The sequence below is a fragment of the Streptomyces sp. NPDC047841 genome (assembly GCF_040704085.1).
In the GTDB taxonomy this organism is placed as follows: Bacteria; Actinomycetota; Actinomycetes; order Streptomycetales; family Streptomycetaceae; genus Streptomyces; species Streptomyces argyrophylli.
The window spans coordinates 1-56,647 of record NZ_JBEYRP010000027.1; the positions used below are offsets into that span (position 1 = coordinate 1).

Sequence of the window (56,647 nt, forward strand, 5' to 3'; positions counted from 1 at the left end):
TGGAAGAACTCGGACGGCAGCTCGAAGCCCCGAGTGTGTATGCGCCGGGTCACCTCGATCAGCAGCTCGCGTATGCCGTGGATGTTGAGGCTGAATGGAGCGGGGCCGCACGCCGAGAGGCTCCGCCGGACGGGCCCGGTCACCCCACCCACGGTCCGATGCCGGCCTCGATCGAGGGTCCGTCCGCCGCTCCGGCCCAGGCGTAGTAGCCGTCGGGCCGCACCAGGGCCGCCTCCCGGGCCCCGTCGCCGCCGTCCGCACGGCGGGCGAGGACCAGCCGCCCCCGCCGGCCCGCGATGTCGAGCCCGGCGGGGGCGCCGGACTCCCCGTCAGGCGGCAGGACCAGGACGAACCGCCCTTCCCGCAGCGCCTCGTAGAGCCGTCCGCCCGCCAGCTCCAGGTCCGGCGCCCGTCTGCCCACCAGCCGGTGCGCCCCGCGCGCGGCGGGGTAGGAGTGCCCGATTCCGGTGATCTCTCCCACCGCCTGCCGCGTCACCGGCCGCACATGGGTGACCACCAGCTTGCGAACCGTGCGCAGCGCGATCTCCAGCGGATTGTGCGCCATGGCCAGCCGGAGGTTGAGCCCGCTGCTGCGCAGCACCGCCCGGCCGATCGGATGGCGCTCACTGTGGTAGGTGTCCAGCAGCGCGTCGGAGGCCCGGCCACCGAGCACCGCCGCCAGCTTCCAGCCGAGGTTCACGGCGTCCTGGAGGCCGGTGTTCATCCCCTGCCCGCCGGCCGGCGAGTGCTGGTGGGCGGAGTCGCCGGCCAGCAGCACCCGGCCCACCCGGTACCTGGGCACCTGGCGCTCGTCGCTGTGGAAGCGGGAGATCCAGCGCGGGTCGTGCATGCCGAAGTCGGAGCCGAAGGCACGCTCGATGAGGGAGCGCAGCTCCTCGAACGCGACCGGGGAGTCGTCGGGTTCCCCCCGGTGGGCCCGGTCCCAGCCGCCGACCCGCCAGTAGCCGTCGCCGAACGGGGCGATGAAGCCGAAGGCGTCGCCCGTGCCGTGCACCTGCACCACCAGGCTGGGCCGCTCGGTGAACTTCACGTCGGCGAGCGCCACCGACCGGATCACCACCTTCCCGGGGAAGGGGAGGCCGAGGGCCTGGCGCACCGCGCTGCGCGTGCCGTCCGCGCCGACCAGATAGCGGGCCCGCACGGTCGACTCGCCCTCCGCGTCGCGCACCGACACGGTGACACCCCCGTCGTCCTGGGAGAGACCGAGCACCTCGGTCCCGTAGCGGATGACCGCACCGTTCTCCAGGGCCCGGCGCAGCAGCAGCTTCTCCACCTCGTACTGCGGGGTGACCAGCAGGAAGGGGAAACGGGAGGGCAGCGCGCCGATGTCGAACGGTATCGCCCCGAACAGCCGTAGCTCGCGGATGACCTGCCCGGTGGCGACCAGTTCGTCGGCGAGACCGCGGGCGTCGAGGAGTTCGAGGGTGCGGGCGTGGACACCGAAGGCACGGGTCAGGTTGCTGATGCCTTCCGGGCGCTTCTCGACCACCACCACGTCCACGCCGGCCGCCGCGAGGTCTCCGGCGAGGAGCAGCCCGGTGGGACCGGCCCCGGCCACCACGACCGAGTGCGGGCCGGGGGGCGTCGCCCCGGCGCCGTCGACGGCAGAGGACTGAGAGGTGTGCGACATCCGCAACTCGCTTCCTGGAAGAGGGAATCGGGCTCCGGCCCTGGGCCGCCGGCGCCGGGGAGCGGACGTACCGGCCTCCGGCCGTGTCCATCCTGCACCGCGGGTGTGAAGCCGGTACTGCGGCAGCATGTCGGACCGGTCGCCGGTGCCGCTCCCGTCGGGCCGTACGGCGCGTTCGGCGCAGCCCGCGCATTCCCCCGGCGGCCGGCGGACGCCCTCCACGACCGGCCGGCGATAAACCCGTGAGCACGTCAGAAGGTCCCGCAGAACCACAGGTCGATGACTATGTAATGCACCTTCATGAACCCGCAACGATGTATTTACGACAGAAGTCTTTGAATGGACTACAAGCGACCGATAAATTTTCGAGCGCAGGTTCGACATCCACGCTGACCGGATGAGCCGGGGGAGGCCATGGGTCCATACTCATCAGCGGTGAAGCCGGAGCACCATCCGCCCATCGAGCGCGTCACACGCGGACCGCAGACCGTACTGGAGGACATGCCGGGGCCGGCGCGCACGGTGCCCGCCCCTGCGGCCGGCTGGCAGATACTCCTGGTGGAGAGCGACTCCGCCGACGCCGAGTCCCTGGCGGCAGGACTGCGCAGGCACGGCCACGAGGTCACCCACGCGGCCCTCGGCGTCGCCGCCCTCGAAGCCCACGAGGACGCGGATCTGATCCTCCTCGACCTGGAGCTCCCGGATCTCGACGGGCTGGAGGTGTGCAAGAGCATCCGCTCCGTCAGCTGTGTGCCGCTGCTCATCGTCACCGGCCGCGGCTCCGAACTCGACCGTGTGCTCGGGCTTCAGGCCGGCGCGGACGACTACCTCGTCAAGCCGTACGGATTCCGCGAACTGATGGCACGCATCGAGGCCGTCATGCGCCGCACCCGGTCCTCGCGCACCGTCGACCGGGAAATCACGCACGGCCCCCTGCACATCGACGTGAATGCGCGGCAGGTCAGCCTGGGCGGCCGTGGTGTGGGGCTGACCCGGAAGGAATTCGACCTCCTCTGCATTCTCGCCTCGCACCCCGACACCGTGATTCCCAGAAAACGGCTGCTGCAGCAGGTGTGGGGCGATTCCTGGTCGAGGCGAACCGTCGACACGCACGTCAGCAGCCTCCGCACCAAGCTCGGTGACAGCGACTGGATCATCACGGTCCGGGGCGTGGGCTTCAGACTGGGCACCGGCTGCTCGGTCTGACGTGGCGGGGCCCGGGGTTCCGGCGTACGACCCGGTTCGCCGCCGTCTTCTGCAACAGCCCGTAGGCCAGGACCGGCAGGAGCAGGTGTGGCTTGTCGGGCAGCGTGGTGGTGATCAGAACGGCGCTCGCGCTGCTGTTGTTCATGCCGCAGGCCAGCGTGAGGGACGACGCCGCCGGGGCGTCCAGCCTCAGCAGGCGTGCGGCGCCGTGGCCGAGGGCGAAGGACAGCAGGCAGACCAGCGTCGCCACGGTCAGCGCGGCGGCGAGCAGCAGCGGTCGCGGGCGTGCCAGGAAGGAACCGAGGGCGCCGCTTGCGTTGACGTAGGTCAGGAGGAGGGAGCCGGCCAGGGCGGTCGGCACGACGACGCCGAGCACCCGGCCGAGCAGCGGCGCGGGCAGTGCCAGGCGGCACAGAATGCCGGCCGCGCAGGGCAGGACGACGCCGAGCAGGGCGAAACCGCCGTGGGCGTCCGTGATCCTGCTGAGCGTGGACCCGTAGCCGCCGCCGAGCAACGGCAGCAGCGTGCCGATGACCAGGGGGGTGGTGAGCGGGCTGAGGAGGGTGGAGGCGAGGACGAGTCCCACCATGGTCGGCTGGTCGCCGTCGCCCTTGCCGGTCCACACGGTGGCTCCGGCGGCGACGGGCATCGTCACGATCAGGATCATCGCGGTGACGAGGCCGCTCCCGCCGTCGGTGTCGGGAGTCCGGCGCAGCAGGAACGCGACGGCGGGGATGGCCAGCAGGGGGATCGACAGGTGCAGGGCCAGCCCGGCCAGCAGGGCGACCGGGCGCCGCAGCAGGGTGCCCAGCGCGCCCAGGGGGACCTGGAGTCCGGCCGAGAGGAGCACCGAGGAGAGCAGGAGCTGCGGGAGGGGTAACGGCAGGGCGTGCCCCCAGCCGAGCGGCAGCGCGTGAGCCCGGCGCAGCCACAGTCCGGGCCCCGGCAGGAGCAGTGCGGCGGCGTAGGCCAGCACGACCGCGCGGCCCAGCCGGCGCCGCAGCCAGCCCGTGGCCCGATCGGTCAGTGGTGGGGCGGCAGTTCGGGTGTACAAGGCGGCCCTCTTCCGTCACTTCTTGCTGTGGGGGTCCGGCGGCACGGTCGCTCCCCACGCCGTGGGAGCCGTCTGGAACGCCGGCGGTGTACGGGGCCGGGTGTACGGGACCGGGAGCCCGCCGGCTTCGTCGTCACCGAAGAGTCATGAGGTCAGCGGCAGGGCGCCCAGGCGCCGGTTGGCGAGCCACCGTGCCACGGTCGCGGACTGCCGAGGAGCAGGGCGAGGGCGGCGGCTATCGCCGCGTGGTCGCCGGGGAAGGACCGGTCGGGCCGGTTGGCGGCCGGATACGGGGAGCTGGTCATGGGGGCCTTCCGTGCGGAACAGGCGCACAGGGCACCCGTAACCAAACGACTACAGCGAGGTAGACCGTCTACCGAACTGTAGACGAACGGCGGCCGGTACGCGTCCCGAGCGGCTCCCTGAGCTCCGCCCATCGCGGTCCCGGACCGTGCAGGGCCACGGGCTGACCGGGCTCCGGGGTGCGCAGCCCGGCGAGGACCAGGTCGAGGTAGCGCAGGTGCAGCGCGGTGGCACGCTCGCCGGTGACGGGGATCCGCGGGGTGAGGTGTTCGAGCAGCAACGGGATGTCGGCGGAGCTGAAGTCGGCGCGCAGCACGCCCGCCCGGTGCGCGCCGTCCACCAGGTCGTCCAGCGCCGCGCGCAACTGCTGCGCGGCGGCCAGCACCTCGTCGGTGGCGGGCAGCCGGCCACCGACCAGGGGCAGGAGCGGCCCGCCCGTCCCCTGGTCGGCCAACGCGTCACGGAGGAAGCGCACCAGGGCGGCCCAGGGGTCGGGCTCCTCGGCGAGTGCGGTCCGCGCCTGCGCGACGAGTTGTTCCATCCCCGCGATCCGCATGCGCTGGGCCAGCAGCTCTTTGCTGGGGTAGCGGCGGTAGAGGCTGCCCATGCCGATGCCGGCCCGGCGGGCGATCTCGGAGACGGGGGCGTCCCAGCCGCGCTCGGCGAAGACCTCGCGCGCGGCCTGGAACAGGCGGGTGTCGTTACGGTCCGCCTCCCGCCTGCGGCCCCGCGGTTTTCCTGTGTACGTGTCACCCATGACGCGGCATTCTCCCTCAGGGGCGTCCCACGCCGTGCCCGCCGTCGACGGTGACGACGGCCCCGGTGACGAACCCGGCGTCCTCCCCGGCGAGCATGGCGATCGCCCGGGCCACGTCCTGCGGTTCCGCCACCCGTCCGAGCGGCGTGTGTTCGGCCAGGCGCTGCTGGAACTCCTGCGGCTGTCCGGCGCTGGCCTCGGTGCGCACGAAGCCGGGCGCCACGACGTTGACGTTGATGCCCAGCGGACCGGCCTCGTAGGCGACGAAGCGTGTGAAGGTGTTCAGCGCGGCCTTGGCGGTGCCGTGCGCGGTCATGCCCACGGTGGGCGGGCCGTCGGCGACGGCGCTGGAGACGTACACGATCCGGCCCCCGCCCTGGGCACCCATGACGGCCAGCGCCCGCTGCGTGAGGGTGTAGACGGACGCGAGTTCGTTCGTCACCTTCGCGTGGAAGTCCTCCCAGGTAAGGCGGGGGAGCGGGGTGGGGGTGAAGCGGGCGCCGGCGTTGCAGACGAGGACGTCCAGGCGCCCGTCGACCGTGGCGCGCTCCAGCAGTTCGGCCGCCTGGCGGGGGTCGTACACATCGGCCCGCACGGCGAAGGCCTCGCCGCCGTCCGCCTCGATCTGCTTGACCACCCGGTCGGCGGCCTCCCTGTTCGCGAAGTAGTTGACGGCCACGCGGTACCCACGGGCCGCCAGCTCGCGCGAGGTGGCCGCGCCGATGCCCCGGCTGCCGCCCGTGACCAGGGCGGTCGGCTTCCTCGTCGTCGTCATGTGTCCTCCGGTCGGCGGATCGGTGTCTTGCGCGTGCACGCTATCGGAGCGGAGCGCTCCGTTCAAAATAACGGCCGAGGAAGCGGCGGAATGATCGCTGTCGGCACCGTGTTGCCCATGGGCATGAGCGAAGCAGTAGTGGCGAGCGCCTACGGCGGTCCTGAGGTCCTGTCAGTGATCGACGTGGCCGTCCCGGAGCCCGGGCCCGGTCAGGTGCGCATCGCGGTGCGAGCCGTGGGTGTGAATCCCTTCGACTACAAGATGTACAGCGGCGCCTTCGGGGCCGATCCGGCGAAGCTGCCGCTGCGGCTGGGCAGCGAGGCGGCCGGTGTCGTCACCGCGGTCGGCGCCGACGCGACCGGCCCCGCGGGTCCCGTCCGGGTGGGCGACGAGGTGATCGTCTACCGCGCGCCCGGCGCGTACGCCGCGGAACTCCTCGTCCCGGCCTCGTCCGTGGTGCCGAAGCCGGCCGCCCTGTCCTGGGAGCAGGCCGGCGGGCTGATGGTCGCCGGCGTGACCGCCGTCCACGTCCTCGAAGCGGTCGGACTCGCCAAGGGCGAGACGGTGCTGGTCCACGGGGCCGCGGGAGGGGTCGGGCTGGTGGTCGTCCAGCTGGCCGTGGCACGCGGCGCCACCGTCGTCGCGACGGCGAGCCCCGCCAAGCACGAGCTGCTGAGGGAACTGGGCGCGGTCCCGGTCGCGTACGGGCCCGGCCTGGCGGACCGCGTGCGCGCGGCGGCGCCGGAGGGGATCCACGCGGCGGCCGACCTGGTGGGCACCGACGAGGCGGTGGACGTCTCCCTGGAACTCGTGGGCGACCGCTCCCGCATCGCCACCATCGCGGCCTTCGAGCGCGGCGCCGAGGCCGGGATCAAACTCCTCGGCGGCGGGCCCGGCGCCGACCCCGGCACCGCGATCAGGCAGGCCGCCCGCCTCCAGCTCACCGAGGCCGCGGCAGCGGGGCGACTGCGCATCCTGATCGCGTCCAGCCACCCGCTGCGGGAGGCTGCCGCCGCCCATCGCGAGAGCATGGCCGGCCGCACCACCGGGAAGATCGTCCTCCTGCCGTAACCCGTCTCCGTCCAGTCCATGGGGGCCGCCTCGGCCGCTCGCCCGCGCGATGACCGCTTCCGGCAGGAACCGGTTCAGCTCGCGGGCGCAGCGCTGAGGCGACCCCGCTCCCCGGCCCCGCCGGGCATCCTCGGCGGCACGGCCGTCCACGCCGACCCGCTGCGACGGGCGGGGGTGGTGGTCACTCGGCTGCGGTGCTCGCTGGGCTCGTCAGGATTGCGTGGGCGACGACGTCGAAGAGGCGGTCGGCCCGTGGTGCGAGCGAGGGCTGGTCACCGAGCCATGCCGGCGCGAATGCTGAGGCGAACCCGCTCCTCGGTTCCGCCGGCTGCCCCGGCCGTCACCGTCCTCGGGCGCCCGTGGCGGCGTGACGCGCTGCCGGGCATCCTCGGCGGCACGGCCGTCCACGCCGACCCGCTGCGGCGGGCGGGGGTGGTGTTCACTCGGCTGCGGTGCTCGCCGGGCTCGTCACGATCGCGTGGGCGACGACGTCGAAGAGGCGGTCGGCCCGTGGTGCGAGCGAGGGCTGGTCACCGAGCCATGCCGGCGCGAATGCTGAGGCGAACCCGCTCCTCGGTTCCGCCGGCTGCCCCGGCCGTCACCGTCCCCGGGCGCCCGTGGCGGCGTGACGCGCTGCCGGGCATCCTCGGCGGCACGGCGGTCCACGCCTGAGCCGCTGCGACGGGCGGGGGTGGTGGTCACTCGGCTGCGGTGCTCGCCGGGCTCGTCAGGATCGCGTGGGCGACGACGTCGAAGAGGTGGTCGGCCCGTGGTGCGAGCGAGGGCTGGTCACCGAGCCACGCCAGCGCCGCCACCAGCGCGAACAGATCGGCACCGTCGATATCGGTCCGTGCCGCGCCCGCGGCCTGCGCGCGCGCGAGGAGCCGCGCCCCGGCCGCGCGCAGGGTGACGCACGAAGCGTGGAGCGCGGACTCGGTGTCCTCGATGGCGGCAGCCATCAGCACGGTCACGCCACGGTACTCGGTCGTCCACGCGACGCAGTCCCGCAGCCACGACAGGAGAGCGTCCCGGGGCGAGCCGGAGGCCTCGAGCGCGTCCGCCTTCGCCGTCAGCTCGTCGAAGCTCGTGCGCAGCAGGGCGTCGAGCAGTGCCTCGCGCGTCGGGAAGTGCCGTAGCAGCGTCGCGAGTCCGACATCGGCCCTGCGCGCGATGTCGCGCAGCGACACGTCGATGCCCTGCTCGGCAAGGGCGGTGCCCGCTGTCGCGAGCAGGTGGTCGCGGTTCTTCCTGGCGTCGGCCCGCATGTGTCCCTCTTGACTATCCGGATCAGTGGTCCATATATTCGGATCAGTGGTCCGTTTATCTGGACCGCTGATCCGAATAGCGTATCCCGCGGCGCGGGCAGGAGAAGACGATGCCGACACACACGATGAGGGCGGTCCGGCTCCACGAGTACGGCGGCCCCGAGGTGCTGCGTTACGACGAGGTGCCGGTCCCCGTACCGGGGCCGGGCGAGGTGCTTATCCGCGTGCACGCGGTCGGCGTCAATCCTCCCGACTGGTACCTGCGCGGCGGGCTCACCACGATGCCCGGGGAGACGGAGTCGACGGTGAGCCTGCCGGTGATTCCCGGGACGGACGTGTCGGGCGTCGTCGAGGCCGTCGCCGCGGACGTGGACGGTCTCGCCGTGGGTGACGAGGTCTTCGGCCTCCTGCGTTTCCCCAGCTTCCACGGCAGCGCGTACGCCGAGTACGTGGCCGCTCCCGCGTCGGACCTCGCACGCAAGCCGGCCGGCATCGACCACGTGCACGCCGCCGGAGCGCCCATGGCCGGGCTGACGGCGTGGCAGTTCCTGATCGAGCTGGGCCACGACCACCCCTCGCCCTTCCAGGACGCACGGCACCGCCCGACGGCACCCGGCCCCGGCACGACGGTGCTCGTCAACGGCGCCGCGGGCGGTGTGGGGCACCTCGCGCTGCAACTGGCGAAGTGGAAGGGCGCCCGGGTCATCGCGGTGGCGTCGGGCGCACACGAGGCGTTCCTCGGAGAACTCGGCGCCGACCGGTTCATCGACTACACCAGGAGCCGTGCCGAGGAACTCGTGCACGACGTCGATCTGGTCCTCGACACCGTCGGCGGCCCCGGCAGCAGGCGTCTCCTGCGCACCCTCAAGCGTGGCGGCGCCCAGTTCCCCGTGCTCCCCGGGGAGTTCGACGAAGAGGAGACCGCGAAACTGGGCGTCACGGTCTCCAGCACCCAGGTCCGCTCCAACGGTGCGCAGCTCGCCGAACTGGGGCGCCTGCTCGACGCGGGCACGGTCCGCGTCGCGATCGACAGCACGTACGCGCTGGCGGATGCCCGGGCGGCGCACGAACGCGCGGCCCGGGGGCACATCCAGGGGAAGATCGTGCTCACGGTCGTTCAGTGACGAGGGGCCCGCGGCACGGGGCAGCCCGGGGGCGGGCGGGGTGGACGCCGCCCGCCCGGGCGGTTCCCGGCACCGCGTGAGACGGCGAGCAGCGGCCCGGCCCGTGGACGGGCCCGCCGGGTCCCGGCCGGAAACGTGGCGAAGGGGTCCGGGCCCGGGGGCCGTGGGGGAGGGGCGGTCCACGCCTGGGAGACTGAGGGGTATGGATATCGCTCGCAGGAACAACGTCACCGTCACCGGCAACCCTCACGGGCGTGCCGTGGTGCTGGCCCACGGGTTCGGCTGCGACCAGAACATGTGGCGACTGACGCTGCCCGCACTGGTCGAGGAGTACCGGGTGGTGCTCTTCGACTACGTCGGTTCGGGCCGCTCGGACCTGTCCGCGTTCTCGGAGGACCGCTACGGCTCACTGCACGGCTACGCCCGGGACGTGGCGGAGGTGTGCGAGGCGCTCGACCTGCGGGACGCGGTGTTCGTGGGGCACTCGGTCAGCGCCATGATCGGGGTGCTGGCCGCGGAGGCGGCTCCGGAGCGCATCGGGGCACTGGTGATGGTCGCTCCGTCTCCGCGGTACATCGACGACGAGGGGTACCGGGGCGGGTTCAGCGCGCAGGACATCGACGAACTGCTGGCGTCGCTGGAGTCCAACTACCTGGGCTGGTCGGCCGTGATGGCGCCGGTGATCATGGGCAACCCGGACCGCCCCGAGCTTGGCGAAGAACTCAGGAACAGCTTCTGCGCCACCGACCCGGACATGGCGCGCGTCTTCGCCCGCACCACGTTCCTGTCGGACTCACGGGACGACCTGAAAAGCGTGCGGGTGCCGACCCTGGTGCTCGAATGCAGCGAGGACGCCATCGCCCCCCGGGAGGTCGGCGCCTTCGTCCACCGGGCGATCCCGGGGTCGACGCTGGTGACCCTGGAGGCGACCGGGCACTGCCCGCACCTGTCCGCGCCCGAAGCCACCAACGAGGCGATCCGGAGCTTCCTGGCCGGCCTGCGGTGATGTGCCGCACCGGGCAGCAGCCCGACCCCCACGACCCCCACGACGCCGACGACGAGAGGGCGGCGGACGCGGCCTTCGCCGCACTGCTGGAGGACAGCGCCGAGGAGTTGTACGAGAAGGCGCCCTGCGGATACCTCTCCACGCTGATGGACGGCACCGTCGCCAAGATCAACGCCACTCTGCTGGGCTGGCTGGGTCTGGAGCGGGAGGCGGTGGTGGGCCGGATGCGCTTCACCGACCTGCTGACCGTCGGCGGCAAGCTGTACCACGAGACGCATTTCGCTCCGCTGCTGCGCATGCAGGGCGAGATCAGCGGGATCGCCCTGGAGATCAAGCGGACCGACGGTGACCGGATACCGGTGCTGGTCTCCTCGGTGGTCAAGCGCGGCGGCAACGGCGAGCCCCAGCTGATCCGCACCACCGTCTTCGACGCCAGGGACCGCCGGGCCTACGAAGAGGAACTGCTGCGCGGCCGGCGAGCGGCCGAAGCGGCCCGCACACAGGCGGAGGCCGACCGCGCCCGGTTGCAGGACGCCCTGGCCGTGCTCCAGCAGTCACTGCTGCCCGACACCCTGCCCTCCATACCCGGTGTGGAGACGGCCGGCCACTACCACACCGCCTCTCCCGACCGGCTCGGAGGCGACTTCTACGACGTCTTCCCCCTCGACGGCACACGCTTCGGTTTCTTCCTCGGCGACGTGTGCGGCAAGGGACCCCAGGCCGCCGCGGTCACCTCGCTCACCCGTTACACCCTGCGCGCCGCCGCCCTGCACGACCCCGATCCCGTCTCCGCTCTGACCACCCTCAACAAGGTGCTCCACGAGCGCTACGCCGGCAGCGGCGACCCGCGCTACTGCACCGCCGTCTTCGGCACCCTCGACCCCGACCCGGCGACCGGGCGGCTCACCGTCCACCTCGCCTCGGGCGGTCACCCGCCGGTCATCGTGCTGCGGGCCGACGGCACCGCCGGCTTCCTGCCCACCCCCGGCGGCCTGCTCGTCGGCGTACTGCCCAGCGCGCGTTTCACGCCCGCCACGACGGTCCTCACGCCCGGCGACACCCTGCTGCTCTACACCGACGGCCTCACCGAAGCCCGTACCGGCCCCGACCGCACCAGCCTGTACGGGGACGAGGCACTCCTGGCCTTCACCGCCGGCCACGGCGGCAAGCCGCCCCACGCCGTGATCGAAGCCCTCACCGGCCTGCTGGACAGCTTCGGCGACGGCCTCGACGACGACACCGCCCTGCTCGCCCTCGGCGTCCCAGCCCCCGGCCACCCGACGAGAAACACACGATGAGCCCGCTGAAGATCACCACCCGAGACGCCCCGACCGGTCCTGTTCTGGAGATCTTCGGCGAGCTCGACTACGCCAACGCCGGCGAGCTGCGTGAACGCATCGCCGCTCTCACCCTCCGGCCCGGCCAGCGCCTGGTCCTGGACCTGGGCGGCATGCGGTTCTGCGACTCCAGCGGCATCACCGCCCTGATCGCCGCGCGCAGCCACGCCCAGGCCGCCCGGGCCGACATCGCGCTGGCGGCCGTACCCGCCAACACCCTGCGGGTCCTGCGGATCGTCGGCCTCGACCAGATCTTCGCCCTGCACCCGGACAGCGACACCGCCGTCCGTTCCTGAGACCGCGGCGGACGGGCCCGCGCACACCGCCGGCCCGCGCCCGCGGCACGTCTTGGCCGAGGAGGTCAGTGCAGCTCGACGTCGAGGCGTGAGCGCAGCTCGTCGAGGGTGATGCCGTAGGTCTCCCGCACATGGACGCCCTGGGGCCCCAGGTCGAAGGTGGCGACCTCGGTGTAGACCCGGCTGACGCAACCGGTGCCGGTGAGCGGGTAGCTGCACCGCCGGACCAGTTTGGGCGCGCCGGACTTCGTGAAGAGCGACATCATCACGTAGACGTCCTTGGCGCCGATGGCGAGGTCCATCGCGCCGCCGACGGCGGGGATGTCGCCGGGTTCGCCGGTGTGCCAGTTGGCCAGGTCACCGTGCTCGGAGACCTGGTAGGCGCCGAGGACGCAGACGTCGAGGTGGCCGCCGCGCATCATGGCGAAGGAGTCGGCGTGGTGGAAGTACGCCGCTCCGGGAAGCTCGGTGACCGGGACCTTGCCGGCGTTGGTGAGGTCGGGGTCGATCCGGGCGCCCTCCGCCTTCGGGCCCATGCCGAGCATGCCGTTCTCGGTGTGCAGGACGACGCCGAGATCCTCGGGCAGGTGGTCGGCGATCTTGGTGGGCCGGCCGATGCCGAGGTTGACGAACGCGCCGGCCGGGATGTCCCGTGCGATCACGGCGGCCACCTCGTCCATGCCGAGCGGACGGTCGGCGCCGGCCGGCGCCCCGCCCGGGGACGCCGAGCGTGCCGCGGTGGTGGTGTCGGTGGTCATCGTGCCCCCTGGACGGTGTAGTGGCGGGTCGCGACCGGGACGACGCGGTCGACGTATATGGACGGCGTGACGACCGCCTCCGGATCGAGCGCCCCGAGCGGGACGACCTCGTTGACCTGGACGACCGTGGTGGTGGCGGCGGTCGCCATCACCGGGCCGAAGTTGCGGGCGGTCTTGCGGTAGACGAGGTTGCCCATCGGGTCGGACCGGTACGCGGAGACGAGGGCGTAGTCGCCCTTGATCGGATACTCCAGCAGGTAGTCGCGTCCGTCGATGGTGCGCACCTCCTTGCCCTCGGCGAGCGGGGTGCCGACCGCGGTCGGACAGTAGAACGCGCCGATCCCGGCACCCGCGGCCCGCATCCGCTCGGCGAGGTTGCCCTGGGGAACCACCTCCAGCTCGATCTTCCCCGCGCGGTAGAGCGCGTCGAAGACGTAGGAGTCGGCCTGCCGCGGGAAGGAGCACACCACCTTGCGGACCCGGCCGGCCGCGAGCAGCGCCGCCAGTCCGACGTCGCCGTTCCCGGCGTTGTTGGAGACGATCGTGAGGTCCTTCGCGCCCTGCCGGATGAGGGCGTCGATGAGGTCGAACGGCATTCCGGCCAGGCCGAAACCGCCGACCAGGACGGTCGAACCGTCCTCGATCCCGGCCACCGCCTCGTCGGTCGAGTCCAGCACGGTCGCGCGGCTCACTTCGACACCTCCAGATTCTCCAGGACGACGGCCAGCCCCTGGCCGACGCCGATGCAGATCGCCGCCACGCCGTACCGCTCGCGGCGTTCCCTCAGGACCGCGGCCAGGGTCCCGAGGATCCGGCCGCCGGAGGCGCCCAGCGGGTGCCCGATCGCGATGGCCCCGCCGCGCTGGTTGACGACCCCGGGGTCGCGCAGGCCGTCCTTGAGCCAGGCGTCGACGCAGGCCAGCGACTGGACCGCGAACGCCTCGTTGAGCTCCACCGCGCCGACCCGGTCCCAGGTGATCCCGGCGCGGGCGAGCGCCCGGTTGGCGGCCTCGACCGGGGCGTAGCCGAATTCCCGGGGATCCAGCGCCGTCGCGCCCCTGCCGGCGATCCGGGCGAGCGGGTCGGTGCCGATGGCCGCCGCCGCGGCGTCGCTGCCGAGGAGCACCGCGGAGGCGCCGTCGGAGAGCGGGGAGGCGTTGCCCGCGGTGATGGTGCCGTCCGGCCGGAACGACGGCTTCAGCGCGGCGAGCTTCCCGGTGTCCGAGTCCGGGCGGATGCCCTCGTCGCGGACCAGATCGCCGACCGGGGTGACCAGCGCGTCGTAGAAACCGTCCTCCCACGCCCGGTGCGCGAGGCGGTGGGAGCGGACGGCGAACTCGTCCTGGCGTTCGCGGGAGATGCCGAAGCGCTCCTGGAGCTGCTCGTTGCACTCGCCCAGGGAGACGGTCCACTCCTTCGGCATCCGCGGGTTGACCAGCCGCCAGCCCAGCGTCGTCGACACCGCGGTGACGTCGCCGGCCGGGAAGGCACGCGACGGCTTGGGCAGCACCCACGGCGCCCGGGTCATCGACTCGACACCGCCCACGAGCACGACCTCGGCGTCGCCCGTCTCGATCGTGCGGGAGCCGGTCATCGCCGCGTCCAGGCTCGACCCGCACAGCCGGTTGACCGTCGTGCCGGGCACGCCGGCCGGCAGACCGGCCAGCAGCGCGGCCATCCGGCCGACGTTGCGGTTGTCCTCACCGGCGCCGTTGGCGTTGCCCCACACGACTTCGTCGACCGCGGCGGGATCCAGCGCCGGTGCCTGCCCGAGCACACCGCCGATCGCCGTGGCGGCCAGGTCGTCGGGCCGGACGCCGGCCAGCGCCCCGTTGAACTTGCCGAACGGTGTCCGCGTGGCGGCGTAGAGGAATGCGCTCTTCATGGCTCGAAGGCTAGACGGCGGCGTCGATACCGTGAAGTATCGATATCGCCCTCGATTGATATCCTGAACATATGGATCTGCGTCAGCTCCGCTACTTCCTCGCGGTCGCGGAGGAGCGCCACTTCGGGCGTGCGGCCGAACGGCTCCACATGGCGCAGCCACCGCTCTCGCAGGCGATCCGCCAGCTGGAGGGCGAGCTCGGCCTCGCCCTGTTCCACCGCACCACACGCCGGGTCGACCTCACCGAGGCCGGCCGCGCCTACCTCGAACGGGTGCGAGCGATCCTCACCGAGGTCGACCAGGCCGCCGACCACGCCCGCCGGGTCGCCGCCGGTTCGGTCGGCCACCTCACCCTGGGCTGCGTCGGCTCGGCGACGTACAGCCTGCTGCCGACGCTCTCGCGTCACCTCGCCACCGAACTGCCGGGCATCGACTTCTCCTTCCGCGGGGAGATGCTCGCCCCCGACCAGGTGGAGGCGCTGCGCGGCGGCGCCATCGACGTGGCCCTGCTGCGCCCGGCCGCGGCCGACCCGTCCCTCGTCGTCCACACCCTGCGCCGGGACCGCCTCGTGGTGGCCCTCCCGGCCGAGCACCCCCTCGCGGCGAAGACCAGGGTGCGCGCCGCCGACCTCGCGGGCCTCGACATGATCATGCACTCGGCGGACCGCCGCTCGGTGATGCACGACGTCGTGCTCGGTGTCCTCCGCGACGCCGGCATCGAGCCGCGGATCCGGCACGAGGTGGGGGAGACCTCGACACTCATCACCCTCGTCGCCGGCGGCCTCGGAGTCGCGGTCGCGCCCGAACCGGTGACCGCGCTCGCGCTCGACGGCGTCGTCTACCGGCCCCTGGTGCGCCCGACGGCGTCGGTCGAACTGGCCGTCGCCCACCGCGCCGACCGCGACGAACCCCACCTGGCGCGCGCGGTCGAGGTCATTCGCCGGCTGTTCTGAACCGAAGGCTCCAGGGCGAGCCGGGCGCGTGCGGTGTCCGGTGCACACACCAGCGCGTGCGCACACCGCCGCACGCCGGCGCTCAGGCACCAGCCGGTGAAGGCGGCGCCTCCTGAAGTTCCGCGGCAGGCCGGCCGCGGCCGAAGGCGGCCTCGACGAAGCACTGGTCGTGGGCCGACCGCGCGCCGTGCCGCAGAGCGCGTTCCAGAGAGCCGCGGGACGGCGGATTGCGGCGGGACCAGCCGTCGTGGAGCAGGGACACCGCGAAACCGGCGAGGAACGCGTCACCGCAGCCCATGGTGTCGGCCATGGTCCGTGCGTCCGCCGCGCGGGCCGGTGCCGTCGCCAGGGTGCGGCCGTCGTACACGGTGGCCCCCGCCAGGCCCCGGGTCGCCAGGGCCATGCGCGCGCCCCGCGCCACCACGGCTTCGAGCAATCGCCGCGTGGCCGCCTCGTCCAGGTCCGAGCAGGACAGCAGGGCCAGGTCGAGGTGGGGGCAGACCCGGTCGAGGTAGGCGGGGGAGCGGAACTCGTCGTCGTCGGAGAGGTCGAAGCTGACCAGCGGACCGGCCGCGGCCAGCTTGGGCAGTTCGCTCTCGGTGCGCGAGTAGACGCTGGAGTGCACGAGCGAGAACGACGCCGCGTACGCCAGCAGCGCGTCGTCCAGGACGAGCGGTTCGCGCACGGTGACGCCACCGCCGTTGTAGCCGAGGAACACCCGGTCGCCGCCCCGCACATGGAGGGTGGAGACGCCGGACTCGCCGTGGCGCACCACGCTGCGCTCGACCGCGACGCCCTCGGCCGCCACGGCCGTACGGAGGAAGGCGCCGAGGTCGTCGTCGCCGAACACCCCCAGATAGGCGGTGCCGAGACCGAGACGGCGGGCGTACACGGCGACGTTGACGCAGTTGCCGCCCGGGTAGTCGATGCCGCGGTCCACGAAACGGTCCACGACGTTGTCGCCGAAACCGAGGATGTTCATCTGAGTCTCCAGGAGGGCGGGCGCCGCGTGGGTGCGCGGCGCCCGCTCGGGGCGTGCCGGTGCGCGGGCACGGGCACGCCAGGGCGGATGGAGGGGGGTGGGACGGACCGTGGTCAGTAGTCCATGACGCGGTAGTAGCGGCGCAGGTCCAGGGAGTGGTCGCGCACCCGCTCCAGGTGCTTGCTGACCCGGTCCATCACGGTGTCGAGCACCAGCGGCGCCAGCAGTCCCCGGAACTCGGGGCTGATGCCGTCCAGGGGGTAGTCACGGGTGTCGAAGACGGTGACGTCCTTGGAGACGCGCCGGGCGAACGCCTCGGCCCGGTCGGTGAGCGCGCGGGTCTCGTCCTCGCCCTGGAAGACGATGACGCTGGTGTCCTCCTCCAGCAGTTCCAGCGAGCCGTGGAAGAACTCGGCGCTGTGCACCCGGGTGGTGCGCAGCCACTGCATCTCCTCGAGGATGCACATGGAGTACAGGTAGGTGAACCCCCACAGGTTCCCGCCGCCGATGAGGAAGTGGTAGTCGGTGTCCTTGTGCGCCTCGGCGAAGTCGGACGCCACCGGCTCCGCCTGACGGGCCACCTCCACCAGGATGCGCGGCAGGCCGGCCAGTTCGTCGGCCAGGCGGTCGTAGCCGGTGAACTCGCCCCGCCGGGACAGCAGCCGGCCCATGAACAGCAGCATCTGGACGTCGAACGGCCAGGCCTTGGGCGCCGAGACCAGCGCGGTGTCCACTCGCTGGGCGACGGGGGAGTCGGGGTGGCCGGTGAAGCCGATCGTGTACGCGCCCCGCTCCTTGCAGTGGTCGATGGCCTTGAGGCTGTCCTCGGTGGTGCCGGAGACGGAGGTGAACACGGCGACGGTCCGCTCGCCCAGGCGGGCGTCACCGGAGACGACCAGCTCCGCCGCGATGGCCGCCCGCACCGGCAGCACCGAGGCGCGCCGCGCCAGGTGCTCGTAGGGCCACATCTGCGCGTAGGTGCCGCCGGCGCCCACCAGGAGGACGTTGTCGTACCCCTCGTCCACGAGGCGGTCGACGACCTCCTCGATCCGGGGGCGCAGCGCCACGAGGCTTTCCGTCTGGGCGACGAACTCGGCTTCGTTGAAAGAGAGCACGGTGATGGTTCCTTCGAGGGTTGTTTCCGACCGGCCGCGACTGGGCCGGTGTTCTGGCGGCGCGGGAGAGGTGTCAGGCCGCGCGGCGCCGGGAGAACAGCACGTTCGCACCGGCGATGACGAGGCCGCCGACGAAGATCAGCGTTCCCATGACGTTGACCTGCGGGGGCACGCCGGTACGGCTGGCGCTGTACACCCACAGCGGGAAGGTGACCGTCCGGCCGGCGTTGAAGCTGGTGATGACGTAGTCGTCGATGGACAGGGCGAAGCACAGCAGGGCACCGGAGGCCACACCGGGCAGCAGGGCCGGCAGGGTGACCAGGCGGAACGCCGTCCACGGCCCGGCGCCGAGGTCCCGGGCGGCCTCCTCGAGCGTCGGGTCGTGACCCGCCATGCGGGCCCGTACGGTGATGGCGACGTAGGGGATGCAGAACGCCACGTGCGCGATGACGACGGTCCAGTAGCCGCGCGGCACGCCGAGCACGATGAACAGCGACAGCAGGGCGGCGCCCAGGGCGATCTCGGGGGCGGCGATGGCGGCGAACAGCAGCAGGTCCACGGAGCCGCGGCCGCGGAAGCGGTGGCGGCCCAGGGCCAGGCCGATCGGGGTGCCCAGCAGGGTGGCGACCACCGTCACGACCAGCGCGACGGTGAGGCTGTTGACCAGCGCCGAGGTCAGGTTGGGGATGGCGAACAGGTGCCGGTACCAGGTGAGCGTGAAGCCCTGCCAGGTGAAGTTCACCTTGCTGTGGGTGTCGTTGAAGCCGAACAGGACCATGACGGCGATCGGCAGCAGCAGCCAGGCCAGCACCAGCCAGGTGTACAGGGTGAGCGTGGGACGGCGGCGCGGACGGCGCGGGGCGCGCGGCCGGGGCGCCGTGACGGTGTCCTCGGCGGGGGCGACGGTGCCGGTGGTCATCGCGCGGCCACCTCCAGCACGTCGTCGGTGCCCAGGGCGCGGGCGTAGGCGAACACGGCCAGCAGCAGGGCTCCCATGAGGACGAAGGACAGGGCGGCGGCGGCCGGGTAGTCGAGGTTGGTGAAGTACTCGGTCTGGATGATGTTCCCGATCATGGTGGTCGAGGGGCCGCCGAGGATGCCGGCGTTGACGTAGTCGGCGGATGCGGGCACGAAGGTGAGCAGGACACCCGCGAAGACTCCGGGCAGGGACAGCGGCAGCACCACGCGCCAGAAGGTCTGCGCCCGGGAGGCGTACAGGTCGGTGGAGGCCTCGAGCAGCTTGGCGTCCACCCGCTCCAGCGCCACGTACACGGGCAGCACCATGAACGGCAGGAAGTTGTAGGTCAGTCCGCCGATCACCGCGTACGGGGTGGCCAGCACGTGGAAGCCGGCGGGCAGCAGCCCCAGGTGCTTGAGCGGGCCGAGCAGGACGCCGTTGTCGGCGAGGACCACGTTCCAGGACTGGGTGCGGATGACGAAGGAGACGAAGAACGGCAGCAGGAGCAGGAAGAGGAAGACCGACTTGTGCCGGCCGGCCCGGAAGGCGATCCAGTAGGCCACCGGGTAGCCCACCAGGGCGCAGCCGGCGGTGGCCGCGGCGCCGTAGAGGAGGGAGCGGACCAGTTGCACGTGGTAGGTCCCCACCACGTGGGCGTAGGTGCCGAAGTGGAAGGTCTGGCGGAAGCCGTCGATGAAGTCGCCGGTCTGCAGGGACAGCGACACCATGACGATCACCGGCGTCACGAAGAAGGCGGCCAGCCACAGCCAGCCCGGCAGCACCAGCAGGTACGGAGCCAGGACCGCGCCGGGGCGCCGCCGGCGGCGCGTCAGGACTGGTAGATCGGTTCGAACAGCGCGTTCCACTGCTTCTCCTCCGTTTCGTCGAGCACCCGCAGGTGGCGCAGCTTGGCTTCGTCGGCCTTGGTCGGGAACACCAGCGGGCTGCTGCTCAGGGAGCCGAGCAGGGACCTGCGCTTGCCGGTGGCGGCGGCCGCGTCACGCGCGATCACCGGCTGGGCGTCCGGGACGGGACAGACGAACTGCACGGTCTCGCTGATCTTCGCGGCGACCTCGGGCCGGTAGGCGTAGTCCATGTACGTCAGGGCGTCGACGGGGTGCACGGCCGTCGAGGGGATGCACAGGTTGTCGGTCCACAGCAGCCCGCCCTCCTCGGGGATGACGAACTCCAGCCGGGAGCCGCTGCGGTTGGCCTGGAAGACGTCGCCGGAGTACACCAGCGAGGCGTACAGGTCACCGCGTTGGAGCGAGGACTGGTAGGTGGTGGTGCTGTAGGAGCGGACCAGGCCGGCGTCGCGCTGCTTGCGCAGCCAGGCGGCGGCCTTGCGCCAGTCGGCGTGCGTGGAGGTCTCCGGGTCGACGCCGACGGCCAGCAGGGCGATGTTGCCCAGCTGCACCGCGTCGTTCCACATGCCGACCTTGCCGTGCAGCTTCGGGTCGAGCAGGTCCTGCCAACTGGTGATCTTCCGGCCGACCTTGGCCGGGTCGTAGCCGATGCCGGTCATGCCGGACTGCCAGGGGACGGTGTAGACGTTGCCGCGGTCGAAGGAGGAGTTCTTGAACGCGGCGCCGCCGTACCGGGCGAAGTTGGGGAGCCGGCGGTGGTCGAGCGGGGCGAGGTAGCCGAGTTCGATGTACTTGGGCAGGTAGCTGTCGCCGCCCAGCACCATCAGGTCGTAGCCGATGCCCTGCCCGGAGGCGAACTCCGGCTGGATCTTGCCGAACCAGGAGGCGCTGTCGTCGATCACCTCGTCGTAGGAGACCTTGATGCCGGTCTCGCGGGTGAACGCCTCCAGGGTGGGGTGCCGGCTCTGGTCGCCGGGATCGGTGTCGATGTACTGGGTGTAGTTGGCGAAGCTGAGCCGGCCCTTCTTCTTCCGTCCGGTCCAGAAGTCGCCGACGGCGGCGGCGATCTCGGCGGCCGTGCCGGGCACGGGCTTGCGGGCACCGGGCACGCTGCACGCGGCGAGCGGGGCCAGGGCGGCGGCACCGAGGGCGGCACGCAGCAGACCGCGCCGGGAACATCGGCGCTCGGTCAGTCCGCGCAGCCAGGGCGCGGGTGGTGTGGGCTGCAGAGGCATCATGGTGGACCTGTCGTCAGCTCGGGGTGAGGGAACCGGAGTCGGGGACCGCACGGCCGGCGGCGCCGGAGGCGGCCGGGGCGGCGGGCGTGCTGCCGAGCGGGTAGGAGTGGGCGGTGGCCCAGCACAGCCAGACGGTGTCGCCGCGGGCGGGTACGACGGAGGCGGTGCCGTCGTTGGGCTGGAAGACGGTCATCTCCGCGCCGGTGCTCGTGGCCACGGTGTAACTGGTGGAGGTGCCCAGGTAGACCACCTCGCTGACGGTGCCGCGGACCCGGCTCGCGTCCCCGGCCGGGCCGGTGGTCAGGGTGATCTTCTCGGGCCTCACCGTGAGCTGGACGTCCGATCCGGCGGTGGGCGCGGCGGCGGACGGCGGGACGGTGATGCGCTGTCCGCCGCCGAGGTCGATCACCCCGCCCTCCGGTCCGGCGGTGGTCAGACGGCCGCTGATCAGGTTCGAGGTGCCGATGAAACCGGCGACGAACGCGGTGGCGGGGCGCTCGTACACCTCCTGCGGGGAGGCGACCTGCTCGATCAGGCCGCCGTTCATCACCGCGATCCGGTCCGACATGGTCAGCGCCTCGGCCTGGTCGTGCGTGACGTAGATGAAGGTGATGCCCACCTCGCGCTGGATGCGCTTGAGCTCCAGCTGCATGGACTGCCGCAGCTTCAGGTCGAGCGCGCCCAGTGGTTCGTCGAGGAGCAGGGCGCGCGGGCGGTTGACCAGGGCCCGGGCCAGGGCCACACGCTGCTGCTGGCCGCCGGAGAGCTGCCGGGGCCGGTGGTCGGCCTTCTCGGCGAGTTCCACGGTGCGCAGGATGCGGTCGACCCGGTCGTGGATCTCGCCCTTGGGGACACGGCGGCGGCGCAGCCCGAACGCCACGTTGTCGGCGACGCTCAGGTGCGGGAAGAGCGCGTAGGACTGGAACACCATGTTGATGTCCCGCTTGTTGGCCGGTACGCCGACCATGTTCCGCCCGTGCAGCAGGATCTGCCCGCCGCTCGGTTCCTCGAATCCGGCGATCATCCGCAAGGTGGTGGTCTTCCCGCAGCCGGACGGTCCCAGCAGGGAGAAGAACTCCCCTTCCGCGATGGTGAGATTCACCCCGCGTACCGCCGCTCCGCCGCGGACGCCGCCGAAGTCCTTGACCACGTCGACGAGGGTGATGGCCGGATCTGCGCCGACCGGCGGCGGCGAAAGGGTGTCGGTTGCCATCGCGGAGACCTCCGGGGTTCGGATAGGGGAGAGTGGGCGGCCGTCGGGCAGGGCGCGGGGACGGCCGTCCGGGAGACGGCAGGAGGATGCGTTCTGACCGGGCAGAATTGATAACGTTACCAACGCGGTCGTACCTTACCCACGCCCCGCGGGCCCGCGTCAATGGTTGAATGGCGCTGAATCCCACCGTCCCGTTCCCCGGCGTTCGCCGGGCCGACACGAAGAGATCCGCACATGCCCCCTGGAGCACAGCCGAGGCGTCGCGTGACCATTCCCGACGTCGCCCGGCACGCCGGTGTGGGACAGGCGACGGCCGCACGCGTCCTCGGCGGGTACGGATCGGCGAGCGCGGCCACCCGGGAGCGGGTGCTCGCCGCCGCCGCCGAGCTGGGCTACAGCACCAACGCCGTGGCCCGCAGCATGATCAGCGGCCGGACCCACACCCTCGGAGTGGTCGTCGCCGACGTGGAGAACGCCTACTTCGCCCGGGCCGTGCGCGGCATCGCCGACGTCGCGGCCAAGGCGGGACTCCAGGCGATCCTCGCCAACAGCGACGAGGACAGCGAGAAGGAGAAGGCCGCGGTCCAGCTGTTCATCGAGCGGCGCGTGGACGGTCTCGTGGTGGCGCCGGCCGCCACCGACGACGCGCACCTCGCCCGCGCCGTCTCCGCCGGCATCCCGGTGGTGCTGCTCGACCGCGTGGTGACCGGGGCCGCCCTGGACACGGTGGTCGTCGACAACCGGGGGGCGGTGAAGGCGGCGGTCACCCGGTTCACCGAGGCGGGACACACCCGGATCGCGGTGATCACCTCGGCCATGCCGGGCGACGACGGCACCCGTCTGGCGCCGGGCGCGGACATCTGGACCACCACGGAACGAGTCGCCGGCTACCGCCAGGCCCTGCGGGCGGCCGGCATCCCGCGTTCCGCGGAGCTGATCCGGCACACCGGGTACGAGCGTGCCTGGGCGCGGTCGGCCGTACTGGAGCTGATGACCTCCCCCGACCGCCCCACCGCCCTGTTCACCACCGACAACGTGGCGACGCTCGGCACCCTCGACGCCCTGCTCGACCTCGGCGCCCGCATCCCCGACGACGTCTCGGTGATCGGCTTCGACGACGCGGAATGGACCACGCTCATCCGGCCGCGGCTGAGCGTGGTCAGCCAGCCCGTGCAGGAACTGGGCGGCCTGGCCGCGGACATCCTGATCCGCCGCATCAACGGAGCCGCCGCCCGCCCCCGCCGGCACACCCTGAACACGACGTACATCGCCCGTGAGTCGACCGGCCCGGTACCCGCCCGGACACGACGCCTGCGGGCCCCGGCGGGCAGCTCCTGATCCCGGACCGCGCCACGCGTACGGCGCCGGGCCACCGGCAGGCCGGCGCCGCCACCTCGCCTGCCCGCACCCTCACGGCGCCGGGACGAGGACGCTCCCGGGCACGCTGGTGCCGGGGCGCGGGCAGCTGCTCCTCGGCGTCCGCGCCGCCCACCGCCTCGCCGGGCGTACTCCCTTGTCCGCGCCGCCCACCGCCTCGCCGGGCGTACTCCCTTGTCCGTGCCGACGGCCCGACAGGCCCTTCGCCGACCGGGGCTGCGATCACCGCACATGCCGACTCCCGCGCGGGCGGGGCATCCGGCCCGCGCACGCCGAACCGGGGCAGCCACTTGCCGCCTCCGCCGAAGTCAGCGCGGCTTGTGGAGCAGCCTCCGTTCCCACTCGCTCTCCGCAAGCTGGGTCTCACCTCGCGCACGCAGTTGGCGGTACGGGCGTACGAGCGGCGCGCCGGACCCGCCGGGAGCTGACGGCGGCCTCGGCGTGCCAGGGCGGCCACCGTGCGCGCAGGCATGGCGGCCCGATCGGGAACGGGCCGGATGGCCGAACGCCCCGGGCAGGGCGCCGGGGCGTCTCACCCGGGTGGGCCCGACTCGGGAGCGGCCGTCGTGGGGAGGCACTGCACATGCCTGTGATCTTCTTCGACGTCGGCGCGACCCTGGCGGACGCCTGTGTGGAACCCGGCGGCTCCCTGACACTGCGTCCCCGACCGCGCGTCATGGCCGTGCTCGACGCCCTCAGCGACCTGCGCACCGGCATCATCTCCGACCCCGGGCCGGGCGCCGGTGCCGCGGCACATGCCGCGGCCGCGCTGCGGGAGGCGTTCCCCGGCCGGTTCACGGACGAGGCGCTGGTGCACTGGGGGGCGAAGGACGGGCGCGCGATCTTCGACCAGGCGGTCGCCGGCGCGGGGGAGGCCGCGGCCGGCGACTGCGTCTTCGTGGGCGAGGACGCCCGGGAGCGCGCGTTCGCCCGCGAGGCGGGGATGCGCACGGCGGCCGACCCGGTGTTCGCGCGCGCCGCCGTGGAGGACCGTCCGGTGCGCCGGGCGTGGATCGAGCTGCCGGACGGCCGGGACCTGCCCGGGCTGACCGCGGCCGTGGACGGCACGGAGGCCGTCGTCGTGCGCGGCGTCTCCGACCGTCTGGTGCTCGCGATGGTGACCACGCGGGGCGCCGAAGCGCTCGAACGCGCCGGTTTCCCGGTGGACCCGAGAGAACCCGTGGACGGCGGACCGACGGACGACGCCGAGCGCCGGGCCTCCGAGAAGTTCATCAGCGATCTGCTGGCCCGGGGCGAGGCGGTGTACGAGGGCGAGGAGCCGACGCCGCGTACGACGCACGTCGTCCGGAGCGAGGACGACGGACGGCTCACCGTCCGCCGTCTGCGCTTCCGCTGACCCGGCCGGTGCTCAGTCGAAGCATCGCCGGACCAGGGCGAGACCCTCGCCGGCCGTGCTCCGGGTGACCTCGTGGGTCTTCAGCCGGGAGGGGCTGTCGTCGACGAACGCCTCGGCGGTCCGGTGCTCCTCGGGCACGTGGACGCGGCCCCGCCGGAAGAGGTCCTCGAGGTACGACGTGGCGACCTGCTCGGGGTCGGCGGGCCGTACCGAGCCGCCCGCGGGGTCGGAGCCGGCGATGCCGAAGCGTCGTTCCTGCGCCGGAGCGGACAGGGTGAGGGGCTGGGTGATGCCGTACGTCGCCCCGTGCACCGTGACGGCCGTCAGCCCCTCCTCCTCGCTGCCGCCCGGTGTCGCCTCCGCCATGCCGGCGCCCCGCCGGGCCACCTCCGACGCGGTGATGGCCGTGGCGGCCTCCAGGGAGAGGATGCCGTGCCGGGTGAACGCCGAACGCAGGGCCGGGCCGTAGCTGCCGCCGTTGCGGCGCTGGTCCGCGGCGATCATGTGACCCGCGACCTGCGCGTAGTACGCGGACACCACGGGCGCGGCCACGACGGCGTCCACCAGCAGCTGTCCCGCGATCTCGGCCGCCCTGGCCAGACCGGCCTGGTCCTGGAGCTCCTGCTGGCGGAAGATCCCGGCGACGACCTTCAGGAAGGCGCCGCTGAACACCCGGGAGAACGAGTGCGGCTCGCTGCACAGCGTGTTCGCGGGCCCGCTGGGCGGCAGGTGCACCGGGTCGCGGTAGAAGAAACTGTTCGACATGTTGCGCAGGCAGTCCGGGTCCACCGCGTTGGGGTGGCCCTGCCGGATCGCTGCGCCCAGCTGCTCGGCCATCCTGGACACCCGGGAGGACAGCTCCAGGTCGCTCTGCGTCTCGGCCAGCACGGCGATCCGCAGCTGTTCGAGCCGGAGCGAGGTCAGCAGTGCGCTGATGTCGCCGAAGGCTTCGTGCAGGGCGGCCGTCTCCGCGCTCGCCGTGTTGAACAACTGGGGGCGCAGGGCGTCGAGGACCGCGTGCCCCGTCTCGTGCGAGACGACCTCGGGGCTCTCGCAGGCGGCGACGGTGACCCCTGCCACCGTGCTGCGGAAGAACCACAGGCCCTTGCGGTCGTAGTAGGCGTTGAGGTCGACCCCAGCGTCGAGGTGCGCGGTGAGGGCGCGGCCGACCGTCGGGTGCCACTGGGTCCCGGTGGGAACCAGCGGACCCCAGGTCTGGGCGGCTCTGCTGAGGGCATCGGCCGCCACCCAGTAGCGGAACGCCTCGGTGCCCGGCCCGGCACCGTCCGGCTGGGGCGCGGCGTCCGCGATGGCCGTCGGGAACGGCTGTGTGTCGAGCTGGGGAACGGGATGCGGTACGGGCATGTTGACCCGGGGTGGGAATCCGGGGTCGTCCTCGTACACCAGGACCGTCGGGCTCGTGGGTGTCTGTTGCTGCACCGTCATGGTGGCTCCCTGAGAGGGGAGAGGCTGCAGATGATGGAAGGTGACGGGGGCACCTGTGTGCCAGGAGCCCGTCGTGTTCAGTACGAGGCCGCGGCGGCCCGGCGTCAATTCGAACAAGGCAGGTGGGTCCCCCGGTCCGGTGGGCCCGGCCGGCGCGACAGGCGGTTGTCCCCGCCCCCTGGAGGGCCCGTGCTGCCACAGGACCGGTGAAGGAGATGACGGCCGGACGAGTGACGCCGCCGGCGTGAGCGGCGTACCGCCACCGGGTGACCGATGGCCCTGACTCCCCGGCACCACGGCGGAAGCGCGCTCGCCCGGCCGGCGCCGGCCCACCGCCGGGCCGAGCGGATCGCCTACCCCGGGCCGGGCGACCGCGATCCGCGCAGGACTTCGCCTACGTCACGCCGCTGCCGGTGCCCTGTGTCCCGCCGAGCGGCACCGGTTGCCGTTGTCCACGCGGCCGCGCCGCTCGGACCCCGGTGGCTGCCGCGGCTGCTGCCGGCTGAGGAGCGCTTCCCGCGGGCTGCCTCCGACGGAGCGGGCGCCCGCGTGGTCCACGCCGCCTCTGGGCGGACAGCACCGTGACGGTAACCCCGGCCCCGGCCCCGGCCACGCCCATGATGAGCCGGGTGATCAGGAACACCGTCGCCCCGGGGGCGTACTCACCGAGCCGGCGCCGAACAGGGCCGGCGAGAGGAGCAGCAGCCTCTCGCGGCCGTAGCGGTCGCCGATGAGCCCGGCCGGCAGTACGGCGGCGGCCGGCATCAGCAGGCAGCCGGAGGACCACCACTCCAGCGCCGACTGCGAGGCGTCCAGGGAGCCGCCGAGTGTCGGCAGCGCGACCGACAGCACGGTGCCGTCCAGGCTCACGCCCACGTCTGTACGTACAGGGCGACCTCCCACTCGACCGCCCCCGGCGCAACGGCACACTCGGGGTGCTCGTGGCCGAAGGCGACGCAGGCGACACAGTCCCGGCCGAAGAACACGGCGACGTGCCGCACGGCACCGGCGACCGCCGCCGCCAGGACTCCCTGGGCAGCCGGAACACAGGGGAGCGCCCGACCGCACGTCCTTCCTGGGGCGCCTCCGTGGCGGAACGGACCACGTCACGGCCGGATGCCGGCGCCCGGTTTCGAGTACCTGCACGCGAGCCTTTCGCCGGGCAGGCGGAACGAGCTGAAGGAGGGCCGCGGCCGCCTTCGGCGCACTGGTACGACGCGTCCCCCGCACCGCCTCGGCGTGACCTCGCCCTCCAGCCGCCTCACGACGCCCCCTCGCGCAGCGCGTCGGAGACCGACTTGACCCCGCCGTGCGCGGTCAGCCCGCCGTCGACGGGGATCTCCGCCCCGGTGATGAACGACGACTCCTCCGACAGCAGGAACACGACCAGCCCGGCCACCTCGTCGACGGTTCCGGTGCGGCCGAGCGGTGTCTCGCGGACGTTGGCCGCACGGAAGGCGGGAGCGGCGGAGGCGGTCATCCCGGTCTCGATGTAGCCGGGGTGGATCGTGTTGACGCGGATGCCGCGCGGGCCGAGTTCCAGCGCCGCCGTCCTCGACAGCCCCCGCAGCCCCCACTTGCTGGCGGTGTAGGCGACCGGGTAGTGAGCCGTGAGGGCAGCCGAGGAGCCGACGTTGACGATCGAGGAGCCGGGCGGCATCAGCGGGGCGAGGTGCTGCATGCCGAGCAGCGGGCCGGTGACGTTGACGGCGTGCACACGCTCGAAGTCCCCGGCCTGGACCTCGCCGAGGCGGGCGCGCCAGGTGACGCCCGCGTTGTTGACCAGGCCGTGCACCTGCCCGTACGACTCCTTCAGCTCGGTGGCGAGGTCGGCCCAGTCCTGCTCGCTGGTCACGTCGAGGCGCCGGCAGTCACCGTCCACGTCGGTGGCGATCACCCGCGCACCCTCCCGGGACAGCGCCTCCGCCTCGGCGGCGCCCTGACCGCGTGCCGCGCCGGTGACCACCACCACCTTGCCCAGCAGCCTCGGGCAGTGCACGGCGCTCACGGCCGCTCCCGGGACCGGCGCCGGCCGGCGGGCAGCGGCACCGGGTCCGCACCGGGCACCACGGTGCTGGACACGCTGCCGATCCCTTCGACGGTGAGGGTGACGGTGTCACCGGGCCTCAGCGGCGGCGGCGTCCGCTCACCGCGCAGGCCCCACAGTTCGGCGAGGCAGCCGCCGTTGCCGCAGGTGCCCGAGCCGAGCACGTCACCCGGCACGACCCGCGTGCCGCGCGAGGCGTAGGCGACCATCTCCTCGAAGGTCCAGCTCATGTGGGACAGGAGATCCGTGCCGACCGTCTCGCCGTTGACCTCGGCGGTCAGGGCGAGACGCAGGAAGCCGTCGGCGTCCCGGTGAGGCTCCAGCTCGTCGGCGGTGACCAGGACCGGGCCGAGCGTGGTCGCGGTGTCCTTGCCCTTGCAGGGGCCGAGGCCGACCTTCATCTCCGCGGACTGCAGGTCGCGGGCCGACCAGTCGTTGAAGACCGTGTACCCGACGATGTGGTCGCGGGCCTGCTCGGGCGTGAGGTCGCGGCCCTCGCGGCCGACGACGGCGGCGACCTCGAGCTCGAAGTCCAGCACGCTCGACCCGGGCGGGACGGGGATGTCGTCGTGCGGGCCGTAGACCGCGTGCGGGTTGGTGAAGTAGAAGGTCGGGGCGGTGTACCACTGCTCCGGCACGCCGGCCGCGCCGTCCACCGAGCGCCGTACGCCCTCGACGTGCTCCTCGAAGGTGACGAAGTCCCGGACGGAGGCCGGCTGGAGCGGCGGCAGCAGCCGGGCCTCCGACATGTGCGGGCCGGGCGGTACGTCGCGCGCCGCCGCGCCCGCGGCGAGCAGGCCGGGCAGCCCGCCGGACTCCCGCAGCAGGTCGGTGAGCGAGGTGACGCCGGGCAGCGGCAGCAGGGTGCCGTCGTCCTCCACGACGGCCACGCGGCGGCGGTGATGGTGTTCGTAGGTGGCGAAACGCATGGTGCGGCTCCGGGCAGGCTGGGCCCGGGGGCGCGGCGGGACTGCGTCAGGGCAGGTGGCAGGGCCGGCCGCGCCCCCGGGACCGAGGGCGGGGGATCAGACCGGCGGGGCGACGAAGACGCCGCGGTCGGGGTCGTTGAACGACTCCTTCGCCACCAGTTCGTTCATCGGATTCGCGGTGCCCCACTGGTCGGTGACCTCGGGCCGGGAGAAGTCGTAGACGTGCGGGTGCCAGGTGTCCTCGTCCAGGCACTCCAGCTCGGTGGTGTACTCGACGGTGTTGCCGTGCGGGTCGAGGAAGTACGTGAAGGTGTTGTCGCCGGCCATGTGCCGGCCGGGCCCCCAGATCTTCCGGAATCCGGCGCGCATCACCCGGCCGGAGCCGCGCAGGTACTCGTCGATGCCGCGCATCTCGAAGGAGATGTGGTGCAGGGAGGTGTGCGGGCCCTTCGCCAGCGCCATCGAGTGGTGCTGGCTGGAGATCCGCAGGAAGTGCATGACCTCGCCCATGTGCGGCGAGCTGAGCGTGTCGGAGAGACGGAAGCCGAGGTGGGTCTCGTACCACTCCCGGGTCCGGTTCAGGTCGGGGGAGTTGAGCACCACATGGCTCAGCTTCACCGGGATCGACTCCTTCTCCTCGATCCTGCGGTGCCGCCGTACCCCGACGTCGGCGGAGACCTCGATGGTGCGGCCGTCGACGTCGAAGATGCGGAAGCCGTAACCGCCGCCAGGGGTGTCCACCTTGCCCGGCTGAGAGACCAACTGGACACCTCCGGACAGCAGTCGCTCGGCGAGCGTGTCCACGTCGGCGGCGGACGCGGCGCCGTAGGAGACCAGGTCGAGGCGCTTCTCCTCGGCCTTGCGCAGCCGCACCACGTACTGCTCCGGGGAACCCTCGGCAGCCAGGAAGGAGATCCCGGAGTCCTCGGCGACCTTCGTCAGGCCCCAGACACCGGCGTAGAAGTCGAGCTGCTTGTCGTAATCGGGCACGGCGAGGTCGACGTGCCGCAGATGGGTGAGAAGACGCATGGGGTCACTCCTTGACGAGGAGGGCGGAGGCGTTGCCCCCGCGTACGGCGTGGAAGTCGGCGTCGGGCAGACCGGCCGCACGCAGCGCGCCGACGGGGTCCTCGGTGCCCATGTCGAAGGGGAAGTCGGAGCCGAGCAGCACCCGGTCCGCGCCCGCGACCCGGACCAGCTCCCGCAGCACGCGCGGATCGTGGACGAGGGAGTCGAAGTACAGGCGCCCGAGGTGGCTGCTGGGCAGGTGCGCGCAACCGGCCCCGGCGTCGGAGCGGGCCGACCAGGCGTGGTCCGAGCGGCCGATGTGGGTGGGCAGGTAGCCACCGCCGTGCGCGGCGATCAGCTTCAGGCCCGGGTGCCGGTCCAGGACACCGGAGAAGATCAGGTGGGAGAGCGCGACGGCGTTCTCCACCGGCTGGCCCACGGTGTTGGACAGGTACCACCGGTCGAGCCGTTCGTCGAGCGTGCAGCCGAAGGGATGCAGGAAGACGAGCGCGCCGGTTTCCTCGGCCCGGGTCCAGAAGGGCGCGTAGGCCGGGTCGGACAGTTCCCGCCCCGGGGCGTGACTGGAGATCTCGACGCCCAGCAGGCCCTGGTCCAGTGCGTGATCGAGGGCGTCTACCGTGTGGTCCGGATGCTGCAACGGCACGAGGCCGAGCCCGCGCAACCGGTCGGGCGCCGCCCAACAGTGCGCCGCCGTCGCCTCGTTGACCAGCCGGTACACCTTCTCGGCCGTCACCTCGTCCGCCCAGTAGTGGTAGTGCGAGGGGGAGGGGCTGACCAGCTGGACGTCCACGCCCTGGGCGTCCATCGCGGCCAGCCGCACGGCGGGGTCGGTCAGTTCCGGGACGCGCTCGCGCACCATGGGGCCGCTCACGGCGAGTGCCGCCGGACCATTGCGCCGGGCGTCCAGCGCCTTCGCTTCCGCCAGCCCCGGCAGGCCGGCGACCAGGGCCTCGACCTCGGGGAGCAGCACATGGGCGTGGACGTCGATGGTGGGCGTGCTCACGGCAGCTCCCGCAGCATCGTCATCGTGCGGCCCATCAGGCCGGGGACGTCCGCGTCCCGGACGCCGTCGAGCTGCCACTGCCCGATCCGCACGGACGCCTCCACGACCGGGCGGACACGGGCCGTACGCCGCTCGTAGTACGCCTGGAAAAGGGCGTCGTCCCAGGTGTCGGAGGCAGTCAGCAACTGGGTGAGCACCCAGGCGTCCTCCAGGGACAGGGCCGCGCCCTGCGCGAGGGTGGGCGGGCAGCAGTGCGCGGCGTCGCCGGCCAGCACCACTCGGCCGCGGTGCCAGGAGCCCTCCACCAGCAGCCGGTCGAACCACGTGTAGTTCACCTTCGCCGGGTCGGTGATGTGTGCGGTGATCTTCGGCCAGTGGCCCCCGTAGGCGGAGGCCAGGCGGCGCATCTCCTCGGCGTACGTCTGCGGCGGGATGGCGGCGCGGTCGCGGTTGGCCTCGACGACGTACGCGTACAGGGTGGTGTCGCTGGTGGGGCAGTACCCGGCGATGTAGGCCGGGCCGCCGTAGGCGAGGTCGGTGCGGACCACTCCGGCCGGGCGCGGGGCGGCGACCCGCCAGATGGCCATGCCGGTCGGCTCCGGCTTGTCGCCGATCCCGATCGCCGCGCGGGTCGGGGAACCGACGCCGTCGGCGGCGATGACCAGGTCGTACCGGCCCTCACCGCCGTCGGAGAACCGTATCGAGACCCCGTCCGCGTCCTGGCCGAGGATCTCGGCGGTCGTCCCGAGCCGCACCGTGGCGCCGCTGGCACGTACGGCGTCGATCAGGATGCGCTGGAGCCGCGGACGCTGCATGCCGACCGTGGCGGGCAGATCGTCGCCGCCGGTGCGCAGGTCCCGGGCGACGTGCAGGACCGTGCCGTCGGGGGCGGTGATGCCGACGGAGCCGAAACCGAAGCCGGACGCCTTCACCCGTTCCCAGACGCCGAGTTCGCGCAGGACGCGCAGGGCGTTGCCCTGGAGGGTGATGCCGGAGCCGGCGGTGGCGTTCCAGTCGTCCTTCGCCTCGACCAGGTCCACCGTGAGGCCGGCGCGACGCAGGAAGACCGTCGTGGCGTTGCCTGCGGCGCCACCACCGATCACCAGTGCCGTGCGGGCTGTGCTCATGAGGGAACTCCCTTGTTCCGTACGTTACTTCACGGCGACCGGGTTGACGGGGGAGCCGACCGCGCCGGTGATGGGGAGCGGTGCGGCGGTGAGCCAGAACTCGTACACGCCGTCGCGCGCACAGTCCTCGGCCAGTGCGTCCAGGTCCCACATCTCACCGATCAGCAGCCCGATGTTCGGGATGGCGACCTGGTGCAGCGGCTGGAAGGCGTGCTCGAACTCGTTCGGGCGGACCTCGAACCCCCAGGTGTCCGTGGCGATCGCGGCGATCTCGGTCGAGTGCAGCCAGCCCGCCGTGGTGAACGACAGCCCGGGCGCGGGCCCGCCGGCGTAGTCGCCCCAGCCGTCGCGGCGGGCCCGGGCCAGCTGCCCGGTGCGCACCAGCACGATGTCACCCCGGCCGACGGCCACCCCGTGCGCCTCGGCCGTCGCCCCCAGGTGCTCCTCGGTGATCGCGAAGCCGTCCGGCAGCTCCCCGCCGGTGCCGGTCACCCGGCCGACGTCCAGCAGCACGCCCCGGCCCGCGACGTACGGTGCCATGTGCTCGATGCCGGTGACGAGGTCGCCGTCGGAGGTGACGACCTTCTCGGCCGCCCGCCCGTTCCACGCCTTGCCGCGGTCGAAGATGTGCCCGAGCCCGTCCCACTGGGTCGAGCACTGGAGTGGCATCGCGATCACGTCGTCCGCGCCGCCGATGCCGTGCGGGAAGCCCTGGACGCCGAGGGCGGCGTCGGTCCCGGTGTCCAGCATGGTGTGCACCGGGTTGGTGCGCCGGCGCCAGCCCTTCTGCGGGCCGTTCATGTCGAAGGACTGGGACAGCGAGAAGCTGACGCCCCGCCGCACCAGCGCCGCACCGGCACGGCGCTTGGCCTCGTCCAGGAAGTTGAGGGTCCCGAGCCGGTCGTCCTCGCCCCAACGGCCCCAGTTGGAGTACGCCTTGGCGGCCTCGGCGATCGCGCCCGCGGGGTCGTGGCGGTTCACGCGGCGCCCTCCGCGACACAACGGGTGCGCTGGACCCCGAGACCGGTGACCGTGCCCTCCATGACGTCGCCGTCGCGCAGCAGCCGCCCCCAGTGCATGCCGTTGCCGGCCGGACTGCCGGTCAGCACCAGATCGCCGGGGAGCAGACGGGCGGTCTGCGAGACGTACGACACCATCCGCGCGACCTTGAAGATCATGTCCTTGGTCGACTCGTCCTGCATGGTCTCGCCGTTGAGCTTGAGCAGGACGCGAAGGTCGTCGGGGTCCGCGACGGACTCGGACGGGACGATCCAGGGGCCGAGCGGGGTGAACCCGGGGGCGTTCTTGCTGCGCAGCCAGTCGGTGCCGATCTGCGGCATGTCCCGGCGGAAGACGGTGGCCCGGTCGGTCAGGTCGTTGGCGATCGTGTAGCCGGCGATGTACTCCGGCGCGTCCCGCACCGGCACCCGGTAGCCCGGCTTGCCGATCACGACGGCCAGCTCCAGTTCCCAGTCAGGCTGTTCCGCCCAGGCGGGCAGGACGACGTCGTCGTACGGGCCGGTGATCGAGGTGGGCAGGCCGGTGAAGACGTACGGCAGGTCCTCGGCGGCCCGCCGGTCCATGATCTCGGCGGCCTCCGCGCGCCGCTCGCTCTCCGGCCGGTCGTCGCCGGGAGCACGGTGGGCGACGTGCAGGTCGATGACGTGCTGCCGGTAGTTCGCGCCCGACTGGAACACCTGCCGCGGCGTCACCGGCGCGTGCACACGGAAGTCCGTGACGGCCGCGCGGGCCGGGCCGGCGGCGGCCGCGAGCGCGCGCAGCCGCGGCAGTGCCGTCTCCCAGCGGTCCAGCACGTCCAGGGTGATCAGCCGGTCGTCGCCGAAGACGTGCCGCAGGTCGACGGCACGGCCGTCGGGGGTGACGAGAGCGGGGAACGGCGGCCCGTCCGGGGCGGAGAGGGTGGCGAGGCCGAACGGTCCTGCGAAGAGCGCGGACGAGGGTTCAGGTTTCACGGACATGTCCTCCTGATTGCGGTGGGACCAATCTGGACCCGCTGCCCAAGATCGGGGAAATCGATTCTGTGGATGACCGGCATCCACGCGGTCTATTCCCGCCGCTCATCGCCCTACGGGGGATCGATCCGCGAGCCTGACCCGACCGCGTCGTCACCCGCGAACCCCGCTGGAGGAGCGGAACGCGGGGGGCGGTGGCGTCCGGCGGTCGTGGACGCAGGCGCGCGGACCGGCCGGCAGCCCACCCCCTCTGCAGGCGGCGGTTGCTGATGTAGCGTCAGCGCGCAGGAACAGAATCCTGTATGGGACACCCCACCGCTGGATCGGGGCGGTCGGCGCGTTCCTGGCCCTGCTGCTCTCGGCGGTCACCCTGTCCGTGGCTCATCCGGCGGCAGCCACCTCCGCCCTGGCCCCGATCGACCCCAGCGGGTTCACCATGCGGGCGGGTGACTTCACGAACCGCGGCGCCGCGATCCGGCAGATCGAGGCATCGGGGAGCGTCTCGGTGCGCACCTCGCCCGACCAGGTGCTCGCCGACGGCGGTCACGCCGGACGGGCGGCACTGTGCCACAACACCAGCCTCGACGGCTCACTGAAGTACGACGGCTTCTGCTGGGACCAGGCCGACGACACCTCCGCCGTCTGGACGCCCCAGGGACTGACCGGTTCGCACGACGCCCAGCCGAGCGGCACCTGGAACGGCCACTACCTCTACATAGCCTCGTGGCACTACACCGACAACGACTACGCCCGGATCACCATCGCGGAGTCGACCGGCACGTCGGTCACCTACCAGCACGTGCTGCTGGTCGACCCGTACTCCACCGGCAGCGGCTCCACGTTCCGCCCGGTGGGCGGGGCCGGCGACCGGTCCGGGACGGACGTGCTGAGCGGCCATGCGGACGGTGTCACCTGGTACGGCAACAAGCTCTTCGTCGCCACCGGGCACCAGATACAGGTCTACGACCTGCGGCACCTGTGGAAGATGAGCGACACCTCCACCGACCAGGTCGGCATCCTGGGCATCGGCACGTCCTCGGCCCGCTACCACAACTGGGCGCTGCCCATGGTCGGCGTCTACTTCAGCGGCGACACGGGTGACCCCTGTGACGCCACACGGCCGTGCCTGACCTCGCTCAGCCTGGACCGGACGTCCTCACCGGACGCCCTGGTCACCTCGCAGATCGCCACCAAGGGCGGCGGACCGCTGATCCGCTGGCCCCTGAACGCGAACACGGCGCTCCCGGACACCGACACCGACAACGACTACACCGGGACGGTCACGGCGACCGGTGCCTACACCGTGCCGATCTGGAAGGTGCAGGGAGCCGCCACGGACGGCACCTACTACTACTTCAGCGGCGAGTGCCCCGAGACGGCGGGCACCACCGACTCCGACGTGCCGTACTGCATCCACCGGGCCCTGCCGGGCGCCGCGCCCCACGTCCTCACCCACGCCCCGCCGCTGACCCAGAACCTCTCCTACGCCCCGTCGTCCGGGCGCCTGTGGGCGCTCAACGAGCGGCAGAACACCACCACCGGCAAGCGGGTGGTCTTCTCCCTGGTGCCGTCCGCCTGAGATCCGCCGGACACCGGGCTGCGCGAGGGTACTGCCGACGCAGCAGCGGCCCGGGTCCGGTTCCCGCACGGCGTGCCGTGCACCGGCCCGCTCCGTCGCGCGTCCCCGCGGGCGGTGCGCGCGGCCGCGCGGACACATGCGGGCCGCCGGTGATGTCCCTAGGCTGAAGGTGCTCGGGGTGAGCAGGAAAGGTGTGCCATGCCCCGAGCGATCTGGTCCGGCGCGATCTCCTTCGGCCTGGTCACGGTGCCGATCCAGGTGGTCAGCGCCACCGAGGACCACAGCATCCACTTCCACCAGTACCACCTGCCCGACCAGGGACGGGTCCGCTACCGCAAGGTGTGCGAGCTGGAGGACCGCGAGGTCTCCCAGGACGAGATCGGCAAGGGATACGAGCTGACCAGGACGCAGGTCATCCCGATCACCGACGAGGACCTCGGCAACCTGCCCCTGCCGACCGCCAGGGCGATCGAGATCGACGCGTTCGTCCCCCTGGAGTCGGTCGACCCGATCCGCATCGCCGACGGCTACTATCTCCAGCCCGCCGGCCAGGTCGCGGCCAAGCCGTACAAGCTCCTGGTCAAGGCCCTGTCACGGTCGTCGAAGGTGGCCGTCGCCAAGTACGCCTGGTCGGGCCGCGAGAGACTGGGCCTGCTGCGGGTGCGCGACGACGTCCTGGTCCTGCACGCCATGCGCTGGCCCGACGAGATCCGCGACCCCACCGAGCTGCTCCCGCCGCCGACCGAGGTGTCCGAGGCGGAGATCGAGGGCGCACTGGCGCTCATGGACACCATGACGGTGGACGAACTGGAAGGCCCCGAGTTCCAGGACCGCTACACCGAGGCCATCGCGCAGCTCATCGAGGCGAAACGGGAGGCCAAGCCGCTGCCGGAGGCGCCCGCACCGGAAGAGCCGGCCGCGGTACTGGACCTCATGGCCGCGCTGCAGGAATCGGTGTCCAAGGCGAAGGCATCCCGAGGGGAACACGCCGGCCCGGCCGAGGTGCACGAGCTGCCGCAGCCGAAGAAGGCCGCCGCGAAGAAACAGCCGGCCAAGAAGACCCCGGCGAAGAAGTCGGCCGCGAAGAAGACAGCGGGCCGCCGGCCCCGCAGCGCCTAGGCTCCGTCGTTCGGACCGGGCGGCTTCGAGGAACCGCGCCATCGAGCCGAGCCGAGCCCAGCGGGGCCTGGTGCGTGCGGCCGCGGCCGGAGGGGGCCGTCGGCGCGGTCCTGGTGCCTTCCAGGCGGCCGGGGAGTGTATGGAACCGGCCCGGTCAGCCGCTGCCCATGTTCCACCGGTCGGACACGGTTCGCCTAGCCGCCGCCGCACGGGCGCCGTCGGAAAAGGTTCCGGAGCGCCTCGTGCGGGCCGGGCCGGGCGGGGCACCGTCTGTCCGAACGGCCGGTCACGTTCCCGCACGGGACGCCGTCGTGTGCGCGGTTCGCGTACGCCGGGTGCCCCTGGCCCGTCGGTCGTCCTCGCGGGAGGGCTGCGTGCCGGTCGGCGGGGCCGGCACGCCGGGCGCGGAGCCGTGCTCGGGTCGGGCCGGGTGGGGAGCGGAACGGCCCGGTTCCCCCGCCTGCGGCTGGAGCCCCAGCAGGTCGGCCAGGTCCGACCGGCGCCGTACGGAGAGCTTGCGGTACACGCGGGTCAGGTGCTGCTCCACGGTGCTCACCGTGATGTACAGCTGGGTGGCGATCTGCCGGTTCGACCTGCCTGACGCGGCCAGCGAGGCCACCCGCCACTCGGCCTCCGTCAGACCGCCGACGGCGACGGTGACCGTCGGCGGGACACCGGCTCGCGCCGGGCGGCCGTGCTCCGCCGGGAAGGGCTCGGCCGCCGGCGAGGGCTCGTCGTGCGGGGTCGCGAGGTGGCGTAGCAGGTGGGGCGCGCCGCATTCGGTGGCCAGGCTCAGCGCCTCCCTCCAGCGTGCCCGCGCGGTACGGGTATGACCGTCCGCCAGGTCGGCCTGGCTGAGGTGGGCGAGGGCACGGGCGAGCGAGAGCCTGCTGCCCGCCGCGCGCAGGACCCGCTCCGCCTCCTCCAGGTGATGCCTGCGCCGCTCCGGCCCGTCGACGGCGGCCAGGACCAGCAGGGCCCGGCCGCGGGCGTCGACCGGCCGGTGGTCCTGCATGAGTTCCGCGATGGCCATCCGCCGGGCCCGCTCAGGCTCGCCGAGGGCCAGGTAGGCCTCCGCGGCATAGGCGCGCCGGCCCAGAGGGCCGAGGGCGTTCGCCTGGAGGGCCTCGCCGGACGCGGGGCACGCGAGGAACTCGTTCAGCGCCGCGCGCGGGCGGCCCGTCTCCAGCAGATAGCATCCGCGGGCGATCCGGTACAGCGGGCCGAAGGACGAGTCCCACATCTCGTCGGGGACCGGACGCTCCAGGTACCGGGCCGCCTGTCCCGGATCGCCCATGAGGGTGTGCGCGGCGATCAGGACCGACAGGGGCATGCCGACCGCGACGCCCCAGCTGTGGTCCGGCAGCTGGTCCAGGGCGGAGGCGGCACAGGCCGCGGCCGTGCGCAGGTCTCCCAGGTTCCACCGGATGTGGGCGCGCAGACCGGCCTGGAACGCCCGCCGGGCCGGCGGTTCCTGCCCGGAGAGGCGCTGCCACTGCTCCTCGCAGAGCCGGCCGGCGAGTGCCGTCTCGCCCTTCTGCATCAGCTCCAGTACGGTCGCGAGATCCAGTTCCCAGAACCGCTGGGAGTCCATGACCCCCGGCGGGGGGCGCCGCCCCGCGGCATCGTTGTCAGCTCCGTCGACGCTGGTCACGGGCGTCGGAAGTCGCCGGCGGGCGGAGCCGGCGGACGCGGCGGGCAACGGAGGCGTCGCCGTCGCGCCGTACCGGGCGGGTGCGGTGACGTCCCGGGCGGTGCACAAGTAGAGACGCACCGCCGTATCGTCGAGCAACTCCGGCCACAGGCAGCCGATCAGCGCGCGGAAGCCCTGCGCACCGTCGTGTGCGTGGGACGGCTCGCAAGTCGCGACCAGCAGGGCCATCACCTCCCGTGCCTGGTCGTGGCAGCCGAACCAGAGGAACCAGATGACGAGGAGCCGCAGCGCGCGGCAGTCGGCCCGCCCCGCGCGCGCCGCGGCCAGCAGCCGGCGCACCTCCGGCTCCGCCGCCAGGGGATTGACGCGGCACACCGCGTCGACCAGCGCGGACGTGACCTTGCCGCGCTCTCCTTCGTCGAGGTCGGCCCGGTCGGCCAGGCGGAGGCAGGCGAGCGCCTCGTCCGCCCGCCCGGCCCGGACGAGCTGCTGCGAGGCGTGCCGCAGCACCCGCACCCGGGACGGGGCGGGCGGTTCGTCCGCGGCCACCAGGTGCCGGGCGACGGCGAGCGCCGGTGCGCCCTCCGTGAACAGCAGCTCGGCGGCCCGCCGGTGCAGGGCCGGCAGTTCCGCGTCGAGCATGCCGAGGACGGCGCCCGGGACGGCCGGATGCCGGAAGCCGTCGTCGCCCAGCAGACCCGCGCGTTCGAGTTCCGCGATGTGCTGCCCGGCCTCCTTGATGGTGCACTCCAGCAGGTGGGCGACTCGTGCGGGAGTCGCGGCGTCACCCAGCACGGCGAGGGCCTGGACGGTCTGCGCGAGGTTCGGGTGGCGGACCAGGCAGGCGAGGTAGGCGGTCCGGAAGGCGTCGCCGACCGGGACGGACGCCTCGGGAGCGGCGGTTCCGGCCAGGAGCAGGTCGCGGACGAGCGCGGTGGCCAGGGCCGGGTTGCCGCCGCTGATCCGGTGGACCGGCGCGGCCAGCCGGGCGGCCGCTTCGGCACCGAGCCCGTTCTCCAGCAGCTCCCGGACCTCCTGCTCCCGCAGGCCGGCGGCCTCGATGAGGCGGGCGCCGGGGATTCCGACGAACTCCAGGTGGGCGCGGACGCCTTCGCGGAGGACATGTGGATAGGCCACCACGAAGGTGATGTCGTGGGACTGGGCGCGGCGGGCGAGATAGAGCAGACAGGCCTGCGAGGCCGGGTCCGTGTACTGGGCGTCGTCGACGAGGACGAGGATTCCGCCGTTCCTGGCCGCCGCGACCAGAGTGGAGACGAGGTCACGCAAGAGGTGTGCGGTGGCGGAGCCGGACGGCGTGGCGGGCGCCGCGCCCTTGACGAGTTGCCGCACGGCCGACCGTATGCTCTCGGGAATTCCCGGAACGTGCAGGAACTGTTCGACGACCGAAAAGGGTACGTCGCGTTCCTCGCGGAATCCGGTGGCGTACAGGCACAACGAACCGGATGCCCGGGCGCGCCTTTTCATCTCTTCCAGAAAAAACGTTTTTCCAGTCCCTGGGCCCCCTTGCAGAACAAGGACGCCACTGCGCAGTCCGGCCTCCCGGAGGAGGTCACCGAACGGCGTGGAACATAAGTCGCAGTTTTCCCTGCGCATGGCACCGCCCTGTTCGCGTGCACGGCGCCGCCCGGTCCTTGCATTCCGGCGCGACGAGTGGCCCCCCGTCCGTCGATGATCGAGTGTAGGTCAGGCCGGGTGAGGCACCCGATCACGCTCGGTATTTTGTGATCTTTTTGACTTCCGTCAAGGAACGGGAGGGCCGGCCGGCGAAGGGCGGGCTTTACAGGAGCTGTCGTCGCACTCCCGTCTGTTCCGCGACCCCTCCGGCGTCCACCCGCTGCGGGAGGCCGGTCCTGGCGGACGCGTAGACCGCCGTCACCACGGCCACCGCCTGCCGTCCGGCCACGCCGTCCACCAGTGGGGGGCGCCCCTCGCGCACCGCGTCGCAGAAGTCCAGGAGCTGATCGCGGTGCGGCTGGTACAGCAGGCCGCCGCTGTCCCGGGTGCGGTCGCGCACCAGCGACGCCGCGTACTCGGCGGACTGGTCGGCGGCGCCGAAGGCCCCGTACGCGGGCGCGTCCTCGCCTTCCCGGGCGAGGTGCAGGTAGGCGAGTTCGTCGTCGTCGATGACGACGGAGCCCCGGTCCCCGTTCACCGCGGTCCGGGCGGTACGCCCCGGGTAGGCGGCCGTGGTGGCGAGCAAGGTGCCCAGCGCGCCGTTCGCGAACCGCAGACTGGCCGTCGCCAGGTCCTCCACCTCGATGCCGGGGTGGGCCAGCCGCGCGGTGTGCGCGGCCACCTCCACCACCGGTCCGGCCAGCCACTGCACCAGGTCCACCGCGTGGATCGCCTGGTTCATCAACGCTCCGCCGCCGTCCAGGTCGGGGGTGCCGCGCCAGGTGCCGGAGGCGTAGTACCGCGGACCGCGCCACCAGGACAGCTCCGTCATGACGGAGGTGACCCGGCCCAGCCGCCCGGATTCGATCGCCGTACGGGCCAGCCGGGCGGCGGGGTCGAAGCGGTGCTGGGACACCACGCCGAGCGTCCGTCCCGTCTGCCGGGCCACGGTGATCAGGTGGTCGGCGGCCTGCGGCGTCACATCGACGGGCTTCTCCACCAGCACGTGCTTGCCGGCACGCAGTGCCGCCTCGGCCAGCCCCGCGTGGGTGCCGCTCGGCGTGCACACGAGTACGGCGTCCACGTCCCGCCGGGCCAGCAGTTCCGCCACGCCGGTCGCCGGGCACCCCACCTCGGCCGCCAGCGCCCCGGCACGCGCCGGATCCCGGCCGGCGACCGCGGCCAGCCGTGCCCGGCCGGCCAGTTCCTCGTCCTCACGGGTCAGCAGCCGGGCCAGGAAACCGCCGATCGACCCGCAGCCGATCACTCCGAACGTCAGCAAGGGAACCTCTCATCCAGTCGGGGCCACAACGCAGGCCGGGTGGTGGGGGAGCGGGAGCGTGGTGGGACGGCACTCCCGGTTCTCGCGGTCGGCCGGGTGCTCCGCCCGGCGGCGGCCGGGTCACGTACGCCGGGCCCCGGCCGGTCCCGCGCGCCGTACCGTCGCGGGCCCCGAGCGGGACCGTCGTACGGCGAGGTGCCGGCCGAGCCCCGACGGGACCCGGCCGGAGGACCGGCCACAGGGAACGGCGGGCGTCACCTGGCGGACGCGCACGGGAACGGGCCGCCGGGACGGCCCGTGTGCGCGACCAGCTTCGGGCGGAGCCCGTGGACGAGCGGTGTCACGTCCGGACGGACGGCGGCCGGGGAGCGGGGCGGGCGGTGTCGTGTACGGCGGGGGGCCGCCGGCCGGCGGGATGGGCGGTCTCGGCCAGCAGGCCGATCCGCGCCACGCCGCGCAGGTCGAGGCCGGGCGGACCGGCGGGCGACAGCAGCGTGGCGACCGCCCAGCGCAGGGCGTTGTCCAGGGGCGAGTCGTGGATCAGCCACTCGCGTCGCAGGTCCGGACCCTCCACGGCGAGCCGGTGGGTGTTGCGCGGCAGCCGGGTGCCGCGCGGCAGGGTCACCGGGTCCAGATCCAGCCCGAAGCGCACGGGCCCGGCGAGCACTTCGACATGGCGCTGCCTGCTCTCCCCGGCCGCGGCGGGCAGGTCGAACCACGCCGGCACGGCCACCGGCCCGGACGGATCGGGGCCGACGATGGTGGAGTACAGCTCCACGTCCACCCCGTCGGCCACGGCCTGCTCGTGGGCGGCGGTGCTGGTCAGTTCCGGATCGGTCGCCACCCGCAGACCGCACTCCCGCGGGCTGGTGCCCATGTAGCGGTCGTACGTCTCCGGTGGCAGCGCGCCGCGCACCAGGGCCAGCATGTGCAGCCACTCGTAGCCGAAGACGCCGTAGTCGTGGTCGACGAACCGGCCCGCCGCGATGTCGGCCCGCCGGTCCTTGCCGAACCCGACGCGGACCGCCCGCAGCGCGTGCCGGGGCGCCAGCTCCCGCCGCAACGTCCGCAGCAGGGCCATCGCCTGGGAGTGCCGGTACTGGTCCATGACCACCAGACGGGCCTCGGGGTGGCGGTCCAGCAAAGAGGTCAGCTCGGGAATCTCCCAGGTACGGCACAGCGGCTTCTCCACCAGCAGCCGGGCCCGGGGATCGACGGCGAGCACGTCCGCCGTCGTCGCGACGTGGGTGGCGGTCGGCGAGCACACCGACCAGACGTCGACGGGCCGGTGGCGGACGGCCTGCTCGGCCCGGTCGAAGACCGGGATTCCGGTGGGCGGGGTGCCCGGGGCGGGATCGACCACGCTGACGTCGAAACCGAGGTCGCCCAGCAGCCGTTGGTGCAGCCGGCCCGCGGCCCCGTAGCCGATCACGCAGACGTGGGTGCCGGACACGCGGGGCTTCACCGGGCCACCGGGGTCGTGTCCGCGGGAGCGGCCGGGGCGGCGGGGCGGCGGGCGCCGGAGGCCAGGTACTCCTCGTAGTAGGCGGCGAACAGCCCCGCGTCGTCGATCGCCCGGTCCACGGGTTCCAGATGCAGTCCGGGCCCGAGCAGACCGGCCTCACGGCACAGCGTCTTCGCGGCGATCAGGGTGCCGGCCCGGTAGGCGTCGTAACCGCGGTTGGCGATGCCCTCGTACTCGAAGAGGTTGAGCGAGCGGCCGTCGCCCAGCAGCGTGGCCGTGGTGCCGGTGGGCAGGGCGTAGCGGACGCCGACGTGGGGGATCGCCGTGGACCGCAGCCCCTCGAAGCCCTCGCTGAGCAAGCTGAAGTCCTTCGTGGCGAAGCCCGCGAGGTACACGCCGTCGGGCAGCAGCGGCAGATCGTCGTGGGTGATCGCCAGCTCGCCGGTGTTGCCGATGATCAGGAAGGGGGCGTGGGCGCCCAGCGCCTCGCCCGCGCTGGTGTAGGTCTCGTACCCGTGCTCGGCGGCCGTGATCAGCGCCAGGATGTCCGTGTCCACCACGGCGACGCGGCAGCCCAGCGCGCGCAGCGCGTGTGCCACCCGGCCCCCCAGCGTGCCGTAGCCCAGCAGCAGTACATGGCGGCCGATGAACTTCTCACCGGGCAGGACGGCCCGCAGCCGGCGTACGCAGGAGTCGGCTATCTCGTTGTAACCGAGCATGCTCTTCAGCCGCGAACGGGCCATGTTCAGCACCGGGACGGTCAGTTCACCGGGGGCGTTCGTGATGCGCTTCAGCCCGCTGACGGTCAGTTCCAGGGCGCCGTCGATGCGTTCGTCGAGAACGCCGTCGGCTCCGTACCCCTGCGCGAGCAGACCGCCGTCGTCGATCACCAGCACCTTGCGGCCCGCCGCGTGCGCCTGGCGGACGAAGTCGTCCACCCGCTCGTTGACGGCCAGGGCGTAGGCACGCGCCGCGGTGTCGGCCGAGCCGTTGATCACCGAGTTGTCCAGGGTGTCGCTCCGGTAGCCGCGGTGCAGGAACCAGGCGTGGACACGGTCGCGGTGCTCGGTCCGGTCGCCCTTGGACAGCGCGAAGATCCACCGTGGGTCCATGCCGGCCCGCTCCATGCCGAGCAGGAAGCCCACGCTGTTCTCCACGTAGTGGTCGCGGAAGATCAGCGCCCAGTCACGGAAGGCGGGTTCCTCGTCGGCGTAGCGGGCGACCAGCGGCATACCGCCCACGATCGTCTCGATCTCCGCGTCGGTGTAGCACCGGCCGCGCAAGGTCAGCGCCTCGATGAGACGGTCGAAGACGACCTCGGCCCGCCCGGAGAGCGGTCCGGCGGCGGTGAGCAGCACCTGCGTGCGGCCGGCCGGGGGATCGACGGGGTCCAGGGTGTCCGGGGCCGCGTCGGCGACCGGCCGGCTGCGCAACTGCACGGGAGTGCCGTCCAGTTCGAACAGGAGACCGCCGGGCTCCCGCTCCACGGGTTCCCCGAGTGGCACGCCCTCGCCGCGCAGTACCGAGCGGACGGTCTCGTCCACGTCCTGAAGCGTCATGCGGCCGTCGAGGATCTCGTACCGGCCTGAACCGGGATACGCCGCCGTGCTGTCCTGCACCACGACACCCAGGGACTCGCTGTCCGGAAAAGCCATCGTCTCAACCTCTTCTCGTCGTGGATCGGGCCATCGATCGGTGCTGACCAGGACGCCGGGAGGGGCAGCCAGTGCCTCCTGCCGCGGGGCGGGAACTGTGCGGGAACGGAACGGGCGGGCGGAGCGGGGCCCGCGAGGACGAGCACGGAGGCGGGAGGGGCGGGGAGACGACCTGCGGTCGGGCCGCGTCCACGCCGCACTGGGCCGTCTCGCACACCGGGAGCCTATGAAGATCGCCCTCCGCATCCCCAGCCCCTACGGCCCCTACGACCCCCTGCCGCTCATCCGGCGCGGGAGGGAGCCGAAGTGACGGGGGTGCCGGGGTGCGGAGGGATGCCCGCCGCGTATCGACGCCGTAACCCGCCTCGTGTCCCCACCCCGCAGGCGGGATGCGGCGCGCGTCGCGGTGGGGGCGCGGCGCGGGTCGGCTGGTGCGCGGCGTGCGTCCGGCGTCGGGCGGTATGCGCCGGTTGGTGAACCGCCGTGTGCTGTACGGCTCTGTGTGCTGTACGGCTCTCGGCCCCTGGCCCACGCCCCGGCCCCTGCCTCACGCCCCGCCACCCCGGCTCGGTTCGTCGGCGCGTCCGGGGGCGTCCTCCCGCCCGGGTGCGCAACAGGGGGTCGTAGGGGCCGTAGGGGCTGGGGTTGCGGAGGACGACCTTCATAAGCTCGCGGTGCCGCTGACGGCCCCGGCGCGAGCGGTCCTCTCGCACGCCGGTCCCGTACGGTTCCCGTTCCGCTGGAGGGGGCACCGGCCGCCTTCCCGGCTGCCGGTCGCCGCGGACCGAAGGCCCCGTCCACGACGAGAAGAGGTGGAGACGATGGCGTGGAGTTCGACACCGCCGACGCGGTCCCGTCGGCGGCGGTGAACCCCTCGGCGCACGGGGGCTCCGCCTACCCGTCCCGGTGCCGGGGCGAGCGCGCGGACCGGCTCACGGGCCGGACCCCGGCATTGGCCGGCCGAGCACCGCGGCCCGGCCCGCCCGCCGCACCGCCCGCGCGGCCGGGCGCCCGCCGCCAAGGCACCGTAACCGCCGGCCACCCGCCCCGGCAGGCCACGTGAACCGGCCCGGGGCCGGCGGCCCGGCGCCTTCGCCGTACACCGGCCGGCCACGGGTCCGCGCACACCGGGGTGCCGGCGCCCCCCCGCACCACGACTCACCTCCGCTTCCCCAGCACACCCGCCGGCGCGACCGCGGCGGAGCCGAGGACGACCGGGTCCGTCACCCGCGCCCTCCAGGCACCTGCCGCCCGCGCCCATGACCTCGCCCGGGAGTCCCCGATGACCCAGGTCTGTTTCGCCATCCCCGACGACGAATTCGAGCGCGACTTCCTCCAGCTCCCCCTCGACGTGGCCAACGCCTGCGCCGCCCTGCGCGCCGAAGGCATCGGCGTGTCGGTGTGGGACAACCGTCTCACCGACACCCCGCCCGACACCGGCCCGGACCCCGACATCGTGGTCGTCGTCACCGCCATCGCCGACCGCGCGCAGTGCTATCCGCTCGTGCTGCATCCGGTCCGGGCACTGGTGGACCAGGTCCGCCGGCAGTGGCCGCAGGCGACGGTGCTCGCCTGCGGACCGCACGCCACCCACCTGCCCGAGGCCACCCGCGGCGAACTGGGAGCCGACTTCGTCGCGCGCGGCGAGGCCGACTCCGCCGCCGTGCAGGCGGTGCGCGACCTGGTCGCCGGCCGGCCCGGGCTGCCGGTGCTGCCCCTGGTGGACAGCTACCCGCAACTCGCGGCAGAGGACTGGCCGTTGCCCGCCTACGACCTGTTCGACCTCACCTCGTACACCGCCGAGGTGTTCATGGACGGACAGGTGCGCCGCGGCTCGTGCGGCATGGTGCTGGGCGTGCGCGGCTGCACCTACGGGTGCACCTTCTGCCATCTGCCGTTCGGCACCCGCATGCGCCCGCAGCCCGTGGAGCGCACCCTGGCCGAGATCGCGGCCATGCGGGAACGGGGCGTCGACTTCGTGTTCTTCCTCGACTACGTCTTCGGGCTCCACCCCACCTTCTACAAGGACCTGTGCCAGGGCCTGACCGGGCAGGGCCTCGGCTGGACGGGCCAGAGCCGGGCCGAGGTGGTGCTGCGCACGGACGTGGAGCAGTGGGCGGCGGCCGGCTGCAAGGGCATGTGGCTCGGCGCCGAGTCCCCGGGGATCGCCGACACACCGGTGGGCAAGCGCGTCAAGCCCGGCGTGACCAACGCGGCGGTGCGCAAGCTCCAGGACGCCGGGATCACCCCGTTCGCCTTCCTCCTCATCGGGCTGCCCGACGACACCGCCTGCCAGAACGGTGAGCTGCTGGAATGGGCGGCGAACCTGCCCGGCTACTTCGGGCTCAACCAGCTGTTCCTGCGTCCCGGCACCAAGCTGTACGAGCAGCTGGCGCCCCGCTACAACGACGGCCGGATGCCGCGCACCTGGGCCGAGGTGGAGGCCGTGACCCGGCGCTACCGGGAGAGCTACCCCGTGGACCTGGACGAACTCTGGGGCCGGTTGGTACGGCTGCCCAACTACCTCGGCAACGCCATGGCGGCGCTGTGACGGGCGCGGCACACAGCGGCCCTCACCGGCCGGCCCGCACCGCCGGCCCACGGGACCGCTCCACCGCCGGCCGGACGGCCCGCCGGGCCCACGGAGAACGGACCGCAGGGCAACCGACCGGCCGGCAACGGAACAGCGGGCAACAGCTCTGCGGAGGGCGATCCGGCGGACAACGGTCCGGCCGGGCCGACGGCTTCGTCGCCCCGGTAGCGATCGCGGTGTACCCGTACCGCGACGCAGTGCCGTCGGCCGGTCCGCTGCGCCGGCGCCGGGAGGTCGCGCAGCGATGAGCACCGCACCGTCGGCGCCGCCGCGGCCGGGACGGCTGAGCACGGTGCTCGGTCTGCCCCGGCTCGGCGGTCAGCGGCTCCTGCTCGCCGCCGTGGTGGTCGACAGCACGGGCAGCGGCCTGGCCGTGCCCTTCCTGCTGCTCTACCTCACCCGGCAGGACCGTATGACGGCGGCCACCGCCGGAACGCTTCTGACGGTGGCCGGGGCCATCGCGCTGGCAGCGGGACCGCTGTCCGGGCCGCTGCTCGACCGGTGGGGCCCGGGCCGGGTCGTCCAGGCGGCCCACGTGCTGCGCGCGACGGCGTTCCTCGGCTACCTGACGGCCGGCTCACCGCCGGCGGTGCTGGTGATGGCCACGCTCGCGGCGCTGGGGGACAACCTGTTCTGGCCGGCCAACCGGGCGTTCCTCGCCCGTCGGTGCCGACCCGGCGAGTTGATCCGCTGGTACGGCCTCGAACGCACCCTGCGCAACATCGGGCTGGCGGCCGGCGGGCTCGCGGCGGGATTCCTGGCCGGGTGGGGCCTCACCGGCCTGCGGCTGGTCATGGCCGGGAACGCCGTCAGCTACGTCCTCGCCACGGTGTTGCTCATCCCCCTGCTGGTCACCGCCCGGCGCCCGTCCGAGGGCCCGGCGCCGGCCGCGCCCGGGACCCGTCCCGTGGCCGGGCCCCGTCCGGCCGCGCCCCGGCCCGACCGCGCGTACGTCACGATGGTGGCGGCCAACACGCTGCTCGTGCTGGTCTGCGTGGCGCTCCCGGTGCTCGTGCCGCTCTACGTCGTCCAGATGCTCCACCAGCCCTCCTGGGTCGTCGGCGCGGTGTTCGCCCTGAACACCGTGCTGGTGACGGCCGGTCAGACCCTGGTGGTGCGGTACCTGGAGCGGCGCGAGTACCTGCGCACACTTCAGTGGGCGGCCGTGCTGTGGTGTGCGGCGGCCGTACTGTTCGGCGCGGCGAGCGGGCTGCCGGGGACGGCGGTCCTCCCGCTGCTCGCGGTCGCCGTGCTGGTGTTCACGTCGGCGGAACTGCTCCACGCCCCCACCAGCGACGCCGTCGCCGTCCGCATGGCTCCCGAGGAGAGACCCGGCCGGCACCTGGGCCTGCACCAGCTGTCCTGGGGAGTCGGCTCCGCGATCGCCCCGTCGGTCCTGACCGGGGCGCTGGCGCTGGGCCCCTGGTGGCCGTGGGCCCTGCTGGCCACCGGGTCGGCGGTGGCCACCGGCGCGCTGGCCGCTGTCCGCCGCGCCGTCGGCCGGGTCGTCCCGGACGGACACGGAGCCGGGCACTGAGCACGACCGACCGCGGCCGCGCCCGGTCTGCGGGGACGGCGGGCATCCGAACGAGACGACGAGCGGAAAGAACGAAGTGATGGCCGATGAGGTGACGTTCTGGGACTATTCGCGGTCCCAGAGGCTCAGCCGCTACAACGGTGCGAAGATCGACGTGCGGGAGCTGGCGGAGCTGTGCCGCGTCCGCGGGGACGCGGAGCCGGTCGGCCTCGAGCTTCCCTCCCCGGACGCGATGGCGGACATCCATCCGCTGGCGCTCAAGCGGCCCCGCCGGTGGGAGACGGCGATCGCCGCGACGATCTACGCCGGGAGCGGTCAGGCCGCCACGCGGCAGGAGATCATCAAGGCGAGAGAGCTCCTGGACCGGCTCCCGAAGGCCGACCGGAGCACCCTCACCGTGCCGCGCATGCTGGCACTGGTCCCCACCATGATCGCCGGGTTCCGCTTCAGCCGGCGGAGCGAGACGTTCAACCCCGAGTCGAACCGTTACCTGGACGGAGCGCGGTTCCTCTCGGCGCTGCTGGAGGACAGGCCGGCCCTCGACGTCGAGATCGGGCTGTGCGCACACCGGGCCGGTGTGAGCGACCCGGTTCTCCCCGAGCACGTCAGCCCGACGGGCGCCGGCCGCATGGTGGCGTTCGTCGCGGCGCTGCTGGACAACTCGCTCGCCGGGAGACGCACGGTCAACGTGTCCCAGCAGACGGCGACCGACCGGGCCGCGAGCACGGTGAACTCCCTCGTCTTCACGCGCTACGCGAACGAAGGGAGGGTGGAGGACCTGCTGCGCATCCTCGATCAGCACGCGGAGGACATCCGGTCGGTGCTGGCGCGGCACAACGCCGTCTCGGACACGGAATTCCGCTTCTCACCGCTCGATCCCTTCAGCGAGCTGGTCGAGCGCGACATGGACGAGGTGTTCGGCCCCGACTGGTCCGGTGCGCCCGCCGACCCGCGATGGCGAAGCGGAGGGGCACTGGACTCGGCCGTCGGGTCGGCGAAGGGCAAGATGGCACGGTTCATGACGGACGAGCCGCTCGACGTCGACCGCCTGCTCAGGCTGCACAAGGACTCCGACGAACCCAGCGAGCGCGGTGTCTCGGCGCTCCAGTGGTTCGACCGGCACCAGCGGCAACCGCTTCAGGTCAAGGCCCGGTACGACGTCGCCTTCCACCACCGCCTGGCCCTGACTACGCTGGCGAAGAACGGCGTGGGAATCGGCATGGAGCGCGGTTGGGACGCGTACCAGTGGCTGGCGTGGAACGCCGCGTACGGTACGCCCCGGACGGCCATGCCGCTGCTCTACGCCAGGAGTTCGGCCGAGCCCGCGAGCCACGTCTCCCTGCGGAGCTTCAACCTCCGCCAGTTCTGGTGAAACCCTGACCGCCAGACCCGGCGGACATGACCTCGCCTGCCGGAGTTCGCGCCTGCGTGTGCGGCTCACCGGGGGGCCACCGCCCCGGCAGGGGTGCCCCCGGCCCGCTGCCGGCGGACTCCAGGAAGCGCCACCTACTTCACGGGGCGCGACGAGGCGCCCTCGGTATTCCGCACGTGATTCCCGGTCTTCTGCACGTGAGTGGTGCCGGCGTCGACGGGGGCGCCGTCGGCGCCGGTCGGCTTGAGGTCCGGCACGCGGGCGCCGTGCTCGTCGACCAGTGTCGAGTGGGGTTCGCCGGGCTCGAAGGCGTGGCGTTCTCCCCACTGCCGCATGGTGAGCAGAACGGGGAAGAGGTCGCGGCCGGCGTCGGTGAGCACGTACCGCAGGCGGCGGCCCGAGGGCGCGGGCTCCTGGGCGAGGACCCCGTGGGCGATGAGCTTGCGCAGGCGGTCGGTGAGGATGTTGCGCGCGACGCCGGTCCGTCGCTGGAACTCGGTGAAGGACCGCGCCCCGTCCATCGCGTCCCGGATGACCAGGAGGCTCCACCGGTCACCGACGAGGTCGAGCGTGCGGGCCACGGGGCAGTCCGGATCCGTCCAGGCGGGCTTCGGGGCGGCCGTGGAGGGGCGTGGCATGACACCTCCCGATGAGTTGCGAACTGAGACCATCATGCCCTACGGTCGAATCAGTTTCAGTTTGCTACTCATTTGCCGTTCATGTCGGGGGAGTGCGCATGTCGGCGCTCCAAGACTTCACACGTCGAACAGGCCGGCCAGGTGGCAGACCGTTCCCGGGTTTCCTGAAAACCCTCCACACGGCACCGACCCGGCCGGCGGCGGACAGTCCGCTACCGGCCGGGCCAGCGGTGCCTACCGCTGTGGTGTCGGTTTCCCCTGCGGTCGGCTCACTGCCGGCCGGGCCCGGTCAGCCGCTGTGAGCGGGCATGCGGCAGGTGCCTTGGCGGACCATGTTCAGGTGCGTCACCACGACCGGACGGGCGTTGCGTGCCGCGGCCACGACCTGGCTGTTCTTCCCCGTCTTGATCTCCTGGTCGATCAGCGCGAGGGTCTGGCGGTGTCCGGCTTCCTGCACCTTGAGCCATGCCGTGTCGTAGGCCGACGTTCCGGCCTTGGCCTGCACGGCGGCCAGTTGCTTCTGCTGCTGCGCGGACGGGGAGGCGGGCAGCCGCACGTTCAGCTTGCCGGCCAGTGCCTTCACATCCGCGTCCAGCTTGGTGTGGTCGCGTACCAGTACGGCGCCGACCTGCTTGACGCACTGGCTGCGGGCATGCCTGCCGGCGTCCTGGCCCGCCGCGATCTCGGCGAGGTTTCCCTGGTGCACCTGGACCAGGAACGTTTTGTCCTGGCCGGCGAGCTGTTGGGCGAATGCGTGGGGTGCGGCCGTACCGCACAGCGCTACCGCCGCGAGCGCGGCGGCCACCGATGGTTTGCGCATGGGTCTTGCTCCCTTCGCGCCGGTCGGCACATGTGCGCCGCTCCGGCGATCGGAAGAGGGCGCGCGATGGAGCGCCCCCATGCATCTGTACCGGGAAGCCGCCCGTCCGTACCGGATCGGCCCGCGATTCACCCCAGTGGCCCACGCGGATAGCCCCCAGGCGTGCACGGATGTACGCTGAACGGCTTCGCTGAGCTGAGGAACTCCGCCGCCGTCACCGCGACCCGGGCGTGGTGATCTTTCCGGCGCGGCGCCATCGCAACGAGCCGCCGGAAAACATGCCCCCGCTCGACGCAAGAGGCCGCCGTTCGGAACGGCTGTCGGTGGCCGCGCTGATCGTGATGCAGCGATGGAGGCACTTCGGGGTATACGGCGCGGCATGGCACCGATGACTGAGCGCGTCATGTTCCTGCGGGCCGTGCGGCAGCTGCACCGGATCCGCTCCTTCTACGCTGGGGGTGTCCTGTTGTGGGCGGTGTGCACCGCCTGGACCGGCTGGCAGGCGCCGGGGAGTCGGCAGATGTGGGCGTGCGTCCTCCTCCTCACCGTCTTCACCGGCCTCCTCGTCACCGCCGGTCTGTCCCTGCGGCGCCTGGAAGTCCCCAAGACCGGTCGGCCCGCGCATCACGCCGCCCCCCACAAGGCGGCAAGCCCTCGTCACGCTCACGCCTGAGCCCATCACTCCCGCCGGCCCGCCGACTCGTCCCGGGGCCGCGCCTGGCGAACCAGTGGGAGTCGGGGACGACTTGACGTCTGCGGAGACGGTGACCGGGCATACGGGCTTCACCCCCTTCGAAAGGAGTTCGTCTCATGCTCGGCATAGTCGCGGCGGTGCTTTTCTTCGTGTCGTTCCTGATCAATGCGGCGGATCTCAGCACCAATGATGTGTTCTCTTCGACGAATGTGATGCTGCTGGGGCTGACCGCCCTGGCCCTGCACGTGGCCGGCATCGGTTCCGGCTGGACCCGCAGACGCTGACCCGATCACCCCGGGGCCTGGCGACGGTTGTCACCAGGCCCCGTCCTTATCTCCCGTGCGTCTTCCACCTCGTGATCTCGGCGGAGGTATCCGAGAGGCCACTGCGAGGCGGGGGAGCCGTACCCGTTCCGTCCCGGCGGGTTCCAGGCCGAGCGTGCTGCCCAGGAGCCACTGCTGTGCGGGGGCAGCGGCGCCGCTCGGCGTGCGGCTCAGTGGGCGTCAGCCCGCCTGCTCTTCACCCGCGCCTGCACCGGCCGACTCACCCTTGTCCTCGTGCACCACGCACTTGAACGGCACCGCAACTCACCGCCGTTCTCGCGCCGCCAGTATGGTGTGGCCCCGCATTCAAACCTTGGGCCGGGAGGCGCATCCGCCATCTCCCCCTCGAAGGGATCAGCGCCTACTGTTCGGAGAACCTCGCATGGCGGACGTCGCCCCTCTTGGCATATTCGGCAAGATCGCGAGCCAGTCCGCCTGGGCGGAGAACGCCGACACACTTCGTCGGCGAGTGGGTGAGATCCCCACCGAAGAGCGAAGAAGAATCGCCGAATATCTTCGCTCCGGCGCTCCGGTCATCGCCCTGATGGGATTCTCGGAGGACATTCTGGGCGATAAGTTCGTCCGCTCCGGCGGTACGGCCCTCATGAGCGACGGCCGCTTCTTCTGGCGGCTCGACGCGGCCGACTACGTCGAGTACTACGGTATCGGTCTCCCAGAGGAATTCATCGCCCACGGCGCCGCACGTCAGTGGATTGCCACGACCCTTTCCCGCGGCGAGGTCATCGAGGTCGACGACCGCCTCGCCGAACTGAGGCGATCTGGGGTCCTGTGACCTGAGCGGGGACGCGTCGACTACGGGGCAGCCGGACTCGGCCGTATGAGGCACACCCGAACGTGTGCGAGGATCACCAAAGCCGATGCCCCGAGCCACCGGCCCGGGGATGTACAGGTAACCTGTATGATTTATGGGTGGCGTTGAACGACATCCCCTCGGCAACCCTGGCGCTGGAGCTCGTCCGCTCCATGGACCGCCTGCGCGGGCGCATCCGCTCGGAGACCGGCATGGGCGCCAGCCCGTGGAGCCGCAGCCAACTGACCGCTCTGCACCGCGTGGTCTACGGACCGCCCGCCACGACGAGCGACCTCGCCGCCGCCGAGTACATGCGCCCGCAGTCCATGGCCCAGACCCTGGCCGTGCTGGAGAAGCACGGCCTGGTCGCGCGCAGTCCCGACCCCGACGACGGCCGCCGCATCCTGATCACGGCCACCCCGCGCGGGCGGGAGGAAGCCGAGCGCTGGCTGGAAGCGCGGGAGGCGTGGCTCACCGACGCGATCGACCGTACGCTGACCAGCGGCGATCGCGAGAGTCTGAGCACCCTGGTGAACATCCTGGACCGCCTGGCCGACGCGGACACCTCGACCCCCGTGCGCCGGGCGCCTGGTCCGCCTCCGAACAGGTGATCGTCAGCAGGGGTTGACACCTCCGGCGTGCAGCCGAGGCCGCCTCTGCCCAGGTAGCCGCCGTCGAAGCCCAACCGTGCGACCAGGTGTGCCGTCAGCGCGTCCGGACGGCGCAGGACCATCAGCGGTCTCTCGCTCTCCACGCGGCACCGGAAGCCGGCGCGCGCCGAGCCGTTCCTGTGCGCCATGCCCTCGTACGGGAGTCCGCGCAGTCCCTGCCGCCGTGTCGGGTGTGCAGGAGATGCATACGGGTGACCCCGCCTCGGACGACGAGCGTGCCGCCGTCGGCGACGAGCACCCGTCCGGGAGCCGTCGCGAACCGGCCCGGACGCGCGTCCGCTCCTGGACTCCCGCGCCGGCCGTCAAGCCGGGCCCTACCGGGTGCCGGCGCATCGGCAGCCCGGCCGCTCGGATGCACAGGGCGGCCGTGCCCCCGCGGCCTCCGCCTCGGCGAACAGCACGCTGCCCGGCTCGTCTACGGCCGTAGACTCCAATGCGGCGTTTGACTACACTGCGGGTCATGGAAAGCGAGCCGCCTCATTCGCCGCCCGGCGTTCCCGCGGCCAAGCGGCCGCGCAACGCGGCGGCGACCCGCGAGGCGATCCTTCGATCCGCAGTGGAGGCTTTCACCCGCTTCGGCTACGACGGTGCCGGCGTGCGGGACATCGCCAAGGACGCGGGCGTGACGGCGATGCTGGTCAACCGCTACTTCGGCTCCAAGGAACAGCTCTTCGCCGAGGCGGTGGACGTCTCCTTCGCCCCTCGGACCGTCGTCACCGAGGATTCCGCCACGCCGAGCCGCGACATCGCCAGGTCGCTCGTGGAACGCACCGCCCCGGAAGCCGACCATCTCAGCCCCTTTCTGCTGATGCTGCGCTCCGTGCCCAACCCGCGCACCGCCGAGATCGCCCGTGACGGCATCGAGCGGCATGTGGAACGGGAGGTGACCGGCATGCTCACCGGTGAGCAGGTGAGCGAGCGTTCCGCGCTGGCCCTGTCAGTGATCGCCGGAGTGTGGATGATGCGCAAGGTCATCGGCAACAGGGCACTGGTCGAGGCCGACGCCGCCGACCTCGCCCGCCGTGTTGAGGCAGTCCTGCGCGTCCTGCTCGAAGACCCCGAGCCGAACTGACCGCGTGCGCGCCGGCCGCGCACCGCTCCTCCGACACCGCCCACCCGTCGTACGTGGAGAAGCCCGGCCGCAGTCCGCTGCCGGCTCTCCAGCGCCAACGTGTCCTGCTGGGCGCCGCCCTGTCGACCAGCGCGCGATCGCCCGGCCGGTAGTCGGCGCCTGCGCCGAAGCTCAGGAAGGACACCCGGGACATACTCCCGTCCCGGGCCTTCGGCTTCACCCGCCCGATGCCATGACGACCTCGTCGACGTCCGACGTGTCGACGCCAGCCCTTGGCGACGCGGCACACCTCAGCCGCTTTCCGCCGCCGAGCACTACGTCCCCGCCCGAGTCCTCGCGCCCTGCCCCCTGCCATGAGCCGCGCTGGGACTCCCACGGCGCCCGGGGCGGCATGCCGGTGGTTACGGGGTCGTGAACCTCACCGTCGTCAGACCCGACATGCGGGGCGAAGGTGGCGCGGGTGGCGTGGACCGTGCCGGTCTCGTTTCCCCACCGCGGATCCCGCCAAGTGGTGCGGCGCGGTGGCCCGCTCGAGCCAGTCGAAGCAGCGGCAGGACGCGCAGGGTTCCGCCGACCGCGTCTTGCGCACCAGCCGCGGCGGAGCCTCCGTGAGAAGCGGCGGCCACCGCCGACACCGAGTGTCCGCCCGTCGTGCGCCGCACCTTCGTCGCGGGTTCCTCGTCGGCGGCCAGGTGCCGAACGGGCCCACCGACGGCGGGCCGACCCGGCACCATTAGTCCCCCAGGACCACCTCGTCGCCCCGGTGACCGAACCGGACGGAGTCCCTGCCGGCCCCGCGGCGACGAGTGTCACCTCACAGTATGTGAGGGGCCTTGCTGCCGTTGGCGAGCACGGTCCGGGGCAGCAGATCGACGAGTTCGTCGTACGACCAGGGGCCGTTCTGCTCGTCCCGGAAGATCGTCCGCGTCTCGACGGGGTGGCTGTAGATGCCGATCTTGCCTCCGCCGGCCCGGAAGACACAGCCCGTCACATCGGCTGCCGCGTCCGAAGCCAGGTAGACGACGATCGGCGCGACCAGTCCGGCGTCGGCCCGCGGCTCCTTGGCCTTCGCCCGGCGCGCACTCATGGCCCCGGTGGCCACAAGCGCCGCGTCGCGCTGCTTGGCGTCCTCGGTCATCCTGGTCAGGGCGAACGGGGCGATGGCGTTGACCGTGAAGCCGTCGCTGGCGAGTTCCCATGCCAGTTCGTAGGTCAGGCTCACGACACCGCCCTTGGACGCGGCGTACTCGGGATTGCCGATCGGTGCCGCCCACTGGTTCGAGCAGGTGTTGACGATGCGTCCGCCGCCGTACTGCCGAAGCACCGGAATCGCGCTGCGGCACATCGCGAAGGTTCCCTTGAGGTTGACGTCGATGGTCAGTTCGAAGTCCTCCTCCGTCACCTCCTCGATCTTGTGCTGCCGGACGATCCCCGCGTTGTTGACGAGGATGTCGAGCCGGCCGAACCGCGCGACCGCGGTGTCGACCACCCTGCCCGCGCCCTCCCAGTCCGCCACGGACTCATAGCTGGCCACCGCTTCGCCGCCGTGGGCGCGGATGAACTCCACCACCTCGTCGGCCGGGCCCTCGGCGGCCCCGTGGCCGTCAGCCCGCACACCGACGTCGT

The 56,647-nt window shown here is 72.7% G+C and carries 50 protein-coding genes and 3 pseudogenes (1 of these 53 cut by a window edge); 19 read left to right on the forward strand and 34 right to left on the reverse strand.

Annotated elements, in window-relative coordinates:
- Window positions 1–95 (reverse strand): annotated as a pseudogene (locus AB0947_RS34115) (AurF domain containing protein); the annotation flags it as partial.
- Between the two features lie 44 nt (window positions 96–139).
- Window positions 140–1,651 (reverse strand): FAD-dependent oxidoreductase, encoded by a 1,512-nt coding sequence (locus AB0947_RS34120; protein ID WP_366754248.1) that lies wholly within the window; start codon window positions 1,649–1,651, stop codon window positions 140–142.
- 501 nt (window positions 1,652–2,152) lie between these two features.
- On the opposite strand from AB0947_RS34120, the gene AB0947_RS34125 reads away from it, so the two are divergent.
- Window positions 2,153–2,857: a response regulator transcription factor gene (locus tag AB0947_RS34125; protein WP_366754326.1), complete on the forward strand. Its 705-nt coding sequence runs from the start codon at window positions 2,153–2,155 to the stop codon at window positions 2,855–2,857.
- Here the strand turns inward: AB0947_RS34125 and AB0947_RS34130 are convergent.
- The 4 genes from AB0947_RS34130 to AB0947_RS34145 all read right to left on the reverse strand — a co-directional run bounded on the left by AB0947_RS34130 (window position 2,829) and on the right by AB0947_RS34145 (window position 5,746).
- Complete coding sequence (locus tag AB0947_RS34130; RefSeq protein WP_366754249.1) at window positions 2,829–3,911, reverse strand: sodium-dependent transporter; 1,083 nt, start codon at window positions 3,909–3,911, stop codon at window positions 2,829–2,831. The two genes, AB0947_RS34125 and AB0947_RS34130, sit on opposite strands and share 29 nt — an antisense overlap.
- 152 nt (window positions 3,912–4,063) lie before the next feature.
- Entirely contained in the window at window positions 4,064–4,216 is a 153-nt protein-coding gene (locus tag AB0947_RS34135) for a hypothetical protein (RefSeq protein ID WP_366754250.1), read from the reverse strand.
- Window positions 4,217–4,284: 68 nt separating this feature from the next.
- Window positions 4,285–4,971 carry a helix-turn-helix domain-containing protein gene (locus AB0947_RS34140; protein WP_366754251.1) on the reverse strand — a complete coding sequence of 229 codons (687 nt, stop codon included), beginning with the start codon at window positions 4,969–4,971 and terminating at the stop codon, window positions 4,285–4,287.
- A 16-nt stretch (window positions 4,972–4,987) separates the two neighbouring features.
- Window positions 4,988–5,746 carry an SDR family oxidoreductase gene (locus AB0947_RS34145; RefSeq protein ID WP_366754252.1) on the reverse strand — a complete coding sequence of 253 codons (759 nt, stop codon included), beginning with the start codon at window positions 5,744–5,746 and terminating at the stop codon, window positions 4,988–4,990.
- A gap of 138 nt (window positions 5,747–5,884) precedes the next feature.
- On the opposite strand from AB0947_RS34145, the gene AB0947_RS34150 reads away from it, so the two are divergent.
- Window positions 5,885–6,817 (forward strand): NADP-dependent oxidoreductase, encoded by a 933-nt coding sequence (locus AB0947_RS34150; RefSeq protein ID WP_366754327.1) that lies wholly within the window; start codon window positions 5,885–5,887, stop codon window positions 6,815–6,817.
- A gap of 181 nt (window positions 6,818–6,998) precedes the next feature.
- On the opposite strand, the pseudogene AB0947_RS34155 reads toward AB0947_RS34150, so the two are convergent.
- The 3 genes and pseudogenes from AB0947_RS34155 to AB0947_RS34165 all read right to left on the reverse strand — a co-directional run.
- A pseudogene (locus AB0947_RS34155) lies at window positions 6,999–7,109 on the reverse strand (TetR family transcriptional regulator); the annotation flags it as partial.
- A gap of 147 nt (window positions 7,110–7,256) precedes the next feature.
- Window positions 7,257–7,367: pseudogene (locus AB0947_RS34160) on the reverse strand (TetR family transcriptional regulator); the annotation flags it as partial.
- Between the two features lie 148 nt (window positions 7,368–7,515).
- Window positions 7,516–8,082, reverse strand: coding sequence for a TetR/AcrR family transcriptional regulator (locus tag AB0947_RS34165; protein WP_366754253.1), 567 nt, complete (start codon window positions 8,080–8,082; stop codon window positions 7,516–7,518).
- Between the two features lie 110 nt (window positions 8,083–8,192).
- Here AB0947_RS34165 and AB0947_RS34170 point away from each other — a divergent pair, with 110 nt between their 5' ends.
- The 4 genes from AB0947_RS34170 (at window position 8,193) to AB0947_RS34185 (ending at window position 11,845) form a co-directional block, all read left to right on the forward strand.
- Window positions 8,193–9,206, forward strand: coding sequence for an NADP-dependent oxidoreductase (locus tag AB0947_RS34170; RefSeq protein WP_366754254.1), 1,014 nt, complete (start codon window positions 8,193–8,195; stop codon window positions 9,204–9,206).
- Window positions 9,207–9,408: 202 nt separating this feature from the next.
- Entirely contained in the window at window positions 9,409–10,212 is an 804-nt protein-coding gene (locus AB0947_RS34175) for an alpha/beta hydrolase (protein WP_366754255.1), read from the forward strand.
- Window positions 10,212–11,510, forward strand: coding sequence for a SpoIIE family protein phosphatase (locus AB0947_RS34180; protein ID WP_366754256.1), 1,299 nt, complete (start codon window positions 10,212–10,214; stop codon window positions 11,508–11,510). The genes AB0947_RS34175 and AB0947_RS34180 overlap by 1 nt, the downstream gene beginning before the upstream one ends.
- The gene (locus AB0947_RS34185; RefSeq protein WP_366754257.1) at window positions 11,507–11,845 is read left to right on the forward strand and encodes an STAS domain-containing protein; all 339 of its coding nucleotides are present in this window, start codon (window positions 11,507–11,509) and stop codon (window positions 11,843–11,845) included. The genes AB0947_RS34180 and AB0947_RS34185 overlap by 4 nt, the downstream gene beginning before the upstream one ends.
- 65 nt (window positions 11,846–11,910) lie before the next feature.
- Here AB0947_RS34185 and AB0947_RS34190 read toward each other — a convergent pair whose 3' ends face one another.
- Genes AB0947_RS34190 through AB0947_RS34200 form a run of 3 tightly spaced genes read right to left on the reverse strand, consistent with a single transcriptional unit; the run spans window position 11,911 to window position 14,488 of the window.
- A complete protein-coding gene (locus AB0947_RS34190) occupies window positions 11,911–12,603 on the reverse strand; it encodes a 3-oxoacid CoA-transferase subunit B (protein WP_366754258.1) in 693 nt (230 codons plus the stop codon).
- The gene (locus AB0947_RS34195) at window positions 12,600–13,295 is read right to left on the reverse strand and encodes a 3-oxoacid CoA-transferase subunit A (protein ID WP_366754259.1); all 696 of its coding nucleotides are present in this window, start codon (window positions 13,293–13,295) and stop codon (window positions 12,600–12,602) included. The genes AB0947_RS34190 and AB0947_RS34195 overlap by 4 nt, the downstream gene beginning before the upstream one ends.
- Window positions 13,292–14,488, reverse strand: coding sequence for a thiolase family protein (locus tag AB0947_RS34200; RefSeq protein ID WP_366754260.1), 1,197 nt, complete (start codon window positions 14,486–14,488; stop codon window positions 13,292–13,294). The genes AB0947_RS34195 and AB0947_RS34200 overlap by 4 nt, the downstream gene beginning before the upstream one ends.
- A 71-nt stretch (window positions 14,489–14,559) precedes the next feature.
- Here AB0947_RS34200 and AB0947_RS34205 point away from each other — a divergent pair, with 71 nt between their 5' ends.
- Window positions 14,560–15,441 carry a LysR substrate-binding domain-containing protein gene (locus AB0947_RS34205; protein WP_366754261.1) on the forward strand — a complete coding sequence of 294 codons (882 nt, stop codon included), beginning with the start codon at window positions 14,560–14,562 and terminating at the stop codon, window positions 15,439–15,441.
- Between the two features lie 82 nt (window positions 15,442–15,523).
- Here AB0947_RS34205 and AB0947_RS34210 read toward each other — a convergent pair whose 3' ends face one another.
- The 6 genes from AB0947_RS34210 to AB0947_RS34235 all read right to left on the reverse strand — a co-directional run bounded on the left by AB0947_RS34210 (window position 15,524) and on the right by AB0947_RS34235 (window position 21,813).
- Complete coding sequence (locus AB0947_RS34210; RefSeq protein WP_366754262.1) at window positions 15,524–16,423, reverse strand: PfkB family carbohydrate kinase; 900 nt, start codon at window positions 16,421–16,423, stop codon at window positions 15,524–15,526.
- Between the two features lie 113 nt (window positions 16,424–16,536).
- Window positions 16,537–17,538 (reverse strand): SIS domain-containing protein, encoded by a 1,002-nt coding sequence (locus AB0947_RS34215; RefSeq protein WP_366754263.1) that lies wholly within the window; start codon window positions 17,536–17,538, stop codon window positions 16,537–16,539.
- A 73-nt stretch (window positions 17,539–17,611) separates the two neighbouring features.
- A complete protein-coding gene (locus tag AB0947_RS34220; protein ID WP_366754264.1) occupies window positions 17,612–18,457 on the reverse strand; it encodes an ABC transporter permease in 846 nt (281 codons plus the stop codon).
- Window positions 18,454–19,362: an ABC transporter permease gene (locus AB0947_RS34225; RefSeq protein ID WP_366754265.1), complete on the reverse strand. Its 909-nt coding sequence runs from the start codon at window positions 19,360–19,362 to the stop codon at window positions 18,454–18,456. Before AB0947_RS34225 ends, AB0947_RS34220 begins: the two co-directional genes overlap by 4 nt.
- Window positions 19,326–20,600 (reverse strand): spermidine/putrescine ABC transporter substrate-binding protein, encoded by a 1,275-nt coding sequence (locus AB0947_RS34230; protein WP_366754266.1) that lies wholly within the window; start codon window positions 20,598–20,600, stop codon window positions 19,326–19,328. Before AB0947_RS34230 ends, AB0947_RS34225 begins: the two co-directional genes overlap by 37 nt.
- A gap of 13 nt (window positions 20,601–20,613) precedes the next feature.
- Window positions 20,614–21,813, reverse strand: coding sequence for an ABC transporter ATP-binding protein (locus tag AB0947_RS34235; RefSeq protein WP_366754267.1), 1,200 nt, complete (start codon window positions 21,811–21,813; stop codon window positions 20,614–20,616).
- Window positions 21,814–22,077: 264 nt separating this feature from the next.
- Between AB0947_RS34235 and AB0947_RS34240 the strand changes: the two genes are divergently transcribed.
- Window positions 22,078–23,151, forward strand: coding sequence for a LacI family DNA-binding transcriptional regulator (locus tag AB0947_RS34240; protein ID WP_366754268.1), 1,074 nt, complete (start codon window positions 22,078–22,080; stop codon window positions 23,149–23,151).
- A gap of 622 nt (window positions 23,152–23,773) precedes the next feature.
- Window positions 23,774–24,547 carry an HAD family hydrolase gene (locus AB0947_RS34245; protein ID WP_366754269.1) on the forward strand — a complete coding sequence of 258 codons (774 nt, stop codon included), beginning with the start codon at window positions 23,774–23,776 and terminating at the stop codon, window positions 24,545–24,547.
- 12 nt (window positions 24,548–24,559) lie between these two features.
- Here AB0947_RS34245 and AB0947_RS34250 read toward each other — a convergent pair whose 3' ends face one another.
- The 9 genes from AB0947_RS34250 to AB0947_RS34290 form a co-directional block, all read right to left on the reverse strand.
- On the reverse strand, window positions 24,560–25,993 hold the full coding sequence (locus AB0947_RS34250; protein ID WP_366754270.1) for a hypothetical protein: 1,434 nt from the start codon (window positions 25,991–25,993) through the stop codon (window positions 24,560–24,562).
- 633 nt (window positions 25,994–26,626) lie between these two features.
- Window positions 26,627–26,863 (reverse strand): MFS transporter, encoded by a 237-nt coding sequence (locus AB0947_RS34255; RefSeq protein ID WP_366754271.1) that lies wholly within the window; start codon window positions 26,861–26,863, stop codon window positions 26,627–26,629.
- 391 nt (window positions 26,864–27,254) lie between these two features.
- Window positions 27,255–28,001, reverse strand: a complete 747-nt coding sequence (locus AB0947_RS34260) for an SDR family oxidoreductase (RefSeq protein ID WP_366754272.1) — start codon at window positions 27,999–28,001, stop codon at window positions 27,255–27,257.
- Entirely contained in the window at window positions 27,998–28,969 is a 972-nt protein-coding gene (locus AB0947_RS34265; RefSeq protein WP_366754273.1) for a fumarylacetoacetate hydrolase family protein, read from the reverse strand. The genes AB0947_RS34260 and AB0947_RS34265 overlap by 4 nt, the downstream gene beginning before the upstream one ends.
- Window positions 28,970–29,065: 96 nt before the next feature.
- Complete coding sequence (locus AB0947_RS34270) at window positions 29,066–29,998, reverse strand: VOC family protein (protein WP_366754274.1); 933 nt, start codon at window positions 29,996–29,998, stop codon at window positions 29,066–29,068.
- 4 nt (window positions 29,999–30,002) lie between these two features.
- Window positions 30,003–31,001, reverse strand: coding sequence for an amidohydrolase family protein (locus AB0947_RS34275; protein ID WP_366754275.1), 999 nt, complete (start codon window positions 30,999–31,001; stop codon window positions 30,003–30,005).
- Window positions 30,998–32,128, reverse strand: a complete 1,131-nt coding sequence (locus AB0947_RS34280) for an FAD-dependent oxidoreductase (protein ID WP_366754276.1) — start codon at window positions 32,126–32,128, stop codon at window positions 30,998–31,000. Before AB0947_RS34280 ends, AB0947_RS34275 begins: the two co-directional genes overlap by 4 nt.
- Before the next feature lie 24 nt (window positions 32,129–32,152).
- On the reverse strand, window positions 32,153–33,109 hold the full coding sequence (locus tag AB0947_RS34285) for a cyclase family protein (protein WP_366754277.1): 957 nt from the start codon (window positions 33,107–33,109) through the stop codon (window positions 32,153–32,155).
- Window positions 33,106–34,107, reverse strand: a complete 1,002-nt coding sequence (locus tag AB0947_RS34290; protein WP_366754278.1) for a fumarylacetoacetate hydrolase family protein — start codon at window positions 34,105–34,107, stop codon at window positions 33,106–33,108. The genes AB0947_RS34285 and AB0947_RS34290 overlap by 4 nt, the downstream gene beginning before the upstream one ends.
- Window positions 34,108–34,477: 370 nt before the next feature.
- Here AB0947_RS34290 and AB0947_RS34295 point away from each other — a divergent pair, with 370 nt between their 5' ends.
- Entirely contained in the window at window positions 34,478–35,680 is a 1,203-nt protein-coding gene (locus AB0947_RS34295) for a hypothetical protein (RefSeq protein WP_366754279.1), read from the forward strand.
- 198 nt (window positions 35,681–35,878) lie between these two features.
- Window positions 35,879–36,799 (forward strand): Ku protein, encoded by a 921-nt coding sequence (locus AB0947_RS34300; protein ID WP_366754280.1) that lies wholly within the window; start codon window positions 35,879–35,881, stop codon window positions 36,797–36,799.
- A gap of 286 nt (window positions 36,800–37,085) precedes the next feature.
- Here AB0947_RS34300 and AB0947_RS34305 read toward each other — a convergent pair whose 3' ends face one another.
- From AB0947_RS34305 to AB0947_RS34320, 4 genes are all read right to left on the reverse strand, one after another.
- Window positions 37,086–40,067 carry a LuxR C-terminal-related transcriptional regulator gene (locus tag AB0947_RS34305; RefSeq protein WP_366754281.1) on the reverse strand — a complete coding sequence of 994 codons (2,982 nt, stop codon included), beginning with the start codon at window positions 40,065–40,067 and terminating at the stop codon, window positions 37,086–37,088.
- A 184-nt stretch (window positions 40,068–40,251) separates the two neighbouring features.
- Window positions 40,252–41,370: a Gfo/Idh/MocA family oxidoreductase gene (locus AB0947_RS34310; RefSeq protein ID WP_366754282.1), complete on the reverse strand. Its 1,119-nt coding sequence runs from the start codon at window positions 41,368–41,370 to the stop codon at window positions 40,252–40,254.
- 340 nt (window positions 41,371–41,710) lie between these two features.
- Window positions 41,711–42,823 (reverse strand): Gfo/Idh/MocA family oxidoreductase, encoded by a 1,113-nt coding sequence (locus tag AB0947_RS34315; protein ID WP_366754283.1) that lies wholly within the window; start codon window positions 42,821–42,823, stop codon window positions 41,711–41,713.
- A gap of 8 nt (window positions 42,824–42,831) precedes the next feature.
- Window positions 42,832–44,490 (reverse strand): hypothetical protein, encoded by a 1,659-nt coding sequence (locus AB0947_RS34320; RefSeq protein WP_366754284.1) that lies wholly within the window; start codon window positions 44,488–44,490, stop codon window positions 42,832–42,834.
- 1,282 nt (window positions 44,491–45,772) lie between these two features.
- Here AB0947_RS34320 and AB0947_RS34325 point away from each other — a divergent pair.
- From AB0947_RS34325 to AB0947_RS34335, 3 genes are all read left to right on the forward strand, one after another.
- Window positions 45,773–47,041, forward strand: a complete 1,269-nt coding sequence (locus AB0947_RS34325) for a radical SAM protein (protein WP_366754285.1) — start codon at window positions 45,773–45,775, stop codon at window positions 47,039–47,041.
- A gap of 286 nt (window positions 47,042–47,327) precedes the next feature.
- Window positions 47,328–48,620: an MFS transporter gene (locus AB0947_RS34330; protein ID WP_366754286.1), complete on the forward strand. Its 1,293-nt coding sequence runs from the start codon at window positions 47,328–47,330 to the stop codon at window positions 48,618–48,620.
- A 79-nt stretch (window positions 48,621–48,699) separates the two neighbouring features.
- Window positions 48,700–49,992, forward strand: coding sequence for a hypothetical protein (locus AB0947_RS34335; RefSeq protein WP_366754287.1), 1,293 nt, complete (start codon window positions 48,700–48,702; stop codon window positions 49,990–49,992).
- A 134-nt stretch (window positions 49,993–50,126) separates the two neighbouring features.
- Here AB0947_RS34335 and AB0947_RS34340 read toward each other — a convergent pair whose 3' ends face one another.
- On the reverse strand, window positions 50,127–50,630 hold the full coding sequence (locus tag AB0947_RS34340) for a helix-turn-helix domain-containing protein (RefSeq protein WP_366754288.1): 504 nt from the start codon (window positions 50,628–50,630) through the stop codon (window positions 50,127–50,129).
- 289 nt (window positions 50,631–50,919) lie between these two features.
- Complete coding sequence (locus AB0947_RS34345; protein WP_366754289.1) at window positions 50,920–51,450, reverse strand: DUF4142 domain-containing protein; 531 nt, start codon at window positions 51,448–51,450, stop codon at window positions 50,920–50,922.
- A 379-nt stretch (window positions 51,451–51,829) separates the two neighbouring features.
- On the opposite strand from AB0947_RS34345, the gene AB0947_RS34350 reads away from it, so the two are divergent.
- The 5 genes from AB0947_RS34350 to AB0947_RS34370 all read left to right on the forward strand — a co-directional run bounded on the left by AB0947_RS34350 (window position 51,830) and on the right by AB0947_RS34370 (window position 55,021).
- On the forward strand, window positions 51,830–52,123 hold the full coding sequence (locus tag AB0947_RS34350) for a hypothetical protein (RefSeq protein ID WP_366754290.1): 294 nt from the start codon (window positions 51,830–51,832) through the stop codon (window positions 52,121–52,123).
- Between the two features lie 137 nt (window positions 52,124–52,260).
- The gene (locus AB0947_RS34355) at window positions 52,261–52,428 is read left to right on the forward strand and encodes a hypothetical protein (protein ID WP_171159365.1); all 168 of its coding nucleotides are present in this window, start codon (window positions 52,261–52,263) and stop codon (window positions 52,426–52,428) included.
- Window positions 52,429–52,849: 421 nt separating this feature from the next.
- A complete protein-coding gene (locus AB0947_RS34360) occupies window positions 52,850–53,260 on the forward strand; it encodes a hypothetical protein (protein ID WP_366754291.1) in 411 nt (136 codons plus the stop codon).
- Window positions 53,261–53,397: 137 nt separating this feature from the next.
- Entirely contained in the window at window positions 53,398–53,889 is a 492-nt protein-coding gene (locus tag AB0947_RS34365; RefSeq protein WP_366754292.1) for a MarR family transcriptional regulator, read from the forward strand.
- 520 nt (window positions 53,890–54,409) lie between these two features.
- Window positions 54,410–55,021, forward strand: coding sequence for a TetR family transcriptional regulator (locus AB0947_RS34370; RefSeq protein WP_366754293.1), 612 nt, complete (start codon window positions 54,410–54,412; stop codon window positions 55,019–55,021).
- An 814-nt stretch (window positions 55,022–55,835) separates the two neighbouring features.
- On the opposite strand, the gene AB0947_RS34375 is transcribed toward AB0947_RS34370, so the two are convergent.
- A protein-coding gene (locus tag AB0947_RS34375) for an SDR family NAD(P)-dependent oxidoreductase (RefSeq protein ID WP_366754294.1) crosses the window boundary here: on the reverse strand, window positions 55,836–56,647 show its 3' portion. It continues 115 nt past the right edge of the window; 812 of the gene's 927 nt are visible here — the last part of the coding sequence; the start codon falls outside the window, past its right edge; it ends in the stop codon at window positions 55,836–55,838.

Coding starts and splice junctions, on each gene's coding strand:
- AB0947_RS34145 (WP_366754252.1), bottom strand. CDS start 5,746: ATGACGACGACGAGGAAGCCGACCGCCCTGGTCACGGGCGGCAGCCGG.
- AB0947_RS34135 (WP_366754250.1), bottom strand. CDS start 4,216: ATGACCAGCTCCCCGTATCCGGCCGCCAACCGGCCCGACCGGTCCTTC.
- AB0947_RS34325 (WP_366754285.1), top strand. CDS start 45,773: ATGACCCAGGTCTGTTTCGCCATCCCCGACGACGAATTCGAGCGCGAC.
- AB0947_RS34245 (WP_366754269.1), top strand. CDS start 23,774: ATGCCTGTGATCTTCTTCGACGTCGGCGCGACCCTGGCGGACGCCTGT.
- AB0947_RS34360 (WP_366754291.1), top strand. CDS start 52,850: ATGGCGGACGTCGCCCCTCTTGGCATATTCGGCAAGATCGCGAGCCAG.
- AB0947_RS34210 (WP_366754262.1), bottom strand. CDS start 16,423: ATGAACATCCTCGGTTTCGGCGACAACGTCGTGGACCGTTTCGTGGAC.
- AB0947_RS34305 (WP_366754281.1), bottom strand. CDS start 40,067: ATGCGCAGGGAAAACTGCGACTTATGTTCCACGCCGTTCGGTGACCTC.
- AB0947_RS34370 (WP_366754293.1), top strand. CDS start 54,410: ATGGAAAGCGAGCCGCCTCATTCGCCGCCCGGCGTTCCCGCGGCCAAG.
- AB0947_RS34355 (WP_171159365.1), top strand. CDS start 52,261: ATGCTCGGCATAGTCGCGGCGGTGCTTTTCTTCGTGTCGTTCCTGATC.
- AB0947_RS34345 (WP_366754289.1), bottom strand. CDS start 51,450: ATGCGCAAACCATCGGTGGCCGCCGCGCTCGCGGCGGTAGCGCTGTGC.
- AB0947_RS34200 (WP_366754260.1), bottom strand. CDS start 14,488: ATGAAGAGCGCATTCCTCTACGCCGCCACGCGGACACCGTTCGGCAAG.
- AB0947_RS34175 (WP_366754255.1), top strand. CDS start 9,409: ATGGATATCGCTCGCAGGAACAACGTCACCGTCACCGGCAACCCTCAC.
- AB0947_RS34320 (WP_366754284.1), bottom strand. CDS start 44,490: ATGGCTTTTCCGGACAGCGAGTCCCTGGGTGTCGTGGTGCAGGACAGC.
- AB0947_RS34120 (WP_366754248.1), bottom strand. CDS start 1,651: ATGTCGCACACCTCTCAGTCCTCTGCCGTCGACGGCGCCGGGGCGACG.
- AB0947_RS34185 (WP_366754257.1), top strand. CDS start 11,507: ATGAGCCCGCTGAAGATCACCACCCGAGACGCCCCGACCGGTCCTGTT.
- AB0947_RS34265 (WP_366754273.1), bottom strand. CDS start 28,969: ATGCGTTTCGCCACCTACGAACACCATCACCGCCGCCGCGTGGCCGTC.
- AB0947_RS34280 (WP_366754276.1), bottom strand. CDS start 32,128: ATGAGCACAGCCCGCACGGCACTGGTGATCGGTGGTGGCGCCGCAGGC.
- AB0947_RS34350 (WP_366754290.1), top strand. CDS start 51,830: ATGGCACCGATGACTGAGCGCGTCATGTTCCTGCGGGCCGTGCGGCAG.
- AB0947_RS34300 (WP_366754280.1), top strand. CDS start 35,879: ATGCCCCGAGCGATCTGGTCCGGCGCGATCTCCTTCGGCCTGGTCACG.
- AB0947_RS34340 (WP_366754288.1), bottom strand. CDS start 50,630: ATGCCACGCCCCTCCACGGCCGCCCCGAAGCCCGCCTGGACGGATCCG.
- AB0947_RS34250 (WP_366754270.1), bottom strand. CDS start 25,993: ATGACGGTGCAGCAACAGACACCCACGAGCCCGACGGTCCTGGTGTAC.
- AB0947_RS34190 (WP_366754258.1), bottom strand. CDS start 12,603: ATGACCACCGACACCACCACCGCGGCACGCTCGGCGTCCCCGGGCGGG.
- AB0947_RS34180 (WP_366754256.1), top strand. CDS start 10,212: ATGTGCCGCACCGGGCAGCAGCCCGACCCCCACGACCCCCACGACGCC.
- AB0947_RS34220 (WP_366754264.1), bottom strand. CDS start 18,457: ATGACCACCGGCACCGTCGCCCCCGCCGAGGACACCGTCACGGCGCCC.
- AB0947_RS34290 (WP_366754278.1), bottom strand. CDS start 34,107: ATGTCCGTGAAACCTGAACCCTCGTCCGCGCTCTTCGCAGGACCGTTC.
- AB0947_RS34335 (WP_366754287.1), top strand. CDS start 48,700: ATGGCCGATGAGGTGACGTTCTGGGACTATTCGCGGTCCCAGAGGCTC.
- AB0947_RS34235 (WP_366754267.1), bottom strand. CDS start 21,813: ATGGCAACCGACACCCTTTCGCCGCCGCCGGTCGGCGCAGATCCGGCC.
- AB0947_RS34270 (WP_366754274.1), bottom strand. CDS start 29,998: ATGCGTCTTCTCACCCATCTGCGGCACGTCGACCTCGCCGTGCCCGAT.
- AB0947_RS34205 (WP_366754261.1), top strand. CDS start 14,560: ATGGATCTGCGTCAGCTCCGCTACTTCCTCGCGGTCGCGGAGGAGCGC.
- AB0947_RS34170 (WP_366754254.1), top strand. CDS start 8,193: ATGCCGACACACACGATGAGGGCGGTCCGGCTCCACGAGTACGGCGGC.
- AB0947_RS34165 (WP_366754253.1), bottom strand. CDS start 8,082: ATGCGGGCCGACGCCAGGAAGAACCGCGACCACCTGCTCGCGACAGCG.
- AB0947_RS34230 (WP_366754266.1), bottom strand. CDS start 20,600: ATGATGCCTCTGCAGCCCACACCACCCGCGCCCTGGCTGCGCGGACTG.
- AB0947_RS34330 (WP_366754286.1), top strand. CDS start 47,328: ATGAGCACCGCACCGTCGGCGCCGCCGCGGCCGGGACGGCTGAGCACG.
- AB0947_RS34140 (WP_366754251.1), bottom strand. CDS start 4,971: ATGGGTGACACGTACACAGGAAAACCGCGGGGCCGCAGGCGGGAGGCG.
- AB0947_RS34125 (WP_366754326.1), top strand. CDS start 2,153: ATGCCGGGGCCGGCGCGCACGGTGCCCGCCCCTGCGGCCGGCTGGCAG.